The sequence below is a fragment of the Brachybacterium hainanense genome, assembly GCF_042434575.1.
Classification (GTDB): Bacteria; Actinomycetota; Actinomycetes; order Actinomycetales; family Dermabacteraceae; genus Brachybacterium; species Brachybacterium hainanense.
In genome coordinates, this window is the sequence record NZ_JBHLSV010000010.1 from 1 (window position 1) to 54,723 (window position 54,723).

At 71.7% G+C, this 54,723-nt stretch carries 55 protein-coding genes, 3 tRNA genes and 1 other RNA gene (1 of these 59 only partly in view); 36 read left to right on the forward strand and 23 right to left on the reverse strand.

Annotated elements, in window-relative coordinates; genetic code table 11:
* Window positions 1-90: 90 nt before the first annotated feature.
* Together ACFFF6_RS09520 and ACFFF6_RS09525 are read right to left on the reverse strand one after the other, a co-directional pair.
* A complete protein-coding gene (locus ACFFF6_RS09520) occupies window positions 91-1,056 on the reverse strand; it encodes an NYN domain-containing protein (RefSeq protein ID WP_376980131.1) in 966 nt (321 codons plus the stop codon).
* 91 nt (window positions 1,057-1,147) lie between these two features.
* Window positions 1,148-2,023 carry a DUF3097 domain-containing protein gene (locus tag ACFFF6_RS09525; protein ID WP_376980132.1) on the reverse strand — a complete coding sequence of 292 codons (876 nt, stop codon included), beginning with the start codon at window positions 2,021-2,023 and terminating at the stop codon, window positions 1,148-1,150.
* A gap of 152 nt (window positions 2,024-2,175) precedes the next feature.
* On the opposite strand from ACFFF6_RS09525, the gene hrcA reads away from it, so the two are divergent.
* The 3 genes from hrcA (at window position 2,176) to ACFFF6_RS09540 (ending at window position 5,141) form a co-directional block, all read left to right on the forward strand.
* Window positions 2,176-3,177, forward strand: coding sequence for a heat-inducible transcriptional repressor HrcA (gene hrcA / locus ACFFF6_RS09530; protein ID WP_376980133.1), 1,002 nt, complete (start codon window positions 2,176-2,178; stop codon window positions 3,175-3,177).
* A gap of 61 nt (window positions 3,178-3,238) precedes the next feature.
* Window positions 3,239-4,366: a molecular chaperone DnaJ gene (gene dnaJ, locus ACFFF6_RS09535; protein ID WP_376980134.1), complete on the forward strand. Its 1,128-nt coding sequence runs from the start codon at window positions 3,239-3,241 to the stop codon at window positions 4,364-4,366.
* 1 nt (window position 4,367) lies between these two features.
* Window positions 4,368-5,141, forward strand: coding sequence for a 16S rRNA (uracil(1498)-N(3))-methyltransferase (locus ACFFF6_RS09540; RefSeq protein ID WP_376980135.1), 774 nt, complete (start codon window positions 4,368-4,370; stop codon window positions 5,139-5,141).
* Between the two features lie 83 nt (window positions 5,142-5,224).
* Here the strand turns inward: ACFFF6_RS09540 and ACFFF6_RS09545 are convergent, their stop codons facing one another.
* Together ACFFF6_RS09545 and ACFFF6_RS09550 are read right to left on the reverse strand one after the other, a co-directional pair.
* Window positions 5,225-5,776 (reverse strand): NADPH-dependent FMN reductase, encoded by a 552-nt coding sequence (locus tag ACFFF6_RS09545; RefSeq protein ID WP_376980136.1) that lies wholly within the window; start codon window positions 5,774-5,776, stop codon window positions 5,225-5,227.
* A gap of 54 nt (window positions 5,777-5,830) precedes the next feature.
* Window positions 5,831-6,397 carry an NADPH-dependent FMN reductase gene (locus tag ACFFF6_RS09550; RefSeq protein WP_376980137.1) on the reverse strand — a complete coding sequence of 189 codons (567 nt, stop codon included), beginning with the start codon at window positions 6,395-6,397 and terminating at the stop codon, window positions 5,831-5,833.
* 87 nt (window positions 6,398-6,484) lie between these two features.
* Here ACFFF6_RS09550 and ACFFF6_RS09555 point away from each other — a divergent pair, with 87 nt between their 5' ends.
* From ACFFF6_RS09555 to leuA, 6 genes are all read left to right on the forward strand, one after another.
* Entirely contained in the window at window positions 6,485-6,859 is a 375-nt protein-coding gene (locus ACFFF6_RS09555) for a histidine triad nucleotide-binding protein (RefSeq protein WP_376980138.1), read from the forward strand.
* Window positions 6,856-7,929 (forward strand): PhoH family protein, encoded by a 1,074-nt coding sequence (locus ACFFF6_RS09560; RefSeq protein ID WP_376980139.1) that lies wholly within the window; start codon window positions 6,856-6,858, stop codon window positions 7,927-7,929. The genes ACFFF6_RS09555 and ACFFF6_RS09560 overlap by 4 nt, the downstream gene beginning before the upstream one ends.
* The gene (ybeY, locus tag ACFFF6_RS09565) at window positions 7,923-8,387 is read left to right on the forward strand and encodes an rRNA maturation RNase YbeY (protein WP_376980382.1); all 465 of its coding nucleotides are present in this window, start codon (window positions 7,923-7,925) and stop codon (window positions 8,385-8,387) included. The genes ACFFF6_RS09560 and ybeY overlap by 7 nt, the downstream gene beginning before the upstream one ends.
* Before the next feature lie 13 nt (window positions 8,388-8,400).
* Window positions 8,401-9,711: a hemolysin family protein gene (locus tag ACFFF6_RS09570; protein WP_376980140.1), complete on the forward strand. Its 1,311-nt coding sequence runs from the start codon at window positions 8,401-8,403 to the stop codon at window positions 9,709-9,711.
* Window positions 9,704-10,663, forward strand: a complete 960-nt coding sequence (era, locus tag ACFFF6_RS09575) for a GTPase Era (protein WP_376980141.1) — start codon at window positions 9,704-9,706, stop codon at window positions 10,661-10,663. Before ACFFF6_RS09570 ends, era begins: the two co-directional genes overlap by 8 nt.
* A 252-nt stretch (window positions 10,664-10,915) precedes the next feature.
* Entirely contained in the window at window positions 10,916-12,616 is a 1,701-nt protein-coding gene (gene leuA / locus ACFFF6_RS09580; RefSeq protein ID WP_376980383.1) for a 2-isopropylmalate synthase, read from the forward strand.
* Between the two features lie 42 nt (window positions 12,617-12,658).
* On the opposite strand, the gene ACFFF6_RS09585 is transcribed toward leuA, so the two are convergent.
* Entirely contained in the window at window positions 12,659-13,645 is a 987-nt protein-coding gene (locus tag ACFFF6_RS09585; RefSeq protein WP_376980142.1) for an EamA family transporter, read from the reverse strand.
* A gap of 76 nt (window positions 13,646-13,721) precedes the next feature.
* Here ACFFF6_RS09585 and ACFFF6_RS09590 point away from each other — a divergent pair, with 76 nt between their 5' ends.
* From ACFFF6_RS09590 to ACFFF6_RS09610, 5 genes are read left to right on the forward strand one after another with little or no spacing between them, the layout of a single operon-like run.
* Entirely contained in the window at window positions 13,722-14,663 is a 942-nt protein-coding gene (locus ACFFF6_RS09590) for a LysR family transcriptional regulator (protein WP_376980143.1), read from the forward strand.
* A 25-nt stretch (window positions 14,664-14,688) separates the two neighbouring features.
* Window positions 14,689-16,857: a M28 family peptidase gene (locus tag ACFFF6_RS09595; protein WP_376980144.1), complete on the forward strand. Its 2,169-nt coding sequence runs from the start codon at window positions 14,689-14,691 to the stop codon at window positions 16,855-16,857.
* 29 nt (window positions 16,858-16,886) lie between these two features.
* A complete protein-coding gene (locus tag ACFFF6_RS09600; RefSeq protein WP_376980145.1) occupies window positions 16,887-17,654 on the forward strand; it encodes a trans-aconitate 2-methyltransferase in 768 nt (255 codons plus the stop codon).
* Window positions 17,655-17,682: 28 nt separating this feature from the next.
* Window positions 17,683-18,414 (forward strand): DNA repair protein RecO, encoded by a 732-nt coding sequence (recO, locus tag ACFFF6_RS09605; protein ID WP_376980146.1) that lies wholly within the window; start codon window positions 17,683-17,685, stop codon window positions 18,412-18,414.
* A gap of 24 nt (window positions 18,415-18,438) precedes the next feature.
* A complete protein-coding gene (locus ACFFF6_RS09610) occupies window positions 18,439-19,212 on the forward strand; it encodes an isoprenyl transferase (RefSeq protein ID WP_376980147.1) in 774 nt (257 codons plus the stop codon).
* Here the strand turns inward: ACFFF6_RS09610 and ACFFF6_RS09615 are convergent.
* Genes ACFFF6_RS09615 through ACFFF6_RS09635 form a run of 5 tightly spaced genes read right to left on the reverse strand, consistent with a single transcriptional unit; the run spans window position 19,158 to window position 22,834 of the window.
* On the reverse strand, window positions 19,158-19,733 hold the full coding sequence (locus tag ACFFF6_RS09615; protein WP_376980148.1) for a DedA family protein: 576 nt from the start codon (window positions 19,731-19,733) through the stop codon (window positions 19,158-19,160). The genes ACFFF6_RS09610 and ACFFF6_RS09615 overlap by 55 nt on opposite strands.
* The gene (locus ACFFF6_RS09620; RefSeq protein WP_376980385.1) at window positions 19,730-20,152 is read right to left on the reverse strand and encodes a Fur family transcriptional regulator; all 423 of its coding nucleotides are present in this window, start codon (window positions 20,150-20,152) and stop codon (window positions 19,730-19,732) included. The genes ACFFF6_RS09615 and ACFFF6_RS09620 overlap by 4 nt, the downstream gene beginning before the upstream one ends.
* A gap of 5 nt (window positions 20,153-20,157) precedes the next feature.
* Complete coding sequence (locus tag ACFFF6_RS09625; protein WP_376980149.1) at window positions 20,158-21,039, reverse strand: metal ABC transporter permease; 882 nt, start codon at window positions 21,037-21,039, stop codon at window positions 20,158-20,160.
* Window positions 21,039-21,815, reverse strand: a complete 777-nt coding sequence (locus ACFFF6_RS09630; protein ID WP_376980150.1) for a metal ABC transporter ATP-binding protein — start codon at window positions 21,813-21,815, stop codon at window positions 21,039-21,041. Before ACFFF6_RS09630 ends, ACFFF6_RS09625 begins: the two co-directional genes overlap by 1 nt.
* On the reverse strand, window positions 21,812-22,834 hold the full coding sequence (locus ACFFF6_RS09635) for a metal ABC transporter substrate-binding protein (protein ID WP_376980151.1): 1,023 nt from the start codon (window positions 22,832-22,834) through the stop codon (window positions 21,812-21,814). The genes ACFFF6_RS09630 and ACFFF6_RS09635 overlap by 4 nt, the downstream gene beginning before the upstream one ends.
* Window positions 22,835-23,001: 167 nt before the next feature.
* Between ACFFF6_RS09635 and ACFFF6_RS09640 the strand changes: the two genes are divergently transcribed.
* From ACFFF6_RS09640 to ACFFF6_RS09675, 8 genes are all read left to right on the forward strand, one after another.
* Entirely contained in the window at window positions 23,002-24,393 is a 1,392-nt protein-coding gene (locus ACFFF6_RS09640) for a glycine--tRNA ligase (protein ID WP_376980152.1), read from the forward strand.
* 155 nt (window positions 24,394-24,548) lie between these two features.
* Window positions 24,549-25,592 carry a DUF4037 domain-containing protein gene (locus ACFFF6_RS09645; RefSeq protein WP_376980153.1) on the forward strand — a complete coding sequence of 348 codons (1,044 nt, stop codon included), beginning with the start codon at window positions 24,549-24,551 and terminating at the stop codon, window positions 25,590-25,592.
* Window positions 25,593-25,707: 115 nt separating this feature from the next.
* The gene (gene dusB / locus ACFFF6_RS09650; RefSeq protein ID WP_376980154.1) at window positions 25,708-26,910 is read left to right on the forward strand and encodes a tRNA dihydrouridine synthase DusB; all 1,203 of its coding nucleotides are present in this window, start codon (window positions 25,708-25,710) and stop codon (window positions 26,908-26,910) included.
* A gap of 5 nt (window positions 26,911-26,915) precedes the next feature.
* Window positions 26,916-28,214, forward strand: coding sequence for a deoxyguanosinetriphosphate triphosphohydrolase (locus tag ACFFF6_RS09655; RefSeq protein WP_376980155.1), 1,299 nt, complete (start codon window positions 26,916-26,918; stop codon window positions 28,212-28,214).
* An 8-nt stretch (window positions 28,215-28,222) separates the two neighbouring features.
* The gene (gene dnaG, locus ACFFF6_RS09660) at window positions 28,223-30,199 is read left to right on the forward strand and encodes a DNA primase (protein WP_376980156.1); all 1,977 of its coding nucleotides are present in this window, start codon (window positions 28,223-28,225) and stop codon (window positions 30,197-30,199) included.
* A gap of 69 nt (window positions 30,200-30,268) precedes the next feature.
* Window positions 30,269-30,342: transfer RNA gene (locus tag ACFFF6_RS09665), tRNA-Ile, on the forward strand.
* 110 nt (window positions 30,343-30,452) lie between these two features.
* Window positions 30,453-30,956: a DUF2975 domain-containing protein gene (locus ACFFF6_RS09670; RefSeq protein ID WP_376980157.1), complete on the forward strand. Its 504-nt coding sequence runs from the start codon at window positions 30,453-30,455 to the stop codon at window positions 30,954-30,956.
* A complete protein-coding gene (locus ACFFF6_RS09675; protein WP_376980158.1) occupies window positions 30,956-31,186 on the forward strand; it encodes a helix-turn-helix domain-containing protein in 231 nt (76 codons plus the stop codon). The genes ACFFF6_RS09670 and ACFFF6_RS09675 overlap by 1 nt, the downstream gene beginning before the upstream one ends.
* A 28-nt stretch (window positions 31,187-31,214) precedes the next feature.
* On the opposite strand, the gene ACFFF6_RS09680 is transcribed toward ACFFF6_RS09675, so the two are convergent.
* Window positions 31,215-32,486: an excalibur calcium-binding domain-containing protein gene (locus ACFFF6_RS09680; protein ID WP_376980159.1), complete on the reverse strand. Its 1,272-nt coding sequence runs from the start codon at window positions 32,484-32,486 to the stop codon at window positions 31,215-31,217.
* 194 nt (window positions 32,487-32,680) lie between these two features.
* On the opposite strand from ACFFF6_RS09680, the gene ACFFF6_RS09685 reads away from it, so the two are divergent.
* The 5 genes from ACFFF6_RS09685 (at window position 32,681) to ACFFF6_RS09705 (ending at window position 35,061) form a co-directional block, all read left to right on the forward strand.
* Entirely contained in the window at window positions 32,681-33,274 is a 594-nt protein-coding gene (locus ACFFF6_RS09685) for an isochorismatase family protein (RefSeq protein ID WP_376980160.1), read from the forward strand.
* Between the two features lie 94 nt (window positions 33,275-33,368).
* Window positions 33,369-33,444 (forward strand) — tRNA-Asn (locus ACFFF6_RS09690).
* A gap of 80 nt (window positions 33,445-33,524) precedes the next feature.
* Complete coding sequence (locus ACFFF6_RS09695) at window positions 33,525-33,998, forward strand: OsmC family protein (protein WP_376980161.1); 474 nt, start codon at window positions 33,525-33,527, stop codon at window positions 33,996-33,998.
* Window positions 33,995-34,483, forward strand: a complete 489-nt coding sequence (gene def, locus ACFFF6_RS09700; RefSeq protein WP_376980162.1) for a peptide deformylase — start codon at window positions 33,995-33,997, stop codon at window positions 34,481-34,483. Before ACFFF6_RS09695 ends, def begins: the two co-directional genes overlap by 4 nt.
* Before the next feature lie 86 nt (window positions 34,484-34,569).
* On the forward strand, window positions 34,570-35,061 hold the full coding sequence (locus ACFFF6_RS09705; RefSeq protein ID WP_376980163.1) for a DUF3145 domain-containing protein: 492 nt from the start codon (window positions 34,570-34,572) through the stop codon (window positions 35,059-35,061).
* A gap of 65 nt (window positions 35,062-35,126) precedes the next feature.
* Here the strand turns inward: ACFFF6_RS09705 and ACFFF6_RS09710 are convergent, their stop codons facing one another.
* From ACFFF6_RS09710 to aceE, 6 genes are all read right to left on the reverse strand, one after another.
* Window positions 35,127-36,368, reverse strand: coding sequence for a beta-ketoacyl-[acyl-carrier-protein] synthase family protein (locus tag ACFFF6_RS09710; protein WP_376980164.1), 1,242 nt, complete (start codon window positions 36,366-36,368; stop codon window positions 35,127-35,129).
* Window positions 36,369-36,474: 106 nt separating this feature from the next.
* A complete protein-coding gene (locus ACFFF6_RS09715) occupies window positions 36,475-36,723 on the reverse strand; it encodes an acyl carrier protein (RefSeq protein WP_376980165.1) in 249 nt (82 codons plus the stop codon).
* 115 nt (window positions 36,724-36,838) lie between these two features.
* The gene (locus ACFFF6_RS09720; RefSeq protein ID WP_376980166.1) at window positions 36,839-37,840 is read right to left on the reverse strand and encodes a beta-ketoacyl-ACP synthase III; all 1,002 of its coding nucleotides are present in this window, start codon (window positions 37,838-37,840) and stop codon (window positions 36,839-36,841) included.
* Window positions 37,841-37,842: 2 nt separating this feature from the next.
* Window positions 37,843-38,817 carry an ACP S-malonyltransferase gene (locus tag ACFFF6_RS09725; protein WP_376980167.1) on the reverse strand — a complete coding sequence of 325 codons (975 nt, stop codon included), beginning with the start codon at window positions 38,815-38,817 and terminating at the stop codon, window positions 37,843-37,845.
* Between the two features lie 76 nt (window positions 38,818-38,893).
* On the reverse strand, window positions 38,894-39,319 hold the full coding sequence (locus tag ACFFF6_RS09730) for a GntR family transcriptional regulator (RefSeq protein WP_376980168.1): 426 nt from the start codon (window positions 39,317-39,319) through the stop codon (window positions 38,894-38,896).
* A 2-nt stretch (window positions 39,320-39,321) separates the two neighbouring features.
* On the reverse strand, window positions 39,322-42,072 hold the full coding sequence (gene aceE, locus ACFFF6_RS09735) for a pyruvate dehydrogenase (acetyl-transferring), homodimeric type (RefSeq protein ID WP_376980169.1): 2,751 nt from the start codon (window positions 42,070-42,072) through the stop codon (window positions 39,322-39,324).
* A 249-nt stretch (window positions 42,073-42,321) separates the two neighbouring features.
* On the opposite strand from aceE, the gene ACFFF6_RS09740 reads away from it, so the two are divergent.
* A complete protein-coding gene (locus ACFFF6_RS09740; protein ID WP_376980170.1) occupies window positions 42,322-42,738 on the forward strand; it encodes a DUF3052 domain-containing protein in 417 nt (138 codons plus the stop codon).
* Window positions 42,739-42,807: 69 nt separating this feature from the next.
* Here ACFFF6_RS09740 and ACFFF6_RS09745 read toward each other — a convergent pair.
* Together ACFFF6_RS09745 and ACFFF6_RS09750 are read right to left on the reverse strand one after the other, a co-directional pair.
* A tRNA-Val gene (locus tag ACFFF6_RS09745) sits at window positions 42,808-42,881 on the reverse strand.
* Window positions 42,882-43,007: 126 nt separating this feature from the next.
* A complete protein-coding gene (locus tag ACFFF6_RS09750; protein ID WP_376980171.1) occupies window positions 43,008-43,223 on the reverse strand; it encodes a hypothetical protein in 216 nt (71 codons plus the stop codon).
* A 147-nt stretch (window positions 43,224-43,370) separates the two neighbouring features.
* Here ACFFF6_RS09750 and ACFFF6_RS09755 point away from each other — a divergent pair, with 147 nt between their 5' ends.
* Genes ACFFF6_RS09755 through ACFFF6_RS09765 form a run of 3 tightly spaced genes read left to right on the forward strand, consistent with a single transcriptional unit; the run spans window position 43,371 to window position 46,014 of the window.
* Window positions 43,371-44,660, forward strand: a complete 1,290-nt coding sequence (locus ACFFF6_RS09755; protein ID WP_376980172.1) for a SufS family cysteine desulfurase — start codon at window positions 43,371-43,373, stop codon at window positions 44,658-44,660.
* Window positions 44,657-45,121: a Fe-S cluster assembly sulfur transfer protein SufU gene (sufU, locus tag ACFFF6_RS09760; RefSeq protein ID WP_376980173.1), complete on the forward strand. Its 465-nt coding sequence runs from the start codon at window positions 44,657-44,659 to the stop codon at window positions 45,119-45,121. Before ACFFF6_RS09755 ends, sufU begins: the two co-directional genes overlap by 4 nt.
* Entirely contained in the window at window positions 45,118-46,014 is an 897-nt protein-coding gene (locus ACFFF6_RS09765) for a Nif3-like dinuclear metal center hexameric protein (protein ID WP_376980174.1), read from the forward strand. Before sufU ends, ACFFF6_RS09765 begins: the two co-directional genes overlap by 4 nt.
* Here ACFFF6_RS09765 and ACFFF6_RS09770 read toward each other — a convergent pair.
* Window positions 46,011-46,757 (reverse strand): YaaA family protein, encoded by a 747-nt coding sequence (locus ACFFF6_RS09770; protein ID WP_376980175.1) that lies wholly within the window; start codon window positions 46,755-46,757, stop codon window positions 46,011-46,013. The genes ACFFF6_RS09765 and ACFFF6_RS09770 overlap by 4 nt on opposite strands.
* 48 nt (window positions 46,758-46,805) lie before the next feature.
* Here ACFFF6_RS09770 and rnpB point away from each other — a divergent pair.
* Window positions 46,806-47,156, forward strand: an RNA gene (rnpB, locus tag ACFFF6_RS09775) — RNase P RNA component class A.
* 47 nt (window positions 47,157-47,203) lie between these two features.
* Here the strand turns inward: rnpB and ppgK are convergent.
* Complete coding sequence (ppgK, locus tag ACFFF6_RS09780) at window positions 47,204-47,998, reverse strand: polyphosphate--glucose phosphotransferase (protein ID WP_376980176.1); 795 nt, start codon at window positions 47,996-47,998, stop codon at window positions 47,204-47,206.
* Between the two features lie 79 nt (window positions 47,999-48,077).
* Window positions 48,078-48,965, reverse strand: coding sequence for a type I methionyl aminopeptidase (gene map, locus ACFFF6_RS09785; RefSeq protein WP_376980177.1), 888 nt, complete (start codon window positions 48,963-48,965; stop codon window positions 48,078-48,080).
* 37 nt (window positions 48,966-49,002) lie between these two features.
* On the opposite strand from map, the gene ACFFF6_RS09790 reads away from it, so the two are divergent.
* Entirely contained in the window at window positions 49,003-49,191 is a 189-nt protein-coding gene (locus tag ACFFF6_RS09790; protein WP_376980178.1) for an SPOR domain-containing protein, read from the forward strand.
* Between the two features lie 6 nt (window positions 49,192-49,197).
* Here the strand turns inward: ACFFF6_RS09790 and panB are convergent, their stop codons facing one another.
* Window positions 49,198-50,025, reverse strand: a complete 828-nt coding sequence (gene panB, locus ACFFF6_RS09795; protein WP_376980179.1) for a 3-methyl-2-oxobutanoate hydroxymethyltransferase — start codon at window positions 50,023-50,025, stop codon at window positions 49,198-49,200.
* A gap of 162 nt (window positions 50,026-50,187) precedes the next feature.
* On the opposite strand from panB, the gene ACFFF6_RS09800 reads away from it, so the two are divergent.
* The 3 genes from ACFFF6_RS09800 to ACFFF6_RS09810 all read left to right on the forward strand — a co-directional run.
* Entirely contained in the window at window positions 50,188-50,814 is a 627-nt protein-coding gene (locus ACFFF6_RS09800) for a hypothetical protein (RefSeq protein ID WP_376980180.1), read from the forward strand.
* Window positions 50,815-50,910: 96 nt separating this feature from the next.
* Window positions 50,911-52,248: a glutamine synthetase family protein gene (locus ACFFF6_RS09805; RefSeq protein WP_376980181.1), complete on the forward strand. Its 1,338-nt coding sequence runs from the start codon at window positions 50,911-50,913 to the stop codon at window positions 52,246-52,248.
* Between the two features lie 4 nt (window positions 52,249-52,252).
* Window positions 52,253-54,723, forward strand: partial view of a bifunctional [glutamine synthetase] adenylyltransferase/[glutamine synthetase]-adenylyl-L-tyrosine phosphorylase gene (locus tag ACFFF6_RS09810; RefSeq protein WP_376980182.1) — the 5' portion only. The gene runs 511 nt beyond the window's last position; only the first 2,471 of its 2,982 coding nucleotides appear in the window; the start codon lies at window positions 52,253-52,255; the stop codon falls past the right edge of the window.

Consider the following 54,723-nt stretch of genomic DNA (forward strand, 5'->3'; position numbering starts at 1 on the left):
GCCCCTGCCGCAGGGACGACGAAGCGGGGCACCCGTCGACGGACGGATGCCCCGCTTCACCCTGCCCACTTGACAGGGAAACCCCACATATCAGTGGAGCTGGTCGATCGTCTCCCAGAACACCTCGCGCAGATGCCGGCGCACGGACTGGCGGCTGGTGTCCTCGGTGCCGATCTTCTCGGCGCAGTCGCGCAGCAGGGCGCCGTCGATGTCCGCCGGGAGGAAGGGCCGGTCGCCCACGACCTCCTCCAGCTCCTGCATCGTCGTGCTCCCGTACCAGGAGCGGGCCGCGTTCTCCGCGACCGTGCGGGCGACGTCGAGGAGGGACTCGGCCGGGTGCTCGGCGGGAGAGGGACCCTCGGTGCGGGACGAGGTGGAGTACAGCGGCGGCGGGGTCGAGCGGGCGGCGACCTCCCCCGGGGTGGGAAGGATCTCCGGACGCGAGGGCGTCGCGGACGCGCCGAGCAGGGGAGGGTGCGGGCGCGGCGCCGCGGACGGGGCGGCGGTGCGGGAGACGGGACGGAAGGTCTCCTCGATGAGCTCCTGCGGCAGGGCGATGATCCGGTCGACCTGGAGGGCCAGGTGCTCGGCCACGGAGTGCCAGCCCAGACGGTGGGTGCGCGAGGCCACGGCCATCAGCACGACCCGCATCCCCAGATCCTGGGCGGCCTCGACAGCCTCGGCGAGATCGTCGTCGCCGGTGAGCAGGTACGCCGTCCGGGCGGCGCCGTTGCGGGCGATCTCCACGAGGTCCAGGCCCAGGCGGAGGTCCACGCCCTTCTGCTGCCCGTTCACCCCGAGCCGTCCGAGGCGCACCTTCACGTCGTCGAGCAGGGCGATGCGACGGTGCTCCTCGGTGAACACCCCGTGCCGGGCCGCGTCGTACCAGTACAGGCGCAGCGGATCCAGTCCCGAGTCCTCCGCCGTCGCCCGGAGGATCCCGCGGATCAGCGGCTCGGTGTCCACCGTCGTGGAGGCTCGCAGCGACGTGCCCGTGATGGTGCTGCTGCCGACGGAGAGGAGGAAGCCTGCGTCGACGAAGATGGCGCTGCGCACGGTGGGGACCCTTCGGGGCGGGGGACGGGCGGGAGCCTCCACTGTAGGGCGCCGATGTACCGCCGATGCGGGCCCGCGCCGACCGCTCGCCTCATTCCTGCGGGGCGGTGACCCAGTCGATGAGCTCCTCGATGCGACCCGAGAGCGTCGGCTCGACGTCGGCGTAGGAGCGGACGGTCGCGAGGATCCGCTGCCAGCCCTCGGCGATGTCGATCTGGCTCGCGCGGGGCCAGCCGAGGGCGGCGAGGGATCCGACCTTGATATCGGTGCCCTTGGGCACATGCGGCCAGGCCTCGAGGCCGACCCGGGCGGGCTTGACCGCCTGCCACACGTCGACGTACGGATGTCCCAGGATCAGGACGTTCCCCTGCGCTCCGCGCATGCGCATGACCTGCTGGGCGATGCGGGTCTCCTTGGAGCCGGGCACGAGATGGTCCACGAGGATCCCCAGCCGTCGGCGCGGGCCGGGAGCGAAGTCGGCGACCCGCTCCGCGAGGTTGTCGGCGCCGTCGAGCATCTCGACGACCACGCCCTCGATCCGCAGGTCGTGTCCCCAGACCTTCTGCACGAGCTCGGCATCGTGCTTGCCCTCCACCCAGATCCGGGAGGCGCGGGCCGTGCGGGCCCGGGCGCCCTCGACGTACACGGAGCCGCTCGCCGAGCGCTGCGGCGCCCGTTGCGCGGCCGGCGCGGGGCGGACCAGGCGGACCGGTTTCCCGTCGATCATGAAACCCGGTCCCAGCGGGAAGCTGCGGACGATCCCGCGGCGGTCCTCCAGCTCGACGCAGATCTCGCCGGCGATCTTCTCGAGGCGGGTGACGGCGCCGGTGAAGCCGGTCCCGGCCTCCTCGACGACGAGCCCGCGCGCCACGGGCACGTCACGGGCGACGGGGCGGCGCCGATGGTGGGCCGCGGTGGTGCCCAGCACATCGGAGCCATAGCGATCGGGGAAGGAGCTCGGTGACACGCCGCCACGGTACCCCGGTGGCGAACGCCTCTCTCGCAGGCCCGCCCGGAACGCGTAGCATTGGCACTCTGGGCCCTCGGGTGCCAGCATCGGGAGACGCAGACACGCAGACAGCAGAGACACCGCAGAGACAGGGACGGGAGGTGCCGGAGATGGATCCGCGCAAGCTGCAGATCCTCGGCGCGATCGTCGAGGACTTCGTCGCCACGCGCGAGCCGGTCGGCTCCAAGTCGCTGCTGGACCGTCACGACCTGGGCGTCTCCGCGGCCACGGTGCGCAACGACATGTCGGTCCTCGAGGAGGAGGGGCTGATCACCCAGCCCCACACCTCGGCCGGGCGCGTGCCCACCGACAAGGGCTACCGCGCCTTCGTCGACCACGTCGCGACCATCAAGCCGCTCTCCACCGGGGAGAGGCGCGCCATCAGCACCTTCCTCGAGGACGCCGGGGACGTCGACGAGCTGCTCTTCCGCACCGTGCGGCTGCTCTCCCAGCTGACCCACCAGGTCGCCATGGTCCAGTATCCGGCGCCGCAGCAGGCCCGGGTGCGGCACATCGAGCTGGTCAAGGTCGCGGACTCCCTCCTGCTGGTCGTGCTCATCACCGAGTCCGGCCGCGTGGACCAGCGCACCATCGCGCTGTCCCAGCCCCGTGAGGCGGCGTTCTACGCGGGCCTGCGCGACGGCCTGCTGCGCGCCGTGAGCGGACGCGAGGTGACCGACGTGGACCGGAGCCTGGACCAGCTCGTGGCCGCGAGCCCCGCCCCCGACCAGGACAGCGTGCGCGAGGTGACGGACATGGTCGCCGCGCTCGCGGCCTCCCGCACCGAGGATCGGATCGTGCTGGCCGGCACGGGGAACCTGGCCCGCTCCGCCGCCGACTTCTCCCGCGACATGGAGCCCCTGCTCGATCTGCTCGAGGAGCAGCTCGTGCTGCTGCGGCTGCTCTCGGAGATGAGTGCGGAGCCCGGAGCCGTCGAGGTGCGCATCGGCCAGGAGATCCGCAACCGCTCGCTGACCCAAGCCGCCCTCGTCGGCGCAGGGTATCGTCCCGGATCGCATCTGGCGATCCTCGGCCCCACCCGCATGGACTACGTCACCGGCATCTCCACGGTGCAGGCGCTCGCCCGCTACATCAACCGCTTCCTGGAGTGACGGGACTCTTCGCCCGCCCGCTGCGACTCCGCCCCCATCCACTATCTGAGGAATCCCCTTCGTGAACGAGGACTACTACGAGCTGCTCGGCGTCTCCAAGGACGCCTCGACCGACCAGATCAAGAAGGCCTACCAGAAGGCGGCCCGCTCGCTGCATCCGGACGTGAACCCGGACCCGGAGGCGGCGGAGAAGTACAAGAAGGTCTCCCAGGCCTACGAGACGCTCAAGAACCCCGACAAGCGCCGGCAGTACGACATGGGCGGCGGGCCGGGGATGGGCGGCTTCCCCGGCGGCGGGGCCGGCTTCGACTTCTCCGACATCTTCGACATGTTCGCAGGGGCCTCCGGCATGCGCGGCCGTGGCCAGGGCCCGGTCCCGCGCCAGCGCCGCGGCGGCGACATCCTGCGCCGGACGACGATCGACCTGCGCGATGTGGTCTTCGGCACCGAGCAGAAGATCACCTTCCGCACCGCCGTGCTCTGCCAGACCTGCCACGGCTCCTGCGCGGCGGAGGGGACGAGCCCCATTCGATGCACCCAGTGCAACGGCTCGGGCCACGTGCAGCGGGTCGCGCAGTCGCTGCTGGGCCAGATGGTGACGATGGCGCCGTGCCCCACCTGCGAGGGCCATGGCGACATCATCGAGCATCCGTGCACGGCCTGCGCCGGACACGGCCGCATCCAGGACGAGCGGACCCTCACCGTGAAGATCCCCGCCGGCGTCGAGCACGGCACGCGCATCCAGCTGCGCGGCGAGGGCGAGGTCGGCGAGGCCGGCGGCCCCTCCGGCGACCTCCTCGTCGAGCTCTCCGTCGCCGAGCACGACGTCTTCCACCGCGAGGGCGACGACCTCGTGGCCCAGGTGAGCGTGCCGATGACCTCCGCCGCCCTCGGCGCCACCGTTCCCCTGGAGACCTTCGACGGCGTGCAGGAGCTGCGGATCCGCCCGGGCAGCCAGCCCGGCGAGGAGATCACCCTCAAGGGCCTCGGCGTGTCCCCGCTGCGCCGCGAGCGGCGCGGCGACATCCGTATCGAGCTCGACGTCATGGTCCCCACGGGCCTCACCGAGGAGCAGACCGAGCTGCTGGAGCGGTTCTCCGCCCTCCGCGGCGAGGAGACCCCCCGCACCGGCGGACGCCGCCACGGCGGCATGTTCGACAAGATCCGCGAGCGGTTCCGGGACCTCTGAGATGCCCGCGACGCCGTCCGCCTTCCTCGTCCTGGATCGCGAGCTCGCGCCCCTGCGCGCCGGAGACCCGTGCCACCTGGCCGGGGAGGAGGGCAGGCACGCGGCCAAGGTCGCGAGGATCGGCGTCGGAGAGCGGGTCCTGCTGACCGACCTCCACGGGACCCAGGTCCTCGCGGAGGTCGAGGCGGCGGCGAAGGAGTCGCTCGAGCTGCGGCTGTGCGAGCCGCCGCGCACGGCGGCGACCCGCGCGCCCGAGCTCGTGCTGGTGCAGGCGCTCGCGACCGGGGGTCGGGACGAGCAGGCCGTCGAGTCCGCCACGGAGCTCGGGGCCGATGCGGTCGTGCCCTGGATCGCGCGGCGCTCGGTGTCCGTGTGGCGCGGGGAGAAGCAGCGCAAGGGGCGCGCGAAGTGGGAGGCGACCGTCCGGGCGGCGGTCAAGCAGTCCCGGCGGGCCCGCATCCCCCAGGTCGCCGAGCCGCTCGGCACCGCGCAGCTGGTCCGGTGCGCCGCGGAGTGGACGGCGCAGGGGGACCTGGTCCTGGTCCTGCACGAGCAGGAGAGCACGGGGCTGCCGACCCTCGTCCCGCAGATGCGGGCGGCGGGGCGAATCGTGCTGATCGTGGGGCCGGAGGGCGGCATCGCCCCCGAGGAGGTCGCGGAGCTGCAGGAGGCCGGCGCCCGCAGCGTGCTGCTCGGCCCGGAGGTGCTGCGCTCCTCGACCGCGGGCCCCGCGGCGATCGCGGCGATCAGCGCGCTCATCGGCCGCTGGGGCTGAGCCCGCTCCGCTGCGCACGGGACGAGACGAGGGCCGGGCCGCTCCTGGGAGCGACCCGGCCCTCGTCCGGGGGTCTGCGGGGATCAGGCGACCGTGGCGCCGATGCGCGCGTCGGCATGCTCGCGCAGGGTGCCGAGCGCCTCGACGAGGGCGAGCTCGACCTCGGGTCGCACGTCCAGCTCGCCGGCGGGGCTCAGGTCCTGGCCCAGCCCCAGCCCGATCTCGGAGACGACATCGGTGCCGAAGCGCGCCATGAGGCGGCCCAGCAGCTCGAGCACGTCCGCGGCCTCGCCCCAGCCGTAGCCGACCAGGATCGTGGGCAGGTTCTCCCACTCGGCGTAGAGGTAGTCGACGGCGTTCTTGAGCGATCCCGGGTAGGAGCCGTTGTACTGCGGGGTGACGATGATCGCGGCGTCGAGCGCGCCGATCCGCTCGGCCCAGGCGCGGGCGTGGTCGGTGGTGCGCTCCGCGCCGGACTTCGGCGGGGCGAGCTCGTCGAAGTGGGGGAGGGCGACCGTGCGCAGGTCGATCAGGTCGATGTCCCAGCCGTCCGCATGTTCACCGACCCATCGGGCGACGTGCTCGCCGATGCGGTTCGGGCGGGTGCTGGAGACGATGATTCCAAGGGATGCCATGCAGGTTCCAACGGCTCCGGACCTGCGGGTCTTCCCGGAACCGCTGTGATCTCTTCAACATTCAATCACCTGGGTCCCTCCGGCGCGGGCGGACCGGGAGCCGCGCGCGGTCAGGGTCGCGAGCCCCGAGGACAGGGCGCGCGCGGTGTCCGGGCGCACGAACAGCTCGCCCTCGGGAGAGAGGTCCTCGCGGAAGCCGAGGCCCACGGATCCGACGTGATCGGCCTCCACCCGCTCGAGCAGGGTCGTGAGATGGCCGATCACCTCGCCGCCCCGTCCCCAGCCGTAGCCCACCACCAGCACGGGCAGCGCGTTCCACGGGGCGTAGAGGAAGTCGACGGCGTTCTTGAGCACCCCCGGATAGGAGCCGTTGTACTGCGGGGTGACGATCACCGCGGCATCGAGCGCCGTGACGCGGCGGGCCCAGGCGCGCGTGTGCTCGTGCTCGGGCTCCCGGCCGGCCTTCGGGCTGTACGGCTCGTCGAAGGCGGGAAGCGCCAGGGAGCCCAGGTCGATGCGGTCGACGTCGAAGGCGCCGGCCGCCTCCTCGACCCAGCCGGCGACGCGCGCGCCGATGCTCTGCGGACGGTTGCTGGCCACGAGGATTCCCAGGTGCGTCATAGTGGGCTCACGCTAGCGCTCCGCTGCGCCCCCGGGCCGCCTGTGCGTCGCCGCATGAACGCGGCGCTCCCGCGTAGACTCGGGTCCATGTCTCCGACGTCCCCGATGACCTCGACCTCGCTGCGCGAGCCCGACTGCATCTTCTGCCGGATCGTGGCCGGCGAGATCCCCTCCGAGCGGGTCCATGAGGACTCCGAGGTGATCGCCTTCCGCGACCTCAGCCCGCAGGCGCCCGTGCACGTCCTCGTGGTGCCGCGCGAGCACCGCCGTGACGTGCGGGAGCTCCGCGCGCGCCCGGAGCTGCTCTCCCGCATCGTCGAGGTCGCTGAAGAGGTCGCATCGGCGCAGGCCGACGGCGACTTCCGGCTGATCTTCAACACCGGCGCGAACGCCGGCCAGACCGTCTTCCACGTGCACGCGCACGTCCTCGCGGGCGGACCGCTCGCAGAAGGAGCACTGTGACCGATCTCGACGCCGTTCCCGGACGCCCGCCCGAGGTGCGCGAGCGCCGGCTCGCGATCCCCGACCACCTCAGTCCCTTCCAGGTCCTGGGGGAGAACGACCAGGCCCTGGCCGCCCTCGAGGACGTCGTCCCCGACACCGACGTGCATGTGCGCGGCCACCAGGTGACGCTGCGCGGCACGGAGGACGCGCTCCGGCGCAGCGAGCACATCATGCGCTCGCTCATCGAGCTGGCCGCGAAGGGACAGGCCGTCACCGCGGAAGCGGTCCAGCGCGCCGCGGCCCTGTACGGGGACGAACGGCGCGACGGCGCCCGCATCGAGCAGGTCCTGGCCCAGGCGGTGCTCTCCGCGCGGGGACGGACCATCCGGCCCAAGACGCTCGGGCAGAAGACGTACATCGACGCGATCGACGAGAACACGATCACCTTCGGGATCGGTCCCGCCGGAACCGGGAAGACCTACCTGGCCGTCGCGATGGCGGTCCAGCAGCTGCTGTCCAAGCGCATCAACCGGATCATCCTGACCCGCCCCGCGGTCGAGGCTGGGGAGCGCCTGGGCTTCCTGCCGGGCACGCTCAACGAGAAGATCGACCCGTACCTGCGGCCGCTCTACGACGCCCTGCACGACATGCTCGACCCCGAGTCGATCCCGCGTCTCATGGGCGCGGGAACGATCGAGGTCGCGCCGCTGGCCTACATGCGCGGGCGCACCCTCAACGATGCCTTCATCATCCTGGACGAGGCGCAGAACACGACGCCCGAGCAGATGAAGATGTTCCTGACCCGGCTCGGCTTCAACTCGACGATGGTCGTCACGGGCGACGTCACCCAGGTCGACCTCCCCGGCGGGCAGCGCAGCGGCCTGCGGGTCGTCGAGCAGGTGCTCTCCGGCGTCGACGACATCGCCTTCTGCCGCCTCTCCGCGCGCGACGTCGTCCGGCACCGTCTGGTCAGCGACATCGTCGAGGCCTACGGACGCTGGGAGGTCGGCCCCGGGGGCAACCGCGAGTCCCGCCGCCACGGCGGCCCGAAGAACCCCACCAGCCCGCGAGGAGCCGCCGCATCATGATCGAGGTCCGCAACGAGACCACCGCCCGTATCGAGGAGCTCGAGTTCGTGGCGCTGGCCCGCTTCGTCTTCGAGGCCATGCACCTGCATCCGGCCACGGAGATGGGCCTGCGCTTCATCGACGAGGCGGAGATGGAGCAGCTGCACATCCAGTGGATGGACGAGCCCGGCCCCACCGACGTGCTCAGCTTCCCCATGGACGAGCTGACCCCCGGCAGCCCGGAGCAGCCCTCTCCGGAGGGTCTGCTCGGCGACATCGTCGTGTGCCCGACGGTCGCCGCCCGTCAGGCCGCCGAGTCCGGGCACAGCGCCGCCGAGGAGATGCTGCTGCTGGTCACCCACGGGATCCTGCACCTGCTGGGCTACGACCACGCCGAGCCCGAGGAGCGCGCGGTCATGTTCGACCTCCAGCGCAAGCTCCTCCTGACGTTCCTCGCCACCCGCGGGCAGGAGGCCTGAGGGCTCTGGCGCCATGACAGCTCTGCTCCTGGTCCTCATCCCGCTCGCCGTGCTCAGCCTCGCGCTCGGGGCCTCCCTCACCGCTGCCGACGCCGCCCTGCTCGCCAACTCCCGCGGAGGTCTCGAGCGCGCCCTCGAGGATCGGCCCGAGAGGCTGCGCCGCCGCGTCCTCCAGCAGCATGACGACGCGCCGCGCACCCTCGCCGCCATCGGCCTCGGCCGCGTCATGTCCGATGCGGTGATGGCCGTGGCCATCACCGCGATCATCTTCGAGACCTTCGAGGGCTGGGTCTGGCCCACGCTCCTGTCGATCCTCATCGCCGGCGTCGGCTCCTTCCTGGCCGTCTCGGTCTCGCCGCGCACCATCGGCCGCCGCCTGCCGGAGACGGTCGCGATCCGGCTGTCGCTGCTGATCGCCGTCACGCGCACCGTGCTGGGGCCCCTCTCGCACCTGCTGATCCACATCGGCTCCGCGCTCACCCCCGGCGGGAAGGTCTCCGGCGGCCCCTATGCGACGGAGGCGGAGCTGCGCCACAGCGTGGACCGGGCCCTGGAGAACGAGCAGCTCGAGCACGACGAGCGCGACATGATCCAGGGCGTCTTCGATCTGGGCGGCACCGTGGTCCGCGAGATCATGGTGCCGCGCACCGACATGGTCACGATCGATGCGGACACCACCGCGGAGAAGGCCGTGCGGCTGTTCGTCCGCTCCGGCTTCTCCCGCGTCCCGGTGATCGGCGAGAACACCGACGACCTGCGCGGCATGCTGTACATCAAGGATGTCATCCGCGCCGTGCACTCGCCCTGGGATCCTCGCGGGGATCGGCTGGTCAGCGAGCTGATGCGGCCTGCGGAGTTCATCCCGGAGTTCGTCGGCGCCGACGAGGTCCTGCGCCAGATGCAGACCGGCAGGGTCCACGTCGCGATCGTCGTCGACGAGTACGGCGGCGTGTCCGGCATCGTCACGATCGAGGACATCCTCGAGGAGATCGTCGGCGAGATCTCCGACGAGCACGACCGCCGCGAGCCCGAGGTCGAGGATCTGGGGGAGGGGCGCTTCCGGGTCCCCGCCCGCGAGAGCGTCTCCGAGACCGGCGAGCTGTTCGGCCTCGAGATCGACGACGACGACGTCGACTCGATCGGCGGGCTGCTCGGCAAGGCCCTGGGCCGGGTGCCGATCCCGGGCGCCGAGGCCGAAGTGCTGGGCCTGCACCTGGAGGCGGAGCGCACCAGCGGGCGCCGCAAGCGCCTGTCCACCCTGATCGTCTCCCGCGCCGTCCGCGAGGACGCCGACCCCCGTGACCTCGAGGAGAACCATGACTGAGACCCAGAGCCCCGCGGGGCGCACCCATCGCTCCGGCTTCGTCGCCCTCGTCGGCCGACCCAACGTCGGCAAGTCCACCCTGACGAACGCCCTCGTGGGGGAGAAGGTGGCGATCACCTCCTCGAAGCCGCAGACCACCCGCCGTGCGATCCGCGGGATCGTCACCCGTGAGGACGCCCAGATCATCCTCGTGGACACGCCGGGCGTGCACCGGCCCCGCACCCTGCTGGGGGAGCGGCTGAACGACCTGGTGCGCGAGACCCTCTCCGAGGTCGACGTGGTCGGCTTCTGCCTCCCGGCCGATCAGCGGATCGGCCCCGGAGACCGCTTCATCGCCGAGGACCTCGCGGAGCTGCGCGGCGCTCGCTCCCGTCCGCGCGTCGTCGCCGTGGTCACCAAGGTCGACCTGGTCGGACCCGAGCGTCTGACCGAGCACCTGATCGCGGTGGACCAGCTGCTGGACGTCGACGCGATCGTGCCGATCAGCGCCGTGACCGGCGAGCAGGTCGACGTGCTGCTCGAGGTGATCGCCGGCGAGCTGCCCGAGGGGCCGCAGCTCTACCCCGACGACCAGCTCACGGAGGAGTCGCGCGATGACCGCATCGCGGAGCTGATCCGCGAGGCGGCCCTCGAGGGCGTCCGCGACGAGCTGCCGCATTCGATCGCGGTGGTCATCGAGGAGGTCGTCGAGACCGATCCGGACGGCGACCCCTTCGCGCAGGTCGCCCCGGGCCAGGGCCGCCTCGTGGTGCGGGCGAGCCTGTTCGTGGAGCGCGACAGCCAGAAGGGGATCATCATCGGTCGCGGAGGCTCGCGGCTGAAGGAGGTCGGGAGCACCGCGCGAGGGGAGATCAACCAGCTCCTGGGGCGGAAGGTCCACCTGGACCTGCGGGTCAAGGTCGCCAAGGACTGGCAGCGCGACCCCAAGCAGCTGGGGCGGCTCGGGTTCTGAACCGCGGCGCGAGCACTCCCGCGACGGTGCTACGGTGTCGCTCATGCGTGGAGCGCACCTTCTGCTTATCCGCCGCGTCGAGGCCTGATCGCCGGGCCCTCGCCGCGGCTTCCCTCACGCCCCCGGCGACCCATCGATCGTGAAGAAGGACCTCCCGTGACTGCCACCTCCACCCGTTCCGTGCCCGCGATCCAGGACCCCTCGGTCCCCGTCGTGGGCCCTCGCGGCGACGCGCCCCAGACGCCGTCCGGCATGCCGATCCACAAGTACCTGCCCTTCGAGCAGCAGATCGCCGTGGACCTGCCCGACCGCACGTGGCCCTCCCGCCGCATCACCCGTGCCCCCCGCTGGTGCGCCGTCGATCTGCGCGATGGCAACCAGGCCCTCATCGACCCGATGAACTCCGAGCGCAAGCTGCGCATGTTCGACCTGCTGGTCCGCATGGGCTACAAGGAGATCGAGGTCGGCTTCCCGGCGGCGAGCCAGACCGACTTCGACTTCGTGCGCACCCTGATCGACGAGGACCGCATCCCCGACGACGTGATGATCCAGGTGCTCACCCAGTCCCGGGAGCACCTGATCGCCCGCACGTACGAGGCGGTCAAGGGCGCGAAGCGCGCCGTGGTGCACCTGTACAACTCGACCTCCGTGCTGCAGCGGGACGTGGTCTTCCGCGCCGACGAGGACGCCGTCCTGGACATCGCGGTGCAGGGCGCGCTGCTGTGCAAGAAGTACGAGGAGACGGTGCCGGAGACGGCGATCACCTACGAGTACTCGCCGGAGTCGTACACCGGTACCGAGCTCGAGTACGCGGTGCGGGTGTGCAACGCCGTGATCGAGGTGATGAAGCCGACGCCCGAGGACAAGATGATCATCAACCTGCCGGCGACGGTGGAGATGGCGACCCCGAACGTGTACGCCGACTCGATCGAGTGGATGGACCGCCACCTGGACCGCCGGGATTCCGTGGTGCTGTCCCTGCACCCGCACAACGACCGCGGCACGGGCGTCGCCGCCGCGGAGCTCGGCTACCTCGCCGGGGCGGACCGCATCGAGGGCTGCCTGTTCGGCAACGGCGAGCGGACCGGCAACGTCGACCTGGTGACCCTGGGCCTGAACCTGTTCAGCCAGGGCATCGATCCCCAGATCGACTTCTCCGACCTGGACGAGGTGCGCCGCACCGTCGAGCACTGCAACCAGATGAAGGTGCCCGAGCGCTCTCCCTACGGGGGCGATCTGGTGTTCACCGCCTTCTCCGGCTCGCATCAGGACGCGATCAAGAAGGGCTTCGAGCGCATGGAGAAGGACGCCGCCGCGGCGGGGTCCGAGGTCGACGACCTCGTCTGGCGCGTTCCGTACCTGCCCGTGGATCCCAAGGACCTGGGCCGCTCCTACGAGGCGGTGATCCGCGTGAACTCGCAGTCCGGCAAGGGCGGCATGGCCTACCTGCTGCGCACCGAGCACGGCCTGGATCTGCCCCGCCGCCTGCAGATCGAGTTCTCCTCGATCGTGCAGCGCATCACCGACTCCGAGGGCGGCGAGGTCTCCCCGTCCTCGCTGTGGGACGCCTTCGTCGACGAGTACCTGCCCGCCGACGACCACGGCCGCCGCTGGGGCCGCTTCGGCTTCCGGGGCGTGCGGCAGGAGTCCGCGGGGGAGGGCGCCGACCAGATCACGGTCGACCTGCTGGTGGACGGCCAGGAGCAGGAGATCACCGGGATCGGCAACGGCCCGATCGACGGATTCGTGAAGGCTCTGGCCACCAAGCATGTCTCCCTGCGGATCCTCGACTATGCCGAGCACGCCCTCACCGAGGGCGACGACTCGCTGGCGGCCGCCTATGTCGAGTGCGAGATCGGCGAGAGGATCTTCTGGGGCGTCGGGATCGACGGCTCGATCACCCGCGCCTCGCTCGCGGCGATCGTCTCCGCGCTCAACCGCTCGCAGCGCTGACGCAGCGCGAGCATCGCATCGGACCGGCCCTGCGCGCCCGTCTCAGGGGGCGAGCGGGGCCGGTTCGCCGTGCGCGGAGGGCCGATCCTCGCGGGGCTCCTCCGCAGCGGGCTCGACGACCGGGATCTCCCCGGTGAGCGTCGAGCGGGTGGGCACCGTCTCCGCGCGGCGCGCCGTCGCGGTGACGCCGATGCTCGCGGAGACCACGAGGACGGCGGCGAGCACTCGCAGAGCGCTCAGGCCCTGGCTCAGCAGGATCATGCCCGCGAGCATCGCGATCACGGGCTCGAGGCTGAGCAGGATCCCGAAGACGTGCCGCGGCAGGCGACGCAGCGCCGCGAGCTCGAGGGTGTAGGGCAGCAGGGATGCCAGGACCGCGGTGCCGGCCGCGACGAGCAGCAGATGCGGGTCCAGGAGCCCGCGCAGCGCCCCGTCCGATCCCAGGGGCAGCACGACCAGCGCGCCGATCATGATGGAGGCGGCGAGTCCTCCCTGTCCCGGCACGAGGCGTCCCGCCCGAGCGCTCGCGATGACGTACAGACCCCAGAACACGCCAGCGACGAGGGCGAAGACGACCCCGACAGGGTCCAGGCGGGCGGCCCCGGTGACGGACTCGAGGCCGAACAGGCCGACTCCGGCCAGGGCGAGGGCGACCCACAGGAGATCGCTCCGGCGCGCGGACAGCAGCGCGGCGACCGCGAGCGGGCCCAGGAACTCGAGGGTGACCGCCGTGCCCAGCGGGATCCGCTCGATCGCGGCGTAGAAGGATCCGTTCATCCCGCCCATCACGGCGCCGAGCGCGAGCACGCTGAGCCACTGGGTCCGATCCAGGCGGTGGAGGGCCGGTCGCGCGATCACGAGCAGCAGGATCCCGGCGATGCCCAGCCGCAGCGCGGTCGTGCCCCAGGAGCCCAGCTCGCCGAAGAGAGTCGTGGCGAGCACCGCCCCGAACTGCAGGGACGTGCAGGAGCCGAGGATCAGCAGGACGGGGGCGCCGGAGGCGGGTGCGGCAGGGGAGGAGACGTTCACCGTCCCAGCGTGCATCCTCTCGAATCGCCAGTCCAGCGGGACTTTCTGTCCTGTAGTGTGAAGTTCGGCTTCACAGATGAACGGGGTGGTCATGCTCAACCTCCAGCGTCTCTTCCTGCTGCACGAGCTCGGGCGACTGGGCACGATGGCCGCGGTCGCGCGCTCGCGCTCCATGTCGCCCTCGGCGGTCTCGCAGCAGCTCGCGCTGCTCGAGCGGGAGACGCGCACATCGTTGCTGGAGAGCCGCGGCCGCGGGGTGGTGCTGACCGATGCCGGGCAGCGCCTGGTGCGGCGCACCGAGGAGATCCTGGGCCTGCTCGAGACGGCGCAGGCGGAGCTCGCCGATGCCCGCGGGGAGGCGAGCGGCGTGCTCCGGGTCGCCTCCTTCCAGACGCCGCTGATCGTGCTCGCACCGGAGGCGGTGAGCGTGCTCGAGGCGCGCCATCCCGCGCTGCGGATCGAGATCAGCCAGCTCGAGGTCGACGACGCGTACGAGAGCCTGCTGGCCCACCGCGTCGAGGTGATCCTCGGGGAGGAGTATCCCGGGGGCGTGCAGGCTCCGCGTCGGGGGACGGACCGCGCGGATCTGCTGACCGATCCGCTGCTGCTCGTCCTCCCGGCGGAGGCGTCCTGGTCGCGGCCGCGCAGCCTCGCCGACCTCGCGCAGGTGCCGTGGGCGCTGGACCCCGACACCTATCGCACCGGACAGTGGGCGCGCTCCTTCCTGCGAGGGCACGGGGTCGATCCCTGGGTGCGCTTCGACACGCCGGATCCGCTGCTGCAGGTGCACCTGGTCCGCTCGGGCCATGCCGCCGCCTTCGTGCCCGGGCTGATCGCGGCCGAGCATCTGGGCGGGACCCGGGTGCTCCGGCTGCCCGGGGCCCCGGCGCGGCGGCTGTTCACGGCCGCCCGCTCCGGGGCCGGGGGCCGCCCGGCGCTGCGGGCCTTCCGGGCGGCGATGCTCGAGGCGGCCGGGCGGGTCGAGGACCTCCCGGACCTCGAGCCGCTTCCGGGCTGAGCCGGTCTGCGGTAGGAAGGAGGACATGGAGATCCGACGTCGGCGACTGCACGTCCTGGTCCTGCTCGTGCTCGCCGTCACCCTGGCTGCCGGCCTCCTCTCCCGGGGGACGGCGCAGCCGCTTCCGGCCGACGCCCCGGAGGATCGGTTCAGCGCCGAGCGCGCCGCCTCCGCCGCGGCGCCGGTCGTCGCCGCGCCTCGGCCGATCGGCTCCGCGGCGAACGTCGGTGCCCGCGCCCACCTGGCGGCGGAGCTCGAGGAAGCCGGCTTCGTCGTCCGCGAGGAGCCGGGTCTGGCGGTGCGGACGTTCGGGACCGAGGGCGCGGCCGGATTCCCGCAGAACCTGATCGCCTCCCGCCCGGGGCAGCAGCCGAGCGGGACCATCGTCCTGGCCACGCATGTCGACTCCGTGATCGGCTCGCCGGGGGCGGCGGACGCCGGTGCCGGGATCGCCGTGATCCTCGAGACGGTGCGGGCCCTCGGCGCGGAGGCGCATCGCAACGACCTCGTGATCCTCCTGGTGGACGGGGAGGAGGACGGGCTGCTCGGTGCGGAGGCTCTGGATCTGTCCGCGGTGGCGGACCCCGATCGCCCGACAGCGGTGCTCAACCTCGAGGCGCGCGGCACCTCCGGGCGTCCGATGATCTCCCGCACGGCCGGTCCCCTGCATGCCGTCGTCCCGGCGATGCCGCGCCCCGAGGCGGAGTCCTTCACCGATGCGCTGTTCGCGCTGGTCCCCCACGACACGGACTTCACGGTCTATCGGGAGGCAGGATGGTGGGGGATGGACATGGCGCTGGTCGGCGGGTCATGGGCGTACCACAGCCCCCAGGACTCGGCCGCGAACCTCGACGCGAGCTCGCTGCAGCACTACGGGGACATGGTCCTCGCTCTCACGGAGGATCTGCTGGACCGCGACCTCGGCGCCCTGGATCCGCAGGCGCGCCCGGTGATGACGACCGCTCCCTGGGGCGTCGTGGCGGTCCCGGCCTGGGCGGTCCGGCTCGCGGGGGTCCTGCTGATCGCGCAGGCCGCGCTGCTCGTGCAGCGCGGAGCGCGCCGGACGGAGAAGGGCTCCCTGGGCCGCTGCCTCGCGGCCGGCCTCATCGGTCTGCTGGTGCTCGCCGTCGGCATCGGCGCCGCCCTCGGCGCATGGGCGCTCTGGGCGCGCCTGTTCCCACAGATGCTCTCGGCCGTGGTGGGGGAGCCGTATCGGCCCGGAGGGCTGATCGCCGCGGAGGCGGTCGTCGCAGCGCTCTGCGCCGGCGGCGGTCTCCTCCTCCTGCGCCGCCGCTGCCGCGGGGAGGAGATCGCCGCCGGGTCCGCGGTCGTGCTCGGGCTCCTCATCGGGATCCCGACCCTGATGGCGCCCGCTCTGCTGGGCTGGGCGGCGCTTCCGCTCGCCCTGGCGGCCCTGCTCCGGTTCCTGCCGGTCCCTGCCCGCGGGCTGGCGCTCGCGCCGGTGGTGTGGATGGCGGGCGCCCAGGCCGATGCGCTCGCGGAGTTCGGGATGGCGAGCTCCTCGGGGATGCTCGCGGCGACGGTCCTCCTCGTCCTGCTCGCCGCGGCGGTCGTGCTCGCGCGCGGACCGGCAGCGGAGGAGCGGCTCCCGCTGCGGCGGACGGGGATCGTCGCGGCGGCCGGGCTCGTCGTGGTGCTCGGCCTGGCCGGCACGGGGATCGCACGGTCGGCGGCGTTCCCGCAGGGGCCGCAGGAGAGGGTCGAGGCGGCGGTCGACGCGACCACCGGCGAGACGACCTGGACCGCGACGGGACGCACCGCCTGGGGACGTGATCTCGCGGCCGCGGAGCCGGTCCCCGCCCCGGCGCGGCTGCCGGCGCCTCCGCGGGTCGCGATGAGCACGGCCGGGGAGCGGAGCCGGCTGGTGCTGACCTCCGCCCGCCAGTCCCGGACGCTCGAGCTGCGGGCGCGGGGAGGGGCGATGCGGGAGCTCGTGATCGACGGCGAGACCGTTCCGGCCTCCGAAGGGCTGACCCGGCTGCGGATCGTCGGGCTCGCCCCGGGGCAGAGCGTCGTCGTGGAGGCGGATCTCGCCGACGTGGACGGTCTCGAGCTCGCGGATCAGAGCGAGGATCTCGCGATCGGCGGAGGCTGGGTCGAGCCGCCGGAGGACCTCTCCCTGGTCCAGTCCTCGCTGTGGCTTGTCGTCGACGTGCCCATCCATGTATCTTGAGATCAAGATAAAATCTCGATCGGAGACCGATGGATCATCGCTGGGACCCCGAGCAGTACCTCGTCTACGCCGATGAGCGCGCCCGCCCCTTCCTCGACCTCACCGCGCGGATCGGCGCGGAGCATCCCGCGCACGTCGTCGACCTCGGCGCGGGCCCCGGGACCCTGACCCGGCTGCTGGCGCGGCGCTGGCCGCACGCACAGGTCCTCGCCGTCGACGCCAGCGAGGAGATGGCCGCCCGGGCCCGCACCATCCCCGGCATCACCGCGCAGCTCGCGGATCTGCGGACCTGGTGCCCGCCCGCGCCCGCGGACGTGATCGTCGCGAACGCCTCCCTGCAGTGGGTGCCGGGCCACCTCGAGCTCCTCGAGCGCCTCGTCGGCCATCTCGCCCCGGGCGGCTGGTTCGCGATGCAGGTCCCCGGGAACTTCGAGGAGCCCAGCCATGCGATCCGTCGGGAGCTCGCCTCGCACGCTCCCTACGCGGAGCATCTGGAGGGCGTGGCGGTGCCCTCCTCGCACGACCCCGCGACCTACCTGCGCGTCCTCCAGGGCCTCGGCTGCGAGGTCGACGCCTGGGAGAGCACCTACCTCCACGTCCTCCCCGGCGAGGACCCCGTCTTCGCCTGGGTCAGCGGGACCGGTGCCCGGCCCACGCTGCAGGCCCTGCCGGAGGATCTGCGCGAGCGCTTCTCCGTCGAGTACCGTGCACGGCTCCGCGAGGCCTATCCATCCGAGCCGGACGGCGTGATCCTCCCGTTCCGGCGCGTGTTCGCGGTGGCGCGGCGCCGCGACTGACCCCGGTCCGCGGTAGATTCTGGGCATCATGCAGAAGCTCTACCGGGACCACGGGATCGTCCTGCGCACCCATCCCCTGGGCGAGGCCGACCGCATCATCACGCTCCTCACGCGCGGACACGGCAAGGTCCGAGCCGTCGCCAAGGGCGTGCGCCGCACCGGAAGCCGCTTCGGCGCACGGCTCGAGCCCTTCGGCCTGATCGACGTGCAGCTGCACGAGGGTCGCTCCCTGCACACGGTCACGCAGGTCGTGACGATCGAGACCTTCGCCCAGCAGATCACCGCGGACTATGCGCGGTTCACCGCCGCGACCGCGATGCTGGAGACCGTAGACAGGCTGAGCGACGACGTCTCCGATCCCTCGCCGCGCGGCTTCCTGCTGCTCGTGGGCGCGATGCGGACCATGGCCGCGGGCGCGATCCCGCCCCATCTCGTGCTGGACTCCTTCCTGCTGCGCTCCCTGGCGCTGGCCGGCTGGACGCCCTCCCTGAGCGACTGCGCCGCCTGCGGCGTGCACGGACCGCACCACGCCTTCGACGTCGGGGCCGGCGGCCTCGTGTGCAGCGCCTGCCGGCGTCCGGGCGCGGTCGCCGTGCGGCGCAGCGCCGTCGAGCACCTGATCCTGCTGCTGGCCGGGGACTGGCAGAATGCGGTGCGCAGCGACGACACGACGGTCCTCGAGGCGAGCCGCCTCATCTCCGACATGGTCACATGGCACCTCGAGCGATCCGTGCGCTCGCTCGGCTACGTCGAACGCTGACCCCGACGCCCCCAGGAGGCCCCTGTGGCTCACGAGCCCTTCCCCCACCCCAGCGGCGCCCTGCCGCCGCAGCTGCCCGCTCCGGTGGTGCCGCGTCACATCGCCATCGTCATGGACGGGAACGGGCGCTGGGCCAACGCCCGCGGCCTGCCGCGCACGGCCGGGCACGAGGCCGGAGAGGCGGCGCTGCTGGACGTGGTCGCCGGGGCGATCCAGATCGGTGTGACCCACCTGTCCGCCTACGCCTTCTCGACCGAGAACTGGAAGCGATCCCCGGACGAGGTGCGTTTCCTCATGGGCTTCTCCCGATCGGTCCTGCGCCGCCAGCGCGACACCCTGCACTCCTGGGGCGTACGGATCGTGTGGATCGGTCGGGAGCAGCGGCTGTGGGGGAGCGTCATCCGGGAGCTCAAGGAGGCGGAGCAGCTCACCCGCGACAACACGCGCATGACCCTGTACATGTGCGTGAACTACGGCGGGCGCGCCGAGATCGTCGACGCGGCGCGGGCGATCGCGGCGGAGGCCCGGGCGGGACGGATCAGCGGTCGCGGCATCACCGAGGCCAGCTTCGCCCGCCACCTGATCGACCCCGATATGCCCGATGTGGACCTGTTCCTGCGCACGAGCGGCGAGCAGCGCACCTCGAACTTCCTCCCCTGGCAGGCCGCGTACGCCGAGCTCGTGTTCGTCCCCGAGCTGTGGCCGGACGTCGATCGGGTCGTGCTGTGGCGCGCCGTGGTCGACTACGCGCGGCGCGACCGGCGCTTCGGCGGCGCGATCGACGCCCCCTCGTCCTGATCGGCCGACCGGGCCCCTGCCGCCCCCGGGACTCGCTCCGCCTCCGCGGTCGCAGCATCGCGCCGACGACGGCGCAGGCGCAGCGCGAGGAGCACGCCGAGGAGGATCAGCGCCAGCAGCAGCAGGGCCGCCCAGGGGCTCCGCAGGAACAGCTCGAGCCACAGCATGACCGCGGCGAGCCCGACCGTCGCATAGATGACGGCCCAGGCGAGGCCGCCGATCGCGAGGGCCGGCAGGTAGCGGCGCAGCGGCATGCGGGTCAGACCTGCCGCCGCGTTCACCGCCGTCTGGAAGCCGACCGTCAGGAAGCTGACCGCGACGACCGGTGCTCCCCAGCGGTGGACGACCCCGATCGCCCGTGAGACCCGTTCCTCGCGCAGGAACCGGGCCATCCGCCCGCGGTCCGCGAGGCGGTGGGCCCCGCGCCCCAGCGCATAGGTGCCGCCGGCGCGCGCGAGGATCACGACGTAGAGGAAGGCGACGGCGGGGAGCAGCGGAAGGGAGTCGATCCAGGCCATCATCGGCCCGCGACCTCGGCGTCCTCCGCGGCCGGGGCATCACCGGCGTGCTCCGGGCACAGGCCGAAGACCTCCATCGTGTGATGGACGTCGGTGAATCCGTGCTCGGCGGCGACCGACCGGGTCCAGTCCTCCAGCTGCGGGGCCTGGAACTCCACGGTCGCGCCGCAGGCCCGGCAGACGAGGTGGTGATGGTGGGCGGTCTGCGCGCACTGCCGATAGATCGACTCGCCGTCATCGGTCACGAGGACGTCGACCTGCCCGGCCGCCGCGAGCGCCTGCAGGTTCCGGTAGACCGTCGCGAGCCCCACGGCCTGACCGGCGGAGCGCAGGTCGTCGTGCAGCTGCTGGGCGCTGCGGAAGTCCTCCTGGCGCGAGAGCTCCTCCAGGATCGCCGTGCGCTGCTTCGTCGTGCGCTGCATCATGCTCATGCCCTCGCCGAGACCTCCTCCGTGCGGTGCGCCCGGGCCCGTTCCAGGATGGCGCGGACGGCCAGGCCGACCACGTACATGCCGATCGCCAGGAGGACGATCACCCCGCCGGGCGGAAGGTTCACATACGCGGTGAGGACCAGGCCGCCCAGGCTGCACACCAGTCCTACCATCATGGCCCATCGCATCGTCCGGGAGAAGCCGACCACGAGGGTCTGCGCCGCGGCGACGGGGACGATCATGAGCGCGCTCACCATGAGGGCGCCGACGATCCGCATCGCGAGCGTCACCGTGAGCGCCGCGATCACGGCGATCAGCAGGTTCGTGGCGCGCACCGGCAGCCCCGCGGCACGTGCGAACTCCTCGTCGCTCGTGACGGCGAACAGCAGATGCCGGAGCCCCACGCCGACCGCGAGCACGATCACGGCGAGCACGACGGTGATGACCAGGTCGGAGGAGGTGACGGTGGAGATGGAGCCGAAGAGATAGGCCATGAGGCTCGCCGAGGTCCCCCCGGCGAGCTGGATGATCACCACCCCGCCCGCGATGCCCCCGTAGAAGAGGATGGCCAGGGCGACGTCACGGCTGGTGTGGCCGACCTCGCGCACGTACTCGATGGCGATCGCGCCCAGCACGCTCGCCACGAGCGCCCCGGGCACCGCGAGCACATCGTGCGGAGTGGTCTGCACCCAGGCGCCCACGAGCCATCCCACGGCTACGCCCGTCAGCGCCACGTGGCCGAGCCCGTCCCCGAGCAGCGAGAGGCGCTTCTGGACGAGGTAGGTGCCGACGATCGGCGCGGTGAGGCCGATCAGGACCGCGATGATGAGCGGGTAGCGCATGATGTCCGAGGTCAGGAGATCCCACGGGGTCAGCATCAGCGATCGAGCTCCTCTCCGAGAGACGGGGCCGGGCGCAGCGCGTGCTCGTGGCCGGTGTCCAGGCGCGGGCGATCCTCGGGCGGGCCGTCGTACACGACCCGTCCCCCCTCGAGGATGACGGTGCGGGTGATGTCCTGCTCGAGCTCGCCGAGGTCGTGCAGGACCACGAGGATCGTCCGGCCGCGCTCGTGGAGGCGGCGGAACAGGGCGGTGATGAGCTCGCGGCTGGCGACGTCGACGCCGCTGAACGGCTCGTCGAGGACCAGGAAGGAGGGCTCGCGCACGAGGGCGCGCGCGATCATCACGCGTTGGCGCTGGCCGCCGGACATCTCGGTCACGGGGCGGTCGACGAGGTCCCCGAGCCCGACATCAGACAGCAGGGCGCCGACCCGGAGATCGCGGGAGCGGGGGAACCAGGAGCGGGGCCCGAGCAGCCCCGTGGCGACCGCCTCGCGCGCGGTCGCCGGGATGTTCCCGGACTCGACCGCATGCTGCGGGACGTAGCCGAGCTGCCGATGCGCCGCGCGGGTCGTGACGTCGTGCCTGAACAGCTGCGCGCTGCCGGAGTCCAGGGGGAGGACCCCGACGACGGAGCGCAGCAGGGTCGACTTCCCGGAGCCGTTCGCCCCGAGCAGCGCGACGAGCTCGCCCTCCTCCACGCGCAGGTCGACGCCGTGCAGGACGCGCTGGGCGCCGAGGGTCACGACGGCGCCCTGCACGTCGACGACCGGGGTCGCGGGGCCGGCAGGGGGAGCGAGGGCCGGGCCGGTCACTGCCAGCTCGACGCGAGTGCCTGGGCGTTGGTGCGCATCACCGCAGGATAGTCGACCTCGGGGTCCAGCTGGGTCTCGAGGTTGTCGAGCTCGGCCGCCTGGATGCCGAGGTTAGCGGCGAGGGTCTCGGCGACCTTGGGGGAGGCCGTGGTCTCGAAGAAGACGGTGGTCACCCCCTCGTCCTGGATGACCGTCTCGAGGGCGAGCAGGCGCTGGGGGCTCGGCTCGACCTCCGGGTCCACGCCCGTGATGCCGATCTGCTCGAGGCCGTAGCGATGGGCGAGGTAGGCGAAGGCGGTGTGGCTCGTGACGAACGGCTTCTCTCCCGGAACGGCGTCGAAGAGCGTCCTGAGCTCCGCGTCGAGGTCCTCGAGGGTCGTGCGCAGCGCCGCCGCGTTCTCGGTGAACGTCGCCGCGCTGTCCGGGACGATCTCGGCCAGGCGTGCGGCGACCGCATCGCCCACGTCCGCCATCAGCGAGGGATCGTGCCAGAAGTGCGGATCCGTGTCGCCGTGGTCGTGGTGCTCCTCTCCATCGTGCTCGCTCCCGTGCTCGTCCTCGTGCTCGCCCCCGCCGTCGGAGGCGCCGTGGTCGTGCGCGGCCGCGTCGGCGGGCAGGAGCGTGATGACGGAGTCGACCAGCAGGGCGTTGTCCTCGCCGTGGCTCGCCAGCGCGTCGTCGATCGCGGCCTGGAAGCCGGGGATGGCGATCACCAGGTCCGCCGACTGCAGCTGGCCGACCTCGGCGACGGAGAGCTCGAGCCCGTGCGGGTCGACGCCGGGCTTGGCGAGGTCGATCTGCTCGACGAGGTCGCCTCCGACCGACGCGACGAGGTAGGAGAGCGTGTAGGTGCCGGTGACCACCGTGGGCTTCCCGGAGCCCGGCCCTCCGCGTCCGGAGCAGGCGGCCAGGGCGGTCGCCGCGGCGGCGAGGCCCAGACCGAGGGCGCTGCGACGGCGCAGGGGAGTGCCGAGGAGGGCGGACGGACGGGATGCGGAGGGATGGGCCGATGAAGACATGACAATCATTCTCAGCAAGTCGGGGCTGCGAGGCAAGCCGGAGCACGGTCGGCGGCGTGTCTGTCTCGCCACAGATCCGGGCCGGGGCGCGCAGCGGGAGAGGCGGGCGGAGCAGGGCCCGCGGATATGCTGGACCCTCACCCGTCACGCCGACAGCAGGAGACATCGTGGCCAAGGCCCCCGCCAGCACCCTGGACAACGTCATCGCGCTCGCCAAGAAGCGCGGCTTCGTCTTCCCGGCAGGTGATATCTACGGCGGTACCCGCTCCGCATGGGACTACGGCCCCCTGGGCGTCGAGCTCAAGGAGAACATCAAGCGTCAGTGGTGGCGGACCTTCGTGCAGTCCCGCGGCGACATGGTGGGCCTGGACTCCTCGATCATCCTCCCGAGGCGCGTCTGGGAAGCATCCGGCCACGTCGAGACCTTCACGGACCCGCTGGTCGAATGCAAGAAGTGCCACAGCCGCTTCCGCGAGGACCACCTCATCGAGGCCTTCGAGGCGAAGAAGGGCCGCGCTCCCGAGGGTGGCGTCGCCGAGATCGCCTGCCCCAGCTGCGGGACCCGCGGCGAGTTCACCGAGCCGCAGCAGTTCTCCGGCCTCATGAAGACCTACCTGGGTGCGGTCGACAACGAGTCCGGGCTGCACTACCTGCGTCCCGAGACCGCGCAGGGCATCTTCGTGAACTTCCTGAACGTCGTCACCGCGGCGCGGCAGAAGCCGCCCTTCGGCATCGGCCAGGTCGGCAAGGCCTTCCGCAACGAGATCACGCCCGGGAACTTCATCTTCCGCACGCGGGAGTTCGAGCAGATGGAGATCGAGTACTTCACCCCGCCGGAGCAGGCGGACGAGTTCTTCAGGACCTGGGTCGAGGACTGCTGGAACTGGTTCGTGGACCTCGGCATCTCTCCGGAGAACCTGCGCCGCTTCGACGTGCCCGAGGACGAGCGCGCCCACTACAGCGCCGGCACCATCGACCTTGAGTACCGCTTCGGCTTCCAGGGCAGCGAGTGGGGCGAGCTCATGGGCATCGCCAACCGCACCGACTTCGACCTGTCCAGCCACACCGAGGCGTCCGGCACGAAGATGCAGTACTTCGATCAGGCCGCGAACGAGCGGTACACGCCGTACGTGATCGAGCCGTCCTTCGGCCTGACCCGTTCGATGATGGCGTTCCTCGTCGAGGCCTACGCCGAGGACGAGGCGCCCAACACGAAGGGCGGCGTCGACGTGCGCACGGTCCTCAAGCTCGACCCTCGTCTCGCCCCGGTGAAGGCGGCCGTGCTCCCGCTGTCCAAGAGCGCGGACCTCGTCCCGCAGGCGGAGTCGCTGGCCTCGGAGCTGCGCGGCTTCTGGAACGTGGACGTCGACACCTCGCAGGCGATCGGTCGCCGCTATCGCCGCCAGGACGAGATCGGCACCCCGTTCTGCATCACGGTCGACTTCGACACCGCCGAGGACCAGGCCGTCACCATCCGCGAGCGCGACACCATGGCGCAGGAGCGCGTCGCGCTGTCGCAGGTGCGCGGCTACCTCGCCGAGCGCTTCGCCGGCGCCTGATCGCCCCCCCGCCGGGCGACGCCTGATCCCCGGTCCCGGACCTCGCTCCACGCCCGGGCCGGGGCCGGCGTCGCCCGCCGTCGGGGACCCTCCGCCCGGAGCCCGTCCGCACGGGGCATGGGCGGATGTCCTGCCCGCATGGCACACTCTGCAGCATGTCGGCATCCGAGCGCTCCGCAGCATGGCGGACAGGGCGGGAGATGGCCCGCGCCTATCACCGCGAGGTCGTCCGTCCTCTGCTCGAACGGTCGATGCCCGGTCTCGCCTATGCGGCGGGTCGGCTCGGGACAGGATCCGACGTGCTCGGCTACGACGATCCGCAGTCGGCCGATCACGACTTCGGCCTGCGCATGACGCTCCTCGTCGAAGACGGCTGGGCCCAGGAGGTGGACTCCCTCCTGGAACGCGCGCTGCCGCCGACGCACCACGGGATGCCGACGCGGTTCGCCATGACCGGGGACCCGCGGGTGCGCCACCGCTGCGAGGTCGCCTCGGCCCGTGATCTCGCCGTGGAGCGTCTGGGCGTGGACCCGAGCGGGCCGATGTCCCTTGCCGACTGGCGCAGCCTCACCGGGCAGAGCGTGCTCGAGCTGACCGCAGGCCCCGTCTTCCACGACGGGACCGGAGCGATCACCGCGATCCGCGAGACGCTGACCTGGTACCCGAGGGACGTCTGGCTGCACGCCCTCGCCGCCGACTGGTCCCGCCTGGGCCAGGAGATGCCCGATGTCGGACGCGCAGGGCTGCGCGGCGACGAGGACGGATCGGCCGTCATCGCGGCGCGGCACGTGCGGACGATCCTGCACCTCGCGCACCTGATCCATCGGCGCTGGCCGCCGTACGGGAAGTGGCTCGCCCGCTCCGCCGCGCAGCTGCCGGGCGGCCAGGAGCTGCGCGGGATCCTCCTCGGGATCCTGCGATCGACGCACTGGCAGGAACGCCAGGAGCTGCTGGCGGGCGCGCTCGAGCAGCTGGCGGCGGCACAGTCCCGGATGGGCCTGCCCGTGCTGCTCCCTGCGACCGAGGCGTTCTTCGACCGTCCCCACATCGGGGTGCGCGAGATCGCCGAGGAGCTCCATCAGGCGATCGAGGATCCGGCCGTGCGCGCGATCCCCTGCGGGATCGGCACGGCCGAGCAGATCAGCGACAACGTCACCGTGCTCGTGGACCCGGCTCGCCGTCGTCACCTGGTCGCCTGAGCGCTCCCTGCTCCCGCGGCAGCGGACGGGCGCCGGTCCTCCCGAAGGGCACCCGATGCACATCACCCCCGCCCCGCCTCCCGAAGCGCGCCGCCAGATGGGATGATCGACGGCGATGACCACCCTCGACGCCCCCACCGCCCCTGTCCCGTCCCCGGCACCCCGGCGCACCCTGACCATCGGACCGCACACGGTCGACACCCCCGTCGTCCTCGCCCCGATGGCCGGGATCACGAACATGGCCTTCCGGCTGCTGTGCCGCGAGTTCGGCGCGCTCCACAGCGCGGACGACGGCGGGCTGTTCGTCTCCGAGATGGTGACGACGCGCGCGCTCGTGGAGGACCACCGGGAGTCGTGGCGCCTGGTCACGATGGGGGAGCGGGAGACGCCGCGGTCGGTACAGCTGTACGGCGTGGACCCCGCGACCGTGCGGCGCGCCGTCGAGATGATCCGCGAGCGCGACCTCGCCGACCACATCGACCTGAACTTCGGCTGCCCCGTGCCCAAGGTGACCCGGCGCGGCGGCGGCGGGATCCTGCCGTGGAAGACGGAGCTGTTCACGCAGATCGTCCGCGGTGCCGTCGAGGCGGCGGGGGACGTGCCCGTCACGGTCAAGACGCGGGTGGGCATCGACGCGGAGCATCACACCTATCGCGACGCCGGGCTGATCGCGCAGGAGGTCGGTGCGGCCGCGATCGCGCTCCACGGGCGGACGGTCGACCAGCACTACTCCGGTCAGGCGGACTGGTCACGCATCGCCGAGCTGAAAGAGGTCGTCACGGGGATTCCCGTGCTCGGAAACGGGGACATCTGGTCGGCCGAGGACGCGCTGCGCATGGTCGAGGAGACCGGCTGCGACGGCGTCGTCGTGGGCCGCGGCTGCCAGGGCCGTCCATGGCTGTTCGCGGACCTCGCGGCGGCCTTCGCGGGCAGCGAGGAGCGCGTGCGCCCCACCCTCGGTGAGGTCGCGCAGATCCTCCGCCGCCACGCCCAGCTCCTCGTCGAGTTCTTCGAGGACGAGGGGCGCGGGGTGCGCGATCTGCGCAAGCACGTGGCCTGGTACTTCAAGGGATACCCGGTGGGCGGGGACCTGCGGCACCGGCTCGCGACCATGGAATCCCTCGAGGACCTCGACGCGAAGCTGGCCGAGCTCGACGCCGACTCCCCGTACCCGGGCGAGGCCGTGGAGGGCCCGCGCGGTCGCGCCGGGACGCCCAAGCGCGCCGTCTGCCCGCAGGGGTGGATGGAGACCCGCGAGATCACCCCGGACATCGCCGCCCGCCTCCACGAGGCCGAGCTCAGCATCTCCGGGGGCTGAGGCCGATGCTCACCCCTCCCGGCTACACCCCCGCCGATCTCGAGCGCTATGCACCGGAACCGCCGAAGTCGCGGACCCGCACACCGTTCCAGCGCGACCGTGCTCGCGTCCTGCACTCCTCCGCCCTGCGCCGGCTGGGCGCGAAGACGCAGGTGCTCGGCGCAGGGTCCAACGACTTCTCCCGCACCCGCCTCACGCACTCGCTCGAGGTCGCCCAGGTAGGGCGCGACCTCGGGGCGGAGCTGGGCTGCGATCCCGATGTGGTCGACGCCGCCTGCCTCTCCCATGATCTGGGGCATCCGCCGTTCGGGCACAACGGCGAGAAGATCCTCGACGACATCGCCGCGAGCTTCGGCGGCTTCGAGGGCAACGCGCAGACCCTGCGGCTGCTCACGCGGCTCGAGCCCAAGGTCGTCGGCGAGGACCGCCCCTACGGCCTGAACCTGACGCGCGCCGTCGTCGACGCCGCCGTCAAGTATCCGTGGGAACGCGGAGCCGGCCCGGACCCGCTGTCCAAGAAGTTCGGGGCCTACGCCGATGACCTCGGCGTGTACACCTGGGCCCGCGAGGGTGCTGTGCCGGGACGCAAGTGCTTCGAGGCCCAGGTCATGGACATCTCGGACGACATCGCCTACTCCGTGCACGACGTCGAGGACGCCATCACCGGCGGCTCCCTCGAGCTCGGCCGGCTCGCCGACCGGCAGGAGAGGGCCGCGGCGCTGTACGTCGTCCAGGACTGGTACACGCCCGGGGACACGATCGAGGAGCTCGATGCCGCGCTCGCCCTGCTGGAGGCCGAGGGCTCCTGGGTCCGGGGCTTCGACGGCTCTCTGCGCGCCGCCGCCGCGCTCAAGGACCTGACCAGCCAGCTCATCGGGCGCTTCACGCATGCCGTGGTGGCCGCGACCCGGGAGGCCCACGGGCACCAGGACCTCGCCCGCTACCGCGGGGAGCTCGTCGTCCCGGAGGCGACGCGGCGGGAGATCGACGTGCTGAAAGGGCTCGCCGCCGCCTACGTCATGGCCTCCGCGACCCAGCGGCCCGTGTACGAGCAGCAGGAGCAGATCATCCGCGAGCTCTATGCGATCCTGTGGAACACCGGGACCACGCACCTGAGCCCCCTCTTCGCGGAGCTGTGGGAGCGCGCGGGGTCCGACGACGAACGGCGCCGCGTCGTCGTCGACCAGATCGCCTCGTACACCGACGTGACGGCCACCCGTCTGCACGCCTCCCTGTACGACCGGTCCACGACGCATGTGACGGCCGCGGACACGCCGCTTCCGGGCCTCGGATCGGAGCTGTGAGGAGCCAGATGAGCACGGGCAGGATCCGGCGCGAGAACATCGACCAGGTGCGTGATCGCGCGCGGCTCGAGGAGATCGTCAGCGAGCACGTCACGCTGCGCACCGCCGGCATCGGCTCGATGAAGGGGCTGTGCCCCTTCCACGACGAGAAGACCCCGTCCTTCCACATCCGCCCCCAGCTGGGCCACTGGCACTGCTTCGGCTGCGGCGAGGGCGGTGACGTCATCGCCTTCGTCCAGAAGATCAGCCACCTCAGCTTCGTGGAGGCGGTGGAGATGCTCGCCGGGCGCTACGGCGTCCAGCTGGAGTACGAGGAGGGCGGCCCCGGGCAGGGTCGCGGCGAGCGCACCGACTTCGGCACCCGTCAGCGGCTGCTGGATGCGCATGCGATCGCCGAGCAGTACTACCGCGAGCAGCTCGCCACGCCGGTCGCCGAGGTGGGGCGGCGCTTCCTCGCCGAGCGCGGATTCGACCGCGCCGCGGCCGAGCACTTCGGCGTCGGCTTCGCGCCCGAGGGGTGGGACTCGCTGCTGGGGCACCTGCGGGGACGGGGATTCACCGAGCAGGAGCTCGCCGCGAGCGGACTCGTCTCCCAGGGGCAGCGCGGCGTCTACGACCGCTTCCGCGGCCGTCTCATCTGGCCGATCCGCGACATCACCGGCAAGACGATCGGCTTCGGGGCGCGTCGGCTCCTGGAGACCGACAAGGGCCCCAAGTACCTCAACACCCCCGAGTCCCCGCTCTACCACAAGTCCCAGGTCCTCTACGGCCTGGACCTCGCACGCAAGGCCATCGCCGCCGAGCACCGGGTGGTGGTCGTTGAGGGCTACACCGATGTGATGGCGGCGCACCTGGCGGGGATCACCACCGCCGTCGCGAGCTGCGGCACCGCCTTCGGCGCCGACCACGTGAAGATCGTGCGCCGCATCATGGGCGACACCGCCGCGACCGCCGGGCTCAACCTGGGCGGCGAGGGCCGGGCGATGCGCGGGGAGGTCATCTTCACCTTCGACGGCGACGCGGCCGGGCAGAAGGCCGCCCTGCGCGCCTTCGAGGAGGACCAGCGGTTCGTCGCCCAGACCTTCGTCGCCGTCGAGCCCAGCGGCATGGATCCGTGCGATCTGCGCATGGCCAAGGGCGACGAGGCCCTGCGGGACCTCATCGGCTCGCGCACCCCGATGTTCGAGTTCGCGATCCGCTCCGTGCTCGCCCAAGTCGACCTCGACACCGTCGAAGGGCAGGTCAGCGGTCTGCGCATGGCGGCCCCGGTGGTCGCTCAGATCCGTGACCGCGCGATGCGCCCCGAGTACGCGCGCCGGCTCGCAGGCTGGCTCGGCATGGACGAGCGCACCGTCCTGCGCGCCGTGCAGGACGCCTCGCGCGCCGTGCCGCGGCAGGGGCGGCACGAGGCCCGGGGCGAGCATCCCGCGCAGCCCTCCGGCGTGGGCGGGGGAACGGCCGAGCAGGCGCCCATCCCTGCCCCGCGGATCGCCGACGTGGTCGGCCCGCGGGACCCCGTGGGCCAGGTCGAGCTCCAGTCCCTCGCCGTCATGCTGCAGGCCCCGGCGCTGCTCGAGGCGGACACCGTGGGGTCCCTGCCCGATGATTCCTTCCACGTACCGGCGCTCCAGGGGGTCTGGGACGTGATGCTCGCGGCCGGGACGCTGCTGGACGCCGTCGAGGGGACCCTCAGCCCGGCCCGCTACCTCGACCAGGTGCTCGAGATCGCGGGGGAGACCACGCGGCCGCTCATCGTCGAGATCGCGAACCACCCGCTGCCGGCGCGGGACGAGGCCTCCCTGCAGCGCCTCGCGCTCTCGCTGCTGGGCCGGCTCGCCGAGCTCTCGGTGACCCGCGAGTACTCCGTGCTGAAGCAGCGTCTGCAGCGCGTGGACCCGGGCCGGGATCCCGAGCGCTACCAGCAGATCCTCTCCCAGCTGAGCGCTGTGCAGGAGAAGCGGCGCGCGCTGCGCGGGGCGGACTGACCGGACCGATTCGCCCCTGCCGCCGCGAGCTGGAACAATGGCCCGGTCGCCCGCCGTGAGCGGGCGGGCGGGCCAGTAGCTCAGTCGGTCAGAGCACCGGACTCATAATCCGTCGGTCGTGGGTTCAAGCCCCACCTGGCCTACCGCAGCCTTCACCGTTCCTCCCCGTCCTGAGCGGCGTGAGGCATTGCCTGCACCTATCGAACAGCGATAGATTCACGTCGTTGCTCGATAGTCCCATCGGGAGGTCCGGATGAACGTCGTCAGTGTGCAGGTGCTCCGGGTGATCGTCGTGATCGCTCTGATCGGCTCGCTCGTCATCCAGCTGGGGTTCATCCCCCTGGCATGGCTCGAGGCCCGCGGGGAGTCGCCGCTGGTGACCGTGCTCGCCGTGATCGGTCTGCTGGGCGTCCTCGCGCTGCAGGTCATCGGGGTCTGCATCCTGCGCCTGCTGGGGATGGTGCGCCGCGGGCGCGTGTTCTCCCCTCGGGCCTTCAGCTTCGTCGACGCGATCACGGCGGCCCTCGGCGTCGGGGCGGTCCTCGTGCTCGCCATCGCCGTGGTCGGCGCGATCGCCAACCGCACGAGTGCCGGGGACGTCGTCGCCCCCGGAGTGGTCGGCATGGTCTGCGGCCTCGCTCTGGTCGTCGCCGGCGTGTGCCTCGTCGTCCATGTGCAGCGGCAGCTGCTCGCCCAGGCGACCCGCACCCTCCAGCGCGCCGAGCAGCTGCAGTCCGAGCTCGACGAGGTCGTCTGATGGGGATCGTCGTCGACATCGATGTGGTCCTCGCACGGCGCAAGATGTCCGTGGGCTCGCTCGCGGAGCGCATAGGCATCACCCCGGCCAACCTCGCGGTCCTCAAGAACGGGCGCGCCAAGGCCGTGCGCTTCACGACCCTGGCCGCGCTGTGCGAGGCCCTCGAATGCCAGCCCGGAGACCTGCTGCGCTGGGTGCCCGACCGCGAGCCGGAGGACGAGTCGGACTGACGCTCCCGCCTCGAGGAGCCGCGCCGGCTCAGGACTCGCAGCCGACGCCGTCGCCGTCCCGGTCGAACTTCTTGCGGAAGCCGGGATCGCCAGCCCGGATGGGAGCCTTGCCCGCGGCCCTCACCTCGTCGCAGTTCTTGTACGAGGCAGGGGCCTCGTCCTCGGGGTCCTCCGGCGCGGACGTCCTCTCCCGTGCGGGCTCCGACGTCCTGGTCGAGGAGGACTCGCATCCCACACCGTCGCCGTCCCCGTCGAACGCCGCGCGGAAGCCCGGGTCGCCGTCCCGAATGGGCGCCTTCCCGGCCGCACGGACCTCCTCGCAGCTGGCGTAGGAGACCGGCGCCTCCGTCGTGGGCTCCGCCGTGGTCGTCTCCGGCGCGGCAGCCTCCGTGGTCGGCGCCTCCGTGGTCGGCGCCTCTGTGGGCGGCGCCTCTGTGGGCGGCGCCGGCTCCTCGCGAGCACCGTCGCCCTCCCCAGGGGCGGGCCAGGCCAGGGCGGCGGTGACGGCGGGCTGGCCCTCGCAGGTCGAGAGGACACGCTCGATCGCCTCGCGCTCGGCGGGCTTCACCCAGAGGCCGTACTTCGCCTTCACGGCGATCTGCAGGGCGACGTACTCGCAGCGGTGCCCCGTGCTGGGAGGCAGCCAGGTCGCGGCGTCGCCGTCGCCCTTCTGGCGGTTGAGCTCGCTCTCCACGGCCAGCAGGTTCAGCGGGTCGTTCGCGAACTGCTGCCGGGTGGCCTTGTCCCAGGTGGATGCTCCCGACTGCCAGGCATCGGACAGCGCGACGACATGGTCGATGTCGATCGCCCCGTTGTCGCGGTCGAAGGCGACCTCCGCGCCGCTGTACGGCGAGGGCGACAGAACCCCGGTCAGGACGACGCAGCCCTGCGTGTCCCGCTTGAGGATGATGTCGTGCAGATCGCGGCGCAGCACGTCGTTGCGGGTGTCGCAGCCGTTGCGGTCCACGTCCTGGCGCCAGCCGAAGGAGTCCCTGTCGTACCCTGTCTTCGATCCCCGCTCCTGGACGGGCAGGGCGCTGAGCGCGCCGAGCGCGGTCGACGGATCCGCCGTCGGAGTCGGCGAGACGGCGTCCTCGGGCGCCGTCGTCAGCGCGGACGGGGACGGCTCGGCGGACGCCGCCGGGACCCGCGCCGGCGGCTGCGGGGGAGCGAAGACCGCTCCGATCACGCCGAGCCCGAGCAGCACGACGAGGGCGAGTCCGCCGCATCCCAGGCACGACAGGCCCGAGAGGATCCCGATCTTCCTCCGACGATTCGGATCTCGGCGCGGGCGGGACATAGCGACTCCTCTGCTTCAATGAATGTGCAGGTCACAGTGTCTCCCGTCGACGAGGAGGCTACCGACCGGTACGGCTGAGATGCCGCTCACGGGTCGTCCGGGAGCCCCGGGACGGCCCTCCGCCTCCGCGCCGCGAGCTCCCGGCGCGCCTACGATGGAGGGCCCCACGTCCTCTGGAACGGAGCGAGAACACGATGGCGACCGCACTCCTGATCGTCGATGCACAGCTCGACTTCACCGAGGGAGGTGCCCTCGGCGTCGCCGGAGCGACCACCGCGTTCCGGCGCATCGCGGAGACGATCCAGGCAGGGCTGCGCGACGGCACCCTGGCCCAGGAGCATCCCCTCATCGTCACCACCCAGGACTGGCACATCGACCCCGGGGACCACTGGTCGGACAGCCCCGATTACGTGGACTCCTGGCCCGTGCACTGCGAGGCCGGCACCCCGGGGGCGGAGCTGAACCCGATCATCTCCCTCGCGCTGCGCGGCGTGCACCCCGACCGGCTGCTGCGGGTCACCAAGGGGGAGCACGAGGCCGCATACTCGGGCTTCGAGGGGCACGACGCGGAGGGCGCGCCGCTCGCCGAGCTGCTGCGGGCCCGCGGGATCACCGCCGTGGACGTCGTCGGCGTCGCCACGGACCACTGCGTCCGCGCGACGGCCCTGGACGCGGTCTCCGCGGGCTTCCAGGTGCAGCTGATCGCCGACCAGACGGCTGCCGTCGACCTCGGTCGCGGGCAGGCGGCCATCCAGGAGCTGCGGGAGGCGGGCGCCCGCATCCTCTGACCGCCAGCGGCGTGGCGTCGGTCATAAAGTGCCGGTCAGCGCCCCTTTCAGGTCGCGAGCATCGTCCGGGCCCTGATAGAGTCTCTCTCGTTGATCCCGCGTAGCTCAATCGGCAGAGCATTCGACTGTTAATCGAACGGTTACTGGTTCAAGTCCAGTCGCGGGAGCCATGCCAGCTCAGCCCCGGATCCGTCCGGGGCTGAGCTGTTTCCGAGATCGGAACCCGTCCGCTCCTGCAGGAGGACCGCCCATGACGTCGACCCCGAGCGATCGTTTCCCCCGTCCCGAGGCCTACGGCGAGGGGAGCGTGTGGGCTGACCGCGTCGGCCACCGCAGCCTGGTGGGCCGCAACCAGCGCGGCGTGGAGATCCCCATCGGCCAGGGCGAGGGCGAGATCAGCCCCGGCGAGCTGCTCAAGCTCGCGCTCATCGGCTGTGCGGGCATGTCCTCGGACTTCGCGATCGGCCGGCGGCTCGGCGAGGACTTCGCCATGCGCCTGTGGGCGCACGGCACCTCCGACGGCGAGACCAACCGCTACGCCCGCATCCCGGAGGAGATCCAGCTCGACCTCGAGGGCCTGGACGAGGCCGCTCTCGCACGCCTCGTGACCGTGGTCGGCCGCGCGATCGAGTCGGGCTGCACGGTCGAGCGCTCGATCGTCCCCGGCGTCGAGGTCACGCACCGGATCCTGGGCGTCGAGGCCGATCCGGAGGCCCGGGCATGACCCTCCGCGAGATCCGCGTCGTCGGCGATCCGGTCCTGCGCACCCCCTGCGATCCGATCCGGGAGATCACTCCCGGCATCCGCTCCCTCGTGGAGGATCTCGTGGAGACGGTCGACGAGGACGGCCGCGCCGGTCTCGCCGCGAACCAGATCGGCGTGTCGCTGCGCGCCTTCTCCTACAACCTCGACGAGATCGGGCTGGGCTGCATCCTGAATCCGGAGATCGTGGAGCTGTCCGAGGAGGTGCAGGACGGCGAGGAGGGCTGCCTGTCGGTCCCCGAGCTGTGGTTCCCGCGCACCCGGGCGGCCTTCGCCCGCTGTATCGGCACCGATGTCGAGGGCCATGAGGTCGAGCTCGCGGGCGAGGGGATCGTCGCCCGGCTGATCCAGCACGAGGTCGACCATCTCGACGGGCACCTGTACATCGACGGGCTCGAGCGCTCCGTGCGCAAGCGTGCGTTGCGGGAGATCCGCGAGAAGCTCTAGGCTGGACGGGCATGCCGCTGTGCTCGCCCCTCACCGGGGGAACCGTCGCGTTGGGGAAGACGTGATCGGAAACCGGAAGGACCGCGATGACTCACGGTGTGCTGTTCATCCACTCCGCGCCGCGCGCCCTGGCCCCGCATATCGACTGGGCGGCCAGCGGAGTTCTCGGTGTGCCCGCACGGCTGCGCTGGGAGGCGCAGCCCGTCGGCCGCTCGCTCCTGCGGGCCGAGCTCAGCTGGCGGGGGGACGAGAGCACCGCCGCCCAGCTGGTGAGCGCTCTGCGCGGCATGGACGGGATCCGCTTCGAGGTCGTGCAGGAGGCGACGCCCCGCTGCGACGGCGCCCGCTGGTCCTGCACCCCGGAGCTGGGCGTCCACCACGCGAGCACGGACCGGGCCGGGAACACGGTGATCAGCGAGGACCACGTCCGCGCCTGCATCGAGCGATCCGGGGGAGACGCCCGCGCCCTGGTCCAGGAGCTCGGCATCGCCCTCGGCGAGCCCTGGGACGAGGACCTCGAGATCTACCGCCATGCGGGCGAAGGCGTTCCCATGCGCTGGCTGACGCGCGTGAGCTGAGGGACGGCGCGCGGGCACGAAGAAGCCCCGCCGGAGGGAGCTCCGACGGGGCCGCTCGTGCTCGCTCAGGCGGTCGTGACCACCACGGCGACGTCATGGCCGCCGAAGCCGAAGGCGTTGTTCAGCACCGCGAAGTCGCCGGCGGGCAGCTGCGCGGGAGCGTTCGCCGCGATCCGCATCGGCACCTCCGGATCGAGAGTCTCGATGTTGATGCTCGGCGGGGCGGTCCGATGGTGCGCCGCGAGCACCGAGAACACGGTCTCCAGCGCCCCGGCGCCGCCGAGCAGATGGCCCGTCATCGACTTCGTCGAGGACACGATCGCCTGGTCCGTGACGCCGTCCAGCGCGGCCACCACTGCGTTCAGCTCGCCGATGTCGCCCAGCGGCGTGGAGGTCCCGTGCGCGTTGACGTGCGCGACGTCGGCGGCGGAGATCCCTGCGTCCCGCACCGCCTCGCGGATCGCACGGGCCTGGCCCTCCTGGGAGGGCGCCGAGATGTGATGGGCGTCGGAGGCCATGCCCCGTCCGCTCACGTAGCCGTAGATGCGGGCGCCGCGTGCCTTCGCGTGCTCCTCGGACTCGAGGACGAGGATGGCCGCGCCCTCGCCGAGCACGAAGCCGTCGCGGTCCTTGTCGTAGGGACGCGAGGCATGCTCCGGATCATCGTTCCGGGTCGACAGCGCGCGCATGTTCGCGAAGCTCGCGAGCGGCAGCGGATGGATGCAGGACTCGGTGCCGCCGGCGACGACGACGTCGGCCCGGCCGCTGCGGATCATGTCGAGCGCGTTCGCGACGGCCTCGGCGCCGGAGGCGCAGGCGGACACGGGGGTATGCGCGCCGGCCCTCGCCCCCAGCTCGATCTCGATGTGCGCGCTCGAGGAGTTCGCCATGAGCATCGGCACCGTGAAGGGGTTCACGCGGCGCGCGCCCTTCTCCTTGACGATGTCCCACTGGTCCAGGATCGTCCAGACCCCGCCGATTCCCGTGCCGACGATGACGCCCAGACGGACGGGGTCCAGCTCCGGGGCGCCTGCATCGGCCCAGGCCTCCCGGGCCGCGATCATGGCGAACTGGCCGCTCGGATCCAGCTTCTTGGCCTGGGGGCGGGGGAGGTGGTCGTACGGGTCGAGCTGGACCGAGCACGCGAAGGTGACGGAGAGCCCGTAGCGCTCGGCCCAGTCGGTGTCGAGGGAGCGCGCGGTCGAGGTGCCGGCCAGGGCGGCATCCCAGGTGGACGCGACATCCCCGCCGAGCGGGTTGACGGTCCCGAGGCCGGTGACGGCGACACGGGTGGTGGGAGCGGACATCGAGGACCTCCGGGTCAGCTGAGGGGGAGGAGGGCGCCGGAGCGCCCCGGGGGAGCAGGGAGCGCCCGGGACTCGTCCGCGGCGGACGGCCCGGGCGCTTCCTGGATCAGGCCTGCGCGCCCGCGATGAACTTGACGGCGTCGCCGACGGTGACGAGGTTCTTGACCTCTTCGTCGGGGATGCGCACCTCGAACTTCTCCTCGGCATTGACGACGATCGTCATCATGGAGATCGAGTCGATGTCGAGGTCGTCGGTGAAGGACTTCTCCGCCTGGACGTCCTCCGTGGCGACACCGGTCTCCTCGTTGACGATCTCAGCGAGTCCGGCGAGGATCTCGTCTTCCGTGTGTGCCATGGGGTCTCCTTGTATGTCTGGACTGTGCTGGCAGGAAAAGAGTACCTGCGACCTTGCCGTGAACGGGGCGCACCGCGGCGCGTCGCAGGACTTCGGGGGTGAGATGCGCCCCGATTCAGGGCAGCACCACGACCTGACCGGCGTAGGCGAGGCCGGCGCCGAAGCCGAACTGGACGACGACGTCGCCGCTCGTGGCGGCGCCCTCCTCGATCAGCCGATGAACGGCCAGAGGGACGGAGGCGGCGGAGGTGTTGCCGGTCGTGGCGATGTCCCGGGCGATGACGACGTCCTCCGGCAGCTTCAGCTGCTTGACGAGCTCGTCGATGATGCGCATGTTCGCCTGGTGCGGCACGAACACGTCGATGTCGTCCGTGGTCAGGCCGGACTGCTCGAGGGCCTCGCGGATCTTCTTCGCGGTGTGCCACACGGCCCAGCGGAAGACGGTGCGTCCGTCCTGCTCGAGGGTGGGCCACTCCGTCTTCCCGTCGCGGAAGTCCAGCAGCGATCCGGTCATCCGGATCGTCTCCCAGTTCTCGCTGCCGCTGCCCCAGACCGTCGGGCCGATGAGCGGCTCCTCCGAGGCGCCGACGACGGCTGCCCCGGCGCCGTCGCCCAGGAGGAACGAGATGCTCCGGTCCGTGGGGGAGACGAAGTCGGAGAGCTTCTCCGCGCCGATCACCAGCACGTTGCGGGCCGCGCCGGAGCGGACCAGAGCATCGGCCTGGCCGATGCCGTAGCAGAAGCCCGCGCAGGCGGCGGAGATGTCATAGGCGATCAGGTCGGGGCGGCCGAGCTTCCCGGCGAGCAGGGTGGCGAGCGAGGGCGTCGCGTAGGGGAAGCTGATCGTGGAGACGATGATCGCGTCGAGCTCGTCGATGTCGATCCCGGAGCGCTCGAGCGCCTCCTGGCCCGCCTGCTCGGCGAGATCCTGGACGCCGACCTCGGAGCTCGCGCGGGTCCGTGTGATGATGCCGGTGCGCTGGCGGATCCACTCGTCGGAGGAGTCGATCGGGCCGACGAGGTCGTCGTTGGGGACGACGAGGTCGCCGCGGGCCGCGCCGTAGGCGAGGATCCGGGAGCCGGGGACGGCGGGGCGGGGGCGCAGCGTGGGGGCCATGCTCAGCGCTCCTCGGAGGTCGGGTCGCCGGCCGCGTGCTCGGCGATGAGGGAGCGGGCGGCGTCGAGGTCGTCCGGGGTGTTGAGGTTGACCAGAGCGGTGCCCTTCAGCTCCCGCTTGGCCAGCCCGGTGAGGGTGCCGGCCGGGGCGAGCTCGAGGATCGCGGTCACGCCTCGCTCGCGGAAGCGGGCCATGCATGCCTCCCAGTCCACGGGCGAGGCCACCTGCTGGACGACGAGGTCGAGGAAGCGGGAGCCGGAGGTGAGCTCCTCGCCGCCGGCGTTGCTCACGAGGGGGCGGTCCTGGCGGGCGTCGGCGGGCGCGAGGCTCGGCGCGAAGGCGGCGAGGACGTCGCGGGCGCCGGCCATGTAGCGGGTGTGGAAGGCACCGGCGACCTGGAGCGGGATCACCCGGGCGCGTGCCGGGGCGTTCTCGCCGAGCGCGGCGATGGCGGCGACCGGGCCCGCGGCGACGACCTGTCCGGAGGAGTTGATGTTCGCCGGGGAGAGCCCGTGGGCCTCGATCGCCGCGAGGACCTCCTCGCGCACGCCGCCCACGACGGCGGCCATGGACGTCGGCTCGGCCGCCGCGGCCTCCGCCATCGCCCGCGAGCGGACCGCGACGAGCGCGAGCGCATCGGCGGGGGAGAGCACCCCGGCCAGCGCCGCCGCTGTCACCTCGCCCACGCTGTGCCCGGACAGCAGGGCAGGGGCCTCCGAGGCCGTGAAGGAGCCGGCCGCATAGCCGTCTGCGCCGAGCGAGTCTGCCGCGATGATCCCGGCGGCGACCAGCAGCGGCTGGGCGATCGCGGTGTCGCGGATCGTGTCGGCGTCGGACTGGGTGCCGTGGGCGATCAGATCGATGCCGGCGGGCTCGGCGTAGGCGAGGAGGGACTCCCGGACGCCCGGGAGCTCGAGCCAGGGGCTGAGGAAGCCGGGCTTCTGGGCGCCCTGGCCGGGGCTGACGATGGCGAGCACGAGGGACCTCCAAGGGCTGGATGGGCGGTGGGAGAGGACGAGGGCGGGCGGACCGGAGCTGGGACGGCGCGGCGCGTCAGCTGCTGGTGGTCGTGAGGGTGTGCAGCTCCGCACGCACCTGGGCGAGGGCGTCCTCGAGGGAGAGCCCCAGGTCCATCGCCAGGACAGCGTACTCGCGGGCGGCGCTCCCGATGCGCTCGCTCACATCGTCCAGCGGCGAGACCACGGTGCCTGCGCGGCCGCGGGTCATGACCAGTCCCGCCTCTTCGAGACGGCGGAAGGCCTTCGCGACCGTGTTCACGGCCACGCCGAGGTCGGCGGCCATCGCCCGGACGGTCGGGAGCCGGGTTCCCGGCGGGAGGCTCCCGTTCTGGATGGCGCGGGAGAGGCACACCTGGATCTGTCGCACGGGGGGCGAGCCCACACCCCGGTCCACGGCGACGAGTCCGTCGAGGGACGTCGTCACCGTGGCCGGGGCGGGTGCCGCCGCGGCGCTCTGCACGCTCAGGAGTCGCCCCCGAACGACCCGGACATGCCGGCGTTCGGGTTCAGCAGGTCGTACTTCTCGATCGCGCGGGCGGCGAGCCCGGCGTCGACCTTGCCCTCGCGGCCCAGCAGCTGCAGGGCCTTGACGACCATCGAGTGGGCGTCGATGTGCAGGTGGCGGCGGGCGGCCGGGCGGGTGTCGGAGAAGCCCCAGCCGTCGGCTCCGAGGACGCCGTACTGCCCGGGGATCCACGGACGGATGAGGTCGGGGACCATGTGGTCGTAGTCGCTGGTCGCGATGAACGGACCCTCGACCCCCTGGAACCGCTGCGTGATGTAGGGGACGCGCGCCTCCTGCTCGGGGTGCAGGAACGCCTGCTCCTCGGCCTCGAGGGCGTCCTTGCGCATCTCCGTCCACGAGGTGACGGACCAGACCGCCCCGCGGACGCCCCAGTCCTCGGCGAGCAGCTTCTGGGCGTGCTGCGCCCACGGCACGCCGACGCCGGAGGCGAGCAGCTGGACCGTCGGGCCCTCGCCCTCGGGGGCGGGGGAGAGCTGGTACATGCCCTTCAGCAGGCCCTCGACGTCCAGGCCCTCCGGCTCGGCCGGCTGCACCATCGGCTCGTTGTAGACCGTGATGTAGTAGAAGACCTCCTGGAGGCGCTTCTCATCGGCGCCGTACATGCGCTGCAGGCCGTCGCGGATGATGTGCCCGATCTCGTAGCCGTACGCCGGGTCGTAGATGACCGCGCCCGGGTTCGTGTACGCGAGGATCGGCGAATGGCCGTCCATGTGCTGCAGCCCCTCGCCCGCGAGGGTCGTCTTGCCCGCGGTCGCGCCGATGACGAAGCCCTTGGCCATCTGGTCGCCGGCGGCCCAGAAGAAGTCGCCCGTGCGCTGGAACCCGAACATCGAATAGAAGATGTAGAACGGGATCATCGGCTGGCCATGGGTCGCGTACGAGGTGCCCGCGGCGGTGAACGCCGAGGTCGAGCTGATCTCGTTGATCCCCATGTGCTTGATCTGACCGGAGGTGGACTCCTTGTAGGCCAGCAGCAGGTCGCGGTCCACGGAGATGTAGTTCTGGCCGTCCGGGTTGTAGATCTTCGCCGTCGGGAAGAGCGAATCCATGCCGAAGGTGCGGGCCTCGTCGGGGATGATCGGCACCCAGAGCTTGCCGGTCTCCTTGTCGCGCATGAGGTCCTTGATGAGCCGGACGAGCGCCATGGTGGTGGCGATCTCCTGCTTCCCGGAGCCGCGCTTGACCACCTTGTAGGCGTCCTCGCCGGGGAGGGTCAGGGCCTTGTGCTCCGTCGAGCGGGAGGGCACCGGGCCGCCGAGCTCGCCGCGCCGGGAATGGAAGTACTTCATGGCCGGGGACTCCGGATCCATGACGTAGAACGGGGCGTCGTAGACGCTGCCGGACTCGAGGACCTCGTCGCTGAACGGGATCTGCAGGGTGTCGCGCAGGGCCTTCAGGTCCTCCAGCGTGAACTTCTTCATCTGGTGGGTCGCGTTGCGGCCCGCGAAGTTCTTGCCCAGGCGGTAGCCCTTGATGGTGTGGGCGAGGATGACGGTCGGCTTGCCCGTGGTCTCCATCGCGGCCTTGAAGGCGGCGTAGATCTTCTTCGTGTCGTGGCCGCCGCGGTTGAGCTTCCACCAGATGTCGTCGTCGGACATGTGCTCGACGAGCGCCTTGGTGCGCGGATCGCGGCCGAAGAAGTTGTCGCGGATGAAGCCGCCGTCCTCCGCGCGGTAGGTCTGGAAGTCGCCGTCGGGGGTGGCGTTCATGAGGTCGATGAGCGCGCCCTCGTCATCGGCGGCGAACAGCGGATCCCAGCCGCTGCCCCAGATCACCTTGATGACGTTCCAGCCGGCGCCGCGGAACTGCGCCTCGAGCTCCTGCACGATCTTGCCGTTGCCGCGGACCGGGCCGTCCAGTCGCTGCAGGTTGCAGTTGACGACGAAGGTCAGGTTGTCCAGGTGCTCCTTGGCGGCGATATGCAGCGCGCCGCGGGACTCGACCTCGTCCATCTCGCCGTCGCCCAGGAACGCCCAGGTGTGCTGCTGGGAGGTGTCCTTGATGCCGCGGCCCAGGAGATACTTGTCGAAGGACGCCTGCTCGATCGCGTTCACGGGGCCGATGCCCATCGACACCGTCGGGAACTCCCAGAAGTCCGACATGGCGCGCGGATGCGGGTACGAGGGCATGCCATGCTTCGAGGAGAACTCCTGGCGGAAGCCGTCGAGGTCCTCCTGCGTCAGGTTCCCCTGCATGAACGCACGGGCGTAGATGCCGGGGGAGGCGTGGCCCTGGAAGAAGACGTGGTCGCCGCCGCCGGGGTGCTCACGGCCGCGGAAGAAGTGGTTGAAGCCGACCTCGTACATCGTGGAGATCGAGGCGTAGCTGGAGAGGTGCCCGCCGACGCCCACCCCGGGACGCTGCGCGCGGTGCACGACCATGGCCGCGTTCCAGCGCAGCGCGTTGCGGATCTCCTTCTCGAGCTCGAGATCGCCCGGGTACTCCGCCTGGTCCTCGACGTCGATGGTGTTGACGTAGTCCGTCATGAGGGAGTCCGGGAGATGGAGCTTCATCATCCGGGCGCGCTGGATGACGTTCTGCACGACCTCGGTGGCCCGCTCATCGCCGCGCTCCTCCACGAGCTGGTCGAGGGAGTCGAGCCACTCCCGGGTCTCCTCAGGATCGGGATCCTGCGCATGGCTGGGCAGATTGATGCCGATCGGACTCGGGGTCTCGTGTGCAGTCACGCTGTCCTTCTCTCGTTGCTTGAGCGGAACCGGTGGGCCGTCTGGCGCAGATGCGCGGGATCTTCGCATCGGTGCGGCAGGACGGCGAACGTCCTCCCAGAGTACCGAAACCGGGAGATGGTCGCGGTCTCGACGTGACCCAGCGAACCTCTGTGGCGTACGATTCGTAGGCGCCGTATGCGGCCGCCCCCGCGGCTCTCCATCCGGCGCCCTGTTCATCCCTGATGTCGCATCCCCGAGGAGACCCACTTGTCACCGTCCGCAGACGCCCCTTCGTCCCGCACTCCTGCGGAGGTGCTCGGGCTCTCCGCCGGGCAGCTGGTGCAGGAGTTCGGGTACGACGACGATGTGGACCTCGATCTGCGTGACCAGATCGAGGACGCCGTCGAAGGCGAGCTCGAGTACGAGGACAGCCAGGAGATCGTCGACGCGGTCATCGTGTGGTGGCGCAAGGACGACGGCGACCTGACCGATGCCCTCGTGGACGCCCTCTCCTCGCTCACGGCGGGCGGTCCGATCTGGCTGCTGAGCCCGAAGCCCGGCCGCGAGGGCACCGTGCTCCAGGCCGATGTCCAGGACGCCGCGAGCACCGCGGGCCTTCGCGTCATGAGCACCGTCTCGCTCGCCCCGGACTGGCTCGGCACCCGGCTGGCCAGCCGGGCCTGAGGTCCGGGGACCATCGCAGACGCAGCACCCCGCCGCCCACGAGGCGACGGGGTGCTGCGGCATCCGGAGTGGGTCGTGAGGGACTCGAACCCCCGACCTGCACGGTGTAAGCGTGATGCTCTGACCGACTGAGCTAACGACCCGCCCTGCGGCTCGCCCGTGCTCGTACGGGCTCTGCCAGCGGTCTATCGTCACAGATCGAGGCGCGGATCGCAAAGCGCGATCATGCACGGGGCGGTGCGTTCAGGATCACCGCGTGACGTCGGGGATCACCGCGTGAAGAGGTAGGCGAGGACCGCGAGGCCCACGACGACCGCGAGCACGCACAGCCACACCGCGGCGGACTGCCGGTCCCGTTCGATCTCGCGCTCGCTGCGCGGGGCCTGCGCGGCGCGGGGTCCGCGGCGGCTGAGCATCCGGGCCGCCGAGACGCCGAGCACGGCGACGGCGCTGAGCCCGAACAGGGACAGGATCAGGGTCTCCATCCGCAGGCTGCTCCTTCTCGTGGTCGGCACGGCACCGGGAGGATCTCCGGGCCGCGCACACTCTATCGAGGCGAACCTCGGCGCCCGATGGGAGCCGTCAGGAGCGGTTCCTATACTGGTCTCCCCGGCAGACGGAGGCTTTCCGGCATGACCTCTTCCCCTTCCCGCACCGTCCGCGGGCTCGATCCCGCCAGGGTCCGCGCAGACTTCCCGATCCTGGAGCGCACGCTCGCGGAAGATCATCCCCTCGTCTACCTCGACGCGGGGGCGACGAGCCAGCGCCCCCGGCAGGTCATCGACGCCGAGGTCGCCTTCCTCACGCGCTCGAACGCAGCGGTCAAGCGGGGCGCGCACCAGCTGGCCCAGGAGGCCACGGAGGCCTATGACGGGGCGCGGGCGCGGATCGCCTCGTTCCTGGGCGCTCCGCGCCCCGAGGAGGTGGTCTTCATGCGCAACGCGACGGAGGCGCTGAACCTCGTGGCGTACTCGCTCGGCAACGGCGACGCCTCGGTCCCGGATCATCTGCGCGTGCGCGACGGCGACGAGATCCTCGTGACGGAGATGGAGCATCATGCGAACCTCGTGCCCTGGCAGGAGCTCGCCCGGCGGACCGGGGCGGTGCTGCGCTGGATCCCGCTCACGGACGGCTTCACGCTGGATCTCGCGGCGCTGCCGGCGCTGCTGACCCCGCGCACGAAGGTCCTCGCCTTCACGCACCAGTCCAACGTGCTGGGCACCGTCAACCCGGTCGAGCAGCTCGTGGAGGCCGCCCGCTCCGTGGGTGCGCTGACGGTGCTGGACGCCTGCCAATCCGCGCCCCACATGCCGCTGGACCTCGCCGGGCTCGATGTCGACTTCGCCGCCCTGTCCGGGCACAAGATGCTCGGACCCACCGGGATCGGCGTGCTCTGGGGCAGGTACGAGCACCTCGCGCAGATGCCGCCGTTCCTCACGGGCGGCTCCATGATCGACGAGGTCGAGATGGAGCGGAGCACCTACGCCGAGCCGCCGGCTCGGTTCGAGGCCGGCACGCCGATGATCTCCCAGGCGATCGGTCTCGCGGCCGCCGCGGACTATCTCGACGCCCTCGGCATGGAGGAGGTCGCCGCCCATGAGCGGGCCCTGACCGACCGGGCGCTGCGCGGCCTCGCGGCCCTCCCCGGGGTGCGGATCATCGGCCCGGGCGCCTCCGCCGAGCGCGCGGGCGCGGTGTCCTTCGCCGTCGAGGGCCGCCATCCGCATGACATCGGCCAGGTGCTCGACTCGCGCGGGGTGCTCGTGCGGACGGGACACCACTGCGCCTGGCCCCTGCATCGTCGGTACGGGCTTCCGGGCACGACGCGCGCGAGCTTCTCCGTCCACACCACCCCCGAGGAGGTCGATGCGCTCCTCGCGGCCGTCGACCACGCCCTGACGTTCTTCAGGAGGTTCGCATGAGCCCCGGGCTGGACGCCCTCTACACCGAGATCATCTTCGAGCACGACAGGCGCCCGCGGCACGCGGGGCTGAGGGAGCCCTTCGACGCGGAGGTCAGCCATCGCAATCCCACCTGCGGCGACGAGATCAGGCTGCGTGTGCGCCGCCGCGGCGGACGCGTCGAGGACCTGAGCTACGAAGCCGTCGGCTGCGCGATGTCCCGCGCCTCCGCCTCGATGATGGCGGAGCTGCTGATCGGTCGCGAGCTCGCGGAGGCCGAGGACGTCGTCCACGCCTTCGAGACTGCGATGGGCTCGCGCGGCACCGATCCCGGGGACGAGGACGTGCTCGGCGATGCGGTCGCCCTGCTGGGCGCCTCGAAGTTCCCCGGCCGCGTGAAATGCGTCCTGCTGGCCTGGAAGGCGTATCGGGCGGCTCTGCTCGAGGCCGATCTGCTCTCGGACGAGGAGGCAGAGGCATGAGCCCGGCGGGACGGCGCCGCTCACCACGCGGAGCGACGGCCGGTGCACAGGCGCCGACCCTCGGCGCGCTCATCGGCGCGCTCGAGGCGCTCTATCCCCTCGCACGGGCCGAGGACTGGGACCGGGTCGGGCTGGTCCTGGGCGTTGAGGACGAGCGCGTCGCCCGGGTCCTGCTGGCCGTGGACCCGACCGTCGCGGTCGCGCGCGAGGCATCCGCGCACGACCTCCTGATCTCCCACCATCCGCTGCTGCTGCGCGGGGCGAGCGCTCTGCCGGCCAGCACCGGCAAGGGGGCCGTCGCGACGACCCTGCTGCGTTCGGGGACCGCCCTGTGGTGCGGGCACACCAACGTGGATCGCTCCCGGGCCGGGACCGCGAGCGCCCTCGTGACGGCGCTCGACCTGCAGGACGCGGCGCCGCTCGTGGCACCGGGCGCTGCCGAGGACGGACTGCTGGGGCTCGGCGCGATCGGCGAGCTGCCGGAGCCGATGCCGATCGAGGAGCTCGCGGCGAGGATCGACGCCCTGCTCCCGGCTACGATCCAGGGCGCCCGCTTCACCGGGGAGCCGCAACGCATGATCCGGACCCTCGCGCTGTGCCCCGGGGCCGGCGACTCGCTGCTGGATCTGGTGCGGACGACCGCCGCCGACGCCTACCTCACCTCCGACCTGCGCCACCACACGGCCCTCGAGCACCTCGAGGCCAGTGCGGACCAGACGGAGGTCCCGGCTCTCCTGGACGTTCCGCACTGGGCCGCGGAATCGCTGTGGCTGCCGCTGCTGCGCGAGGAGCTGCTGCGCATCGCCGCGGAGCATGGCTGGGAGCTGGACGTGCAGATCTCCACCCTGCGCACCGATCCGTGGAGCGGTGCGCGCAGCCACGGGTGCACCTAGACGCGCTCGACCACCACGAGGGTGCGGCCCTCGGGGGCGATCTCGACGTCCAGACCTGCCGGGAGTCCGTTCCGGGCAAGGTCGGCGAGAGCGGCCGTGCTCGTCATGGCGGCATCGTCGTGCGCGAGCAGCAGATGCGCGAGCATGCCCCGATAGCGCTTCGCATCGTGAGAGATCACGGTGCGCCGTCCGGCGTCCTCCCGCACGGCGGAGACCTCGACCGCTCCCGGGATCGGCATCATCGTCCGATAGGCGCCGGATCGGCAGTCCACCACCAGGGGGCTGCGCGCCGCGATCTCGCGACCGATCCCGGCCAGATGCTTCCGCCACCACGACCCCGCCTTCCCGAGCCGGGAGATCCGCGAGGAGGCGGAGAGCCGGTATGCCGGGATCAGGTCCGTCGCCGCGTCGACCACGCCCAGCAGGGCGGAGGTCACGAGCACCTGGCCCTCCCGGCGCGGCCGCTGCGGCCCGAGCGCGTCGTAGAGGACGCCCGCGTACACGTCCAGGACAGGGGCCACCGGCTCCTGATCGATCTGGGTCATGCGCGTCAGGAGCTCGGGCTGCGAGGCGGGGATCCCGAGGTGCGTCGTGCCCTCGTGCCCGTGGGCGGTGCGCGCGGCGGCGCGCAGCATCGTGGAGCGCGCCTCATGCAGCTGCCCGAAGGAGAGCCGCTCCAGGTCCAGGGGCGGGCCCTCGGCGGGCCGGGACTTGGACTCGGAGGGCGGCAGCACGATGATCATGCAGGGGATTCCTTCGCAGGGTCGGGACAGGAGTAGGATCACGGTCGATCAGTCGGCCGGGCAGTCGCGTCGTCGCCCTCGGGCGGCGCCGAGGAAAGTCCGGGCTCCATCCGGCACGGTGGTGGGTAACGCCCACCCGGAGCGATCCGCGGGACAGTGCCACAGAGAGAAGACCGCCGGCCCGCGAGGGCCGGTAAGGGTGAAAGGGTGGTGTAAGAGACCACCGCGGTCCCGGTGACGGGACCGGCATGGTAAACCCCACCGGGAGCAAGGTCAGACAGGGAACGTTCGAGGGCGCCGGCCCGAGTTCCCGGGTGGACCGCTGGAGGTCGTCGGCAACGGCGATCCGAGAGGGATGACTGCCGATCACAGAACCCGGCTTACAGGCCGGCTGGTCACCGCACGGGGCGGTGCAGGAGATCTCCTGCACCGCCCCGTGCCATCGGTCAGAGCTTCTTCGCAGCCTTCTTCTTGCGCGCCTTCGCACTCTTCTTCGCCTCCGCGCGGGCGAGAGCCGCGGCCCCGATGATCCCGGCCTCGTTGCGCGTCTTCGCCGGCACGATGGGCGTCTTCAGATCCAGCAGCGGCAGGAACTTCTTGTGCTGCTTGGAGATCCCGCCGCCCACGATGAACAGGTCGGGGGAGAAGAGGAACTCGATATGCGCGTAGTACTCCTGCAGACGGCCGGCCCACGTCTCCCAGTCCAGGCCCTCGCGGTCGCGGATCGACTCCGCCATGTACTTCTCCGCGTCCATGTCGTGCAGCAGCACGTGACCCAGCTCCGTGTTCGGCACGAGCTCCCCGTCGATGAACAGCGCGCTGCCCACACCCGTGCCCAGCGTCGTGAGGATCACGACGCCCGGCACGTCCCTGCCTGCGCCGAAGGCGACCTCGGCGATGCCCGCTGCGTCCGCGTCGTTGACCACGAAGACGTCATGGCCCGTGCGCTCGGTGAGCAGGGCATCGACGTCGGTGCCGATCCACGAGTCGTCGACGTTCGCGGCGGACTTCGCGACCCCGTGCTGGATGATCGCCGGGAAGGTGACGCCGACGGGCATGTCCTCGTCGATGTCGAAGGAGGAGATGAGCTGGGCGACCGTATCGGCCACGGCGTCCGGAACGGAGGGCTGCGGGGTGGGGATGCGCAGCCGATCCGCGGCGAGCTCTCCCGTGCGCAGGTCCACGGGCGCGCCCTTGATGCCGCTGCCGCCGATGTCGATACCGAACGCTGTCTTGCTCATCGATCTCTCCTTGGGACCGGCCGCGGCCGGGGAGGGGCCCGGCGCTGCACCGGGACGGGGACGCAGACAGTCTCTCAGATCACGGGAGCGTCAGGAGCTCGTAGCCGTCGGCGGTGACCAGCAGGGTGTGCTCGAACTGGGCCGTGAAGGAGCGATCCTTCGTCACGACGGTCCAGCCGTCCTCCCACATCTCCCAGTCCTGGCTGCCGAGCGTCACCATGGGCTCCACCGTGTACGTCATGCCTGGTTCGATGACGTCGTCGAACATCGGCGCCGAGTCGTAATGGGGGATGATCAGCCCGTTGTGGAACCCCTCGGCGACGCCGTGGCCGGTGAAGTCCCGCACCGACTCGTAGCCGTGGCGGCCCACGTACTTCTCGATCACGCGGCCGATCACGTTGACCTGCCGTCCCGGCTTCCCGGCGCGGATCCCGCGCATCATCGCCTCCTCGGTGCGGTCGATCAGCTCGTCCAGCCGCGGGTCGACCTCCCCGACCCGGAAGGTGGCGTTGCAGTCGCCGTGCACACCGCCGAGGAACGCGGTCACGTCGACGTTGAGGATGTCGCCCTCCTCCATGACGGTGGAGTCGGGGATGCCGTGGCAGACCACCTCGTTCAGGCTCGTGCAGCACGACTTCGGGAAGCCCAGATATCCGAGCGTGGAGGGGTAGGCGCCATGGGACAGCAGCACGTCGTGGACGACCGCGTCGATCTCGTCGGTGGTCACGCCGGGGGCGGTGGCCTCGCCGGCGGCCTGCAGCGCGAGGGCGGCCACGCGGGAGGCCGCGCGCACACGCGCGATCACCTCCGGGGTCTGGACCCGGGGCCCGGAATCGGAGACGGCCTCATCCTTGCCGACGTATTCGGGGCGCTCGATCCGCGTCGGGACGCTGCGCTCGGGTCCGATCGTCCCGGGGACCAGCGGCGCGCGATGCTCGGGACGGATCCAGCTCTGCTCTACAGTCATGCTGACCAGTCTCTCACCGGGAACAAGGAGCGCAGACATGAGCGAGTTCTACTTCAACGTGGCGACCGGCCAGGTCGAGGAGGGGAGGCAGTCCCCCGGGACCGAGCTGATGGGCCCGTACGCGAGCCGTGCCGAGGCCGAGCGGGCTCTCGAGTCGGCGGCCGCCCGCAACAAGGCCTGGGACGAGGAGGACGCCGCCTGGGACGGGGAGACGCCCCCCTCCTGAGCGATCTCAGTCGAAGGAGTGCTCCGGCCCCGGGTACTCGCGGCCCTCGACGGCGCCGCGGTACTCGCGGGCCGCTCGCTCGAGCTCCTCGCGCAGGTGGGCGAAGCGGCGCACGAACTTGCCCTCGAAACCGGACAGGCCGGCCATGTCCTGCCACACGAGCACCTGGCCGTCGCAGTCGGGACCGGCGCCGATCCCGATCGTCGGGATCTGGAGGACCTCGGTGACCCGCTGCGCGAGCGATCGCGGCACCAGCTCGAGCACGATCGCGAAGGCGCCCGCCTCCTGCAGGGCGAGGGCGTCGTCGGCGAGGCGGTCGGCCGCCTGATGATCACGGCCCTGCACGCGGTGGCCGGACAGGGCGTTGACGGACTGGGGGGTGAAGCCGAGGTGCCCCATCACCGGGATCCCCGCCTCGACCAGGGCACGGACCTGCGGGACGATCTCATGACCACCCTCGAGCTTGACCGCCTCTGCCCCGGCGCGGATCAGCTCCACGCCGTGACGGATCGCATCGGCGGGCCCGGTCTGATACGTGCCGAAGGCGAGGTCTGCGACGATCAGCGGGCGGGAGACCGAGCGGGCGACGGCCCCGGTGAACAGGCGGATGTCCTCATGAGTGGTGTGCACGGTCGAATCGTGGCCCAGGACCGTCGTGCCGACGCTGTCGCCGATCAGGAGGACCTCGATCCCTGCGCGTTCGAAGGCCTTCGCCGAGTACTGGTCGTAGGAGGTCAGCATCGAGAAGGCCCTGCCTGCCCGCTTGGCGTCCTGAAGGTGGCGGATGCGGATCTTCGCGGGGCCGGGAGCTCCGGCGCCGACGCTGCTGTTCACGGTCTTCTCCTGGGCGTTCGCAGTGGTGAGGAGTTCAGCGTAGCGTCTCGCGGCCCGCGCACGGGGAGGCGATGGGGAGGACTCCCCATCGCATGCGGGGCGCCGACGTGGTTGCATAGTGCCACCGTTCAACGCGACGGATCACAGACGAAGGGACCCACCATGAACGCCATCATGCGCAAGGCAGGCCGCGGATCGACCCTCCTGGTCGGAACGGTCGCCCTCGCCTTCTCCCTCGCCGCCTGCGGCGGTGGCGGCGATGCGGCCGAGGAGACCACCGGCGGCGAGGACACCGCCGCGGAGCAGACCACCGAGGAGAAGGCCGAGGAGACCACCGAGGCCGACGCCGCCGCGGAGGAGACCACCGAGGAGGACGCCGCCGCCGAGGAGACCACCGAGGGCGACGACGCCGCAGCCGGCGCGACCGAGGTGACCGACGCCGACCTGACGGCAGCGAAGGAGCAGTTCATCGGGTTCTTCACGGCTGCCTCCGAGGGCGACTACAAGGCGGTCTGCGGATACATGCTGGATCCGACGACGAAGGAGCCGATGACGGAGGGCCCGATGCTGGACGGCTGCGCCTCCGGGGTCGAGGGCTCGCTGGACCCGTCGACGTTCTCGCCCGAGATGGTCAGCATGATCGACTCGATGGTCGAGCCGGTCGACAACGGCGACGGGACGATCGGGTTCACGCTGCAGGGCACGGACCTGGGCATGCCGATGTCGAAGGCCAGCGACGGCAAGTGGTACATCGACTCGGGCGCCCTGATGTCGTCCGAGGCGGGCTGATCGCAGCCCATTGCGCAGGCACGGCCGGTCACCGATTCGGGGACCGGCCGTTCCGCTTCTCGCGGATGGGCCCGCGTCGTGGTGCACACTGGCCTCATGGAACGCCACCACGACGATGTCATCCGCACCGTGCAGGACCGCGACGTCCGCTTCATCCGACTCTGGTTCTGCGATGTCGTGGGCACGCTCAAATCCGTGGCGATCTCCCCGGCGGACCTCGAGACCGCCTTCACCGAGGGCATCGGCATCGACGGCTCCGCGATCGAGGGACTGACCCGCTCCTACGAATCCGACATGCTGCTGCGCCCGGATCCCGCGACCTTCCAGACGCTGCCCTGGCGCGGCGAGGTCTCCGGCACGGGCCGGATGATGTGCGACGTCCTCACCCCGGACGGCGATCCCGCCTCCTCCGACCCGAGACGCGTGCTGCGCGAGGTGATGGGCCGGGCCGAGGCGCAGGGCCTCGAGTACTTCACCCATCCGGAGATCGAGTTCTACCTCTTCGACGAGCCGTGGAAGCAGGGCCGCCCCCTGCGGCCCATCGACTCCGCCGGCTACTTCGACCACGTGCACCACGCCGGCGGACAGGACTTCCGCCGCACCGTGATCTCCTATCTCGAGTCGATGAACATCCAGGTGGAGTACTCCCACCACGAGAACGGCCCCGGTCAGAACGAGATCGATCTGCGCTATGCCGACGCCCTCACGACGGCCGACAACATCCTGACGTTCCGCACCGTCGTCAAGGAGGTCGCCCTGTCGATGGGACAGGTCGCCTCGTTCATGCCCAAGCCGATGTTCGACCGGCCCGGCAACGGCATGCACACGCACCTGTCGCTGTTCTCCCACGGGAAGAACGTCTTCCATGAGCCCGGCGCCGAGTACGGCCTCTCCCGGACGGCGCGCCAGTTCATCGCCGGATTGCTGCGGCATGCGAGCGAGTACGCGGTCCTGACCAACCAGTTCGTGAACTCCTACAAGCGGATCTGGGGTGCACAGGAGGCGCCGAGCTTCATCTGCTGGGGGCACAACAACCGGTCCGCCCTGGTCCGCGTCCCCTTCCACAAGCCGACCAAGACCACCAGCTCCCGCGTCGAGTTCCGGGGCCTCGACTCCGCCGCCAACCCGTATCTCGCCTTCGCGGCCCTGCTGGGCGCGGGGATGAAGGGCATCGAGGAGGAGTACGAGCTTCCCGAGGGCGCCGAGGACACGGTCTGGGAGCTGACCGACCGCGAGCGCCGCGCCATGGGCATCGAACCTCTGCCCACCGATCTGTTCCGGGCGCTCGAATCCTTCGAGGAGTCGGAGCTGATGGCGGAGATCCTCGGCGAGCAGGTCTTCGAGTACATCCTGCGCAACAAGCACGACGAATGGCACACCTACCGCTCCCAGGTCACGGGGGTGGAGCTCGAGACCACCTTCGGCAGGATCTGAGACCGTGCCGCCGCTGACCCATGCCGAGCTGGTCCGGCTCGGATTCGCGCGCGCCGACCGGGTCGAGAGATTCCTCGCGGACCCTCTGCTCGATCCCGCCCCGCGCGAGCTGATCGAGGCGATGGCGCGCTCCGCGGACCCGGACGAGGCGGCGATAGGCCTGCTGCGGCTGGTCGAGGCCATGCATCGCGACGACCTCGCCGAGCAGGCCCGCGCCATCCTCGTCGACGCCTCCGGGCAGGACCTCGTGCGGCTGCTGGGAGCGAGCGTCGCGATCGGCGACCACCTGACCCGCCACCCCGAGACGGTCCGGCCCCTGCTCACGGGGGCGGAGGAGCCGCTCACCTCCGCGGCCCAGTACCGGGAGCGGATCCTGCGGGCCGTCGGCGCGGATCCCGCGGCCGCGGTCCCGGTCGCCTCCGGCACGGGCGACGCCCTGCGCACGGCGTACTTCGCGAGCCTGGCCGGCATCGCCTTCGCGGACCTCACGGCCGAGGACCCGCTGGCGCTGCAGGTGCCCGTCTCCGCTGCTCTCGCCGACCTCGCCGCCGCCGCCCTCGAAGGCGCGCTCGCCCTGGCCCGCGCGAGCCAGCCGGGGCATGAGCACGTGCGGCTGTCGATCCTCGCGATGGGCAAGACCGGCGCACGCGAGCTCAACTACATCTCCGACGTCGACGTCCTCTACGTGGTGGCCCCGGCCGCCCCGGAGGTCGACGCCGAGGAGCTCACGCGCATCGGCGGGGCCCTGGCCCGGCAGGTGGCCCGTATCTGCTCGGAGCGCACGGCGGAGGGTTCCCTCTGGCAGGTGGATGCGAACCTGCGCCCGGAGGGCAAGGACGGGGAGCTCGTGCGCACCATCGACTCCTACCGCCGCTACTACGAGCGCTGGGCGGACTCCTGGGAGTTCCAGGCGCTGCTCAAGGCACGGCCCGTGGCCGGCGACGAGGACCTCGGCGCCGAGTTCGTCGACCTCGTGCAGCCGATGGTCTGGCAGGCCTCCACCCGGGACGGGTTCGTCGACGACACGCGCGCCATGCGCCGCCGCGTCGTCGAGCTCATCCCGCACGGCGAGACCGAGCGGAACGTGAAGCTGGGCCCCGGCGGTCTGCGGGACGTCGAGTTCACCGTGCAGCTGCTGCAGATGGTCCACGGCCGCAGCGACGAGGAGCTGCGCTGCCGCGGCACCCTCGAGGCCCTCGCCCGCCTGCGCGCCGGCGGCTATGTGTCCCGCGCCCAGGCCGACGAGATGGACGAGGCGTACCGCTTCCTGCGCGTCGTCGAGCATCGGATCCAGCTCCACCGGCTGCGCCGCAGCCAGGTCATCCCCGAGGCCCCCGCGGATCTGCGCCGGCTCGCCCGCTCTGCCGGCATGGGGCCGGAGGACTTCACGCGCAGGGTCGGCTCCGTGAGGCGCCGCGTCCGCCAGCTGCACGAGGAGATCTTCTATCGTCCGCTGCTGCAGACCGCCGCCGGGCTCTCCGACGGCGAGGTGCGGCTCAGCCCGGCATCGGCCCAGGCGCGGCTCGCCGCGATCGGCTACCGGGATCCGGTCAAGGCGACCCAGCACATCGCCGCCCTCACCGGCGGGGTCTCGCGGTCCGCGGCCATCCAGAGGCAGCTGCTGCCGGCGCTGCTGGAATGGTTCGCCGACGGGATCGCGCCCGATATGGGCCTGCTCGCCTTCCGCCGCCTGAGCGAGGAGGCCGGCTCCACCCACTGGTTCCTGGGGATGCTGCGCGACAGCGGCGTCGCCGCCAAGCGCCTGACCCGGGTGCTGAGCAGCTCGCGCTACGCCGGGGACCAGCTGGTGGCGATGCCCCACACCACCCGCTGGCTCAGCCGCGACGATGACCTGCGGCCGCTCGGCTCCCGGAAGCTGGGGGAGGAGCTGACCGCCTCCATGCGCCGGGCCGGCACCCGGGAGGAGGCCGTCGGCGTCGTCCGCGACATCCGCCGCCGGGAGATCACCCGCCTCGCGCTGTCGCGCCTGTCGGAGCGGATCACCGCGATCGAGGTGGGGACGGCGCTCACCGACCTGGCCGACGCCGAGCTCGCCGCGGCCCTGGACCTCGCTCTGCGCGACGAGGAGTCCGCAGGGATCCGCATGGCCGTGATCGCGCTGGGCAGCTTCGGCGCCCGCGAGATGGGCTACGCCTCCGATGCCGATGTGCAGTTCGTGGTCGAGGACGCGGGCGCCGGTCCCGAAGCCGTGGCGCGGGGAATCCGTGTGGCGACGGCGCTGCAGAAGATCCTCAACGCCCCGAGCGCGGGCATGGACATGAAGGTGAACGCGGATCTGCGACCCGAGGGGCGCCAGGGTGCTCTCGTGCGGTCGATCGACTCGTGGCTCGACTACTACCGGCGCCATGCCGCGCCGTGGGAGCTGCAGGCCCTGCTGCGCGCCCGGGTCAGCGTCGGCCCATCGGGTCTCGCCGAGCGGCTCGAGCAGGAGCTCGACGCGCTGCGGTATCCGCG

Coding starts and splice junctions, on each gene's coding strand:
- ACFFF6_RS09540 (WP_376980135.1), top strand. CDS start 4,368: ATGCCCGCGACGCCGTCCGCCTTCCTCGTCCTGGATCGCGAGCTCGCG.
- ACFFF6_RS09655 (WP_376980155.1), top strand. CDS start 26,916: ATGCTCACCCCTCCCGGCTACACCCCCGCCGATCTCGAGCGCTATGCA.
- ACFFF6_RS09805 (WP_376980181.1), top strand. CDS start 50,911: ATGGAACGCCACCACGACGATGTCATCCGCACCGTGCAGGACCGCGAC.
- ACFFF6_RS09625 (WP_376980149.1), bottom strand. CDS start 21,039: ATGCTGACCCCGTGGGATCTCCTGACCTCGGACATCATGCGCTACCCG.
- ACFFF6_RS09685 (WP_376980160.1), top strand. CDS start 32,681: ATGGCGACCGCACTCCTGATCGTCGATGCACAGCTCGACTTCACCGAG.
- ACFFF6_RS09590 (WP_376980143.1), top strand. CDS start 13,722: ATGAACGGGGTGGTCATGCTCAACCTCCAGCGTCTCTTCCTGCTGCAC.
- ACFFF6_RS09555 (WP_376980138.1), top strand. CDS start 6,485: ATGTCTCCGACGTCCCCGATGACCTCGACCTCGCTGCGCGAGCCCGAC.
- dnaG (WP_376980156.1), top strand. CDS start 28,223: ATGAGCACGGGCAGGATCCGGCGCGAGAACATCGACCAGGTGCGTGAT.
- sufU (WP_376980173.1), top strand. CDS start 44,657: ATGAGCCCCGGGCTGGACGCCCTCTACACCGAGATCATCTTCGAGCAC.
- ACFFF6_RS09550 (WP_376980137.1), bottom strand. CDS start 6,397: ATGACGCACCTGGGAATCCTCGTGGCCAGCAACCGTCCGCAGAGCATC.
- ACFFF6_RS09790 (WP_376980178.1), top strand. CDS start 49,003: ATGAGCGAGTTCTACTTCAACGTGGCGACCGGCCAGGTCGAGGAGGGG.
- ACFFF6_RS09695 (WP_376980161.1), top strand. CDS start 33,525: ATGACGTCGACCCCGAGCGATCGTTTCCCCCGTCCCGAGGCCTACGGC.
- ACFFF6_RS09615 (WP_376980148.1), bottom strand. CDS start 19,733: ATGATGGCCTGGATCGACTCCCTTCCGCTGCTCCCCGCCGTCGCCTTC.
- ACFFF6_RS09670 (WP_376980157.1), top strand. CDS start 30,453: ATGAACGTCGTCAGTGTGCAGGTGCTCCGGGTGATCGTCGTGATCGCT.
- ACFFF6_RS09570 (WP_376980140.1), top strand. CDS start 8,401: ATGACAGCTCTGCTCCTGGTCCTCATCCCGCTCGCCGTGCTCAGCCTC.
- map (WP_376980177.1), bottom strand. CDS start 48,965: ATGACTGTAGAGCAGAGCTGGATCCGTCCCGAGCATCGCGCGCCGCTG.
- def (WP_376980162.1), top strand. CDS start 33,995: ATGACCCTCCGCGAGATCCGCGTCGTCGGCGATCCGGTCCTGCGCACC.
- dusB (WP_376980154.1), top strand. CDS start 25,708: ATGACCACCCTCGACGCCCCCACCGCCCCTGTCCCGTCCCCGGCACCC.
- ACFFF6_RS09645 (WP_376980153.1), top strand. CDS start 24,549: ATGTCGGCATCCGAGCGCTCCGCAGCATGGCGGACAGGGCGGGAGATG.
- ACFFF6_RS09800 (WP_376980180.1), top strand. CDS start 50,188: ATGAACGCCATCATGCGCAAGGCAGGCCGCGGATCGACCCTCCTGGTC.
- ACFFF6_RS09620 (WP_376980385.1), bottom strand. CDS start 20,152: ATGCAGCGCACGACGAAGCAGCGCACGGCGATCCTGGAGGAGCTCTCG.
- hrcA (WP_376980133.1), top strand. CDS start 2,176: ATGGATCCGCGCAAGCTGCAGATCCTCGGCGCGATCGTCGAGGACTTC.
- ACFFF6_RS09635 (WP_376980151.1), bottom strand. CDS start 22,834: ATGTCTTCATCGGCCCATCCCTCCGCATCCCGTCCGTCCGCCCTCCTC.
- ACFFF6_RS09720 (WP_376980166.1), bottom strand. CDS start 37,840: ATGGCCCCCACGCTGCGCCCCCGCCCCGCCGTCCCCGGCTCCCGGATC.
- ACFFF6_RS09595 (WP_376980144.1), top strand. CDS start 14,689: ATGGAGATCCGACGTCGGCGACTGCACGTCCTGGTCCTGCTCGTGCTC.
- ACFFF6_RS09750 (WP_376980171.1), bottom strand. CDS start 43,223: ATGGAGACCCTGATCCTGTCCCTGTTCGGGCTCAGCGCCGTCGCCGTG.
- ACFFF6_RS09705 (WP_376980163.1), top strand. CDS start 34,570: ATGACTCACGGTGTGCTGTTCATCCACTCCGCGCCGCGCGCCCTGGCC.
- era (WP_376980141.1), top strand. CDS start 9,704: ATGACTGAGACCCAGAGCCCCGCGGGGCGCACCCATCGCTCCGGCTTC.
- ACFFF6_RS09755 (WP_376980172.1), top strand. CDS start 43,371: ATGACCTCTTCCCCTTCCCGCACCGTCCGCGGGCTCGATCCCGCCAGG.
- ACFFF6_RS09710 (WP_376980164.1), bottom strand. CDS start 36,368: ATGTCCGCTCCCACCACCCGTGTCGCCGTCACCGGCCTCGGGACCGTC.
- recO (WP_376980146.1), top strand. CDS start 17,683: ATGCAGAAGCTCTACCGGGACCACGGGATCGTCCTGCGCACCCATCCC.
- ACFFF6_RS09675 (WP_376980158.1), top strand. CDS start 30,956: ATGGGGATCGTCGTCGACATCGATGTGGTCCTCGCACGGCGCAAGATG.
- ACFFF6_RS09715 (WP_376980165.1), bottom strand. CDS start 36,723: ATGGCACACACGGAAGACGAGATCCTCGCCGGACTCGCTGAGATCGTC.
- leuA (WP_376980383.1), top strand. CDS start 10,916: ATGCCGATCCACAAGTACCTGCCCTTCGAGCAGCAGATCGCCGTGGAC.
- ACFFF6_RS09765 (WP_376980174.1), top strand. CDS start 45,118: ATGAGCCCGGCGGGACGGCGCCGCTCACCACGCGGAGCGACGGCCGGT.
- ACFFF6_RS09600 (WP_376980145.1), top strand. CDS start 16,887: ATGGATCATCGCTGGGACCCCGAGCAGTACCTCGTCTACGCCGATGAG.
- ppgK (WP_376980176.1), bottom strand. CDS start 47,998: ATGAGCAAGACAGCGTTCGGTATCGACATCGGCGGCAGCGGCATCAAG.
- ACFFF6_RS09770 (WP_376980175.1), bottom strand. CDS start 46,757: ATGATCATCGTGCTGCCGCCCTCCGAGTCCAAGTCCCGGCCCGCCGAG.
- ACFFF6_RS09680 (WP_376980159.1), bottom strand. CDS start 32,486: ATGTCCCGCCCGCGCCGAGATCCGAATCGTCGGAGGAAGATCGGGATC.
- ACFFF6_RS09545 (WP_376980136.1), bottom strand. CDS start 5,776: ATGGCATCCCTTGGAATCATCGTCTCCAGCACCCGCCCGAACCGCATC.